Raw genomic sequence first — 43,670 nt, forward strand, 5'->3', positions numbered from 1 at the left:
TTATTGTAAAATTGTTTATTACAAAACTGAATGATTTTAGGATGACAGCGATAATGTTCTTTCAGTAATGTGATGGGAATTTTATCTTGAAATAAGCTAATAAAAGAGTCAAGTAAACTGTATTTTTCACAATCATAATATTCATTAGGTGGTGTGATTTCGAGTTTTATAGGTACATGAGGTAGTTGTTTACGATCACCGACAATAATTACATTTTTAGCACATCCTAGACCAAGAATACCGGGAATAATATCTTGTTGTGATGCTTCATCAATAATTAAGTAGTCAATTAGAACGCCTTGCCCCAAAGAGTTAATAATTGAATGAGTGCTACTGCCTATAATGGGAAATCGTTTAGTAAATTCAGTAAAACGTTGTTGGTAATCTTTGTCAGTAAAGATCGTTGTCCGGTCGATGGTTTTAGAGAGATGCGCTTTCAAATATCGCATTGAACTATTGGTTAAATCTGCTAATAAAGCGTTAAATTGGTTTGCCTCAAGCCGTTGTTGATACTGTCTAAGTAAGCTGTTTTTTTCATTTAATTGCAGTTCATAATAAGCTAACTGTAAAGCATAAAAAAGTGCTTTGCGTTTTTGCCAATCATTAATAAACGCTGTGCGGATTATCTTAAAATTAAGAAAGAGTTGAATTCGATCTTTGAATGAAATACGTCGTTGAGCTAAGTAGTGTAAATAAGCTAATAAATCTGTAGTGTTCTTCCTTGAAAGCTGATATCTACCGAATGGTTCTAAGTTAGTCGTTAAGTTTTCAATTTGCCACTGTTGTAAATAACGCTTTTCAATAGTCAATTCGTCAATCTGTGCTTTTAAAGAAGCAACTTGGTTCTGAGCTTGAAGATGGTCAATTAATGTATTAGTAATATCACTTATTCTTTGTAGGGTTATGGTTGGCTCTTGTTTTTCATGGTTCACCTCCAACTCACTATCAAAAAAGTTTTTTCTTTTATCACTACTGCCTAATTTGGCAACCAGATAATCAAGCTGATCTTTAGCTAATTTTTCATAAACATTTTCTACTGCAGAATTGTTATTAGATAAGATAGCCACAGTGTGATTATTTAAGAGAATATTAGCCACAATGTTTAAGATAGTTTGAGTTTTACCTGTACCAGGAGGACCTTCAATAATGCTAATTTGTGAGGCAAAGGCTTGTTTTACAGCAGTTAATTGGCTTTGATTAACACCAAAAGGATAAATAAAATGTTGAGGAAGTTGGCGTTTTTGATTTGTTACACTGCAATAAGCATGAAGCACCGTATCAGGATGAGGAGTGATTTTATCAAGTTGTCGTAACACATTTTCGGCAATACCTTTATTGTGCTCATCAGCATGTTCAATACGAGCTTGCGCTACTTGCGTAAAATATTGAAAAATATCTTCATTTTTCAGATTTGTCTCAGATACAATCTGAATATTGTCATTAAGCATAACGTAGGGCCGGCTATTATTAGGATAATAGACAACAGTATACTTTCGTGCATAGCTTTCAGCCCTTTCAATCAAATCTATTTTGGGTTTATCCTTAACAATAAGGAGATTTCCCTTTATTTTTTCAACTGGAATCACTTCGCATTGTGATAACGGCTGCGTATATTTTTTTCCAGAAGGAAAATAGCTAGTTAGTTTCAGTTCTTGATCTTTATTATCGTAGTAAAGTGACCAGTCACTGATTTGCTTAGTTTTATTATCACCATTCATATAGATAGAAATCATTGCCAGCAGTCCTTTTAATAGGAAATTTATTCCATAAACAAGAAAATCGTCTAACCTTTTTGCTTACGTTTAAACAATTGCAGTAAACCTCGCACAGTAACTTCTAGCTGGCTACCTTCTTGGTAATTAGCAGGAACAACATAATTTGCTCTTTCTTCAGCAATCAGTTTTTCAACTTTTCTTTGTGTAAGTTGATCATTCCATTTTTGCTCATCAAACACAGCTAAGGAAAAACCACCTTGGTATCTAACCATTTTCATTGATGGAATATCGGTATCACCATCACCCAAATAGATCATTCGTTGAAAAGGAATATCTCGTTCATCTAGCTCAATAAATTTATTAACATCGGCATTGTTCCACGAATTTTTAATTCCTTTGTTTATGCGGAATAAAAATTGGGTTTTGGTTGTATAATTTATCGCTTGAGCAGGCCAAATAGCTTGTTTCCCTTTTTGGCAATAATGATATTTACATGCATAAATTTGGCTAAATTGATGACCAATGTCTGTGCCACGAATCATAGCATCTAAACCACTTGAAATAATGTAATGTTGTAGTTCTATCTCATTAACTTCCGCATATTCATTAATACGCTCAAACCAAGTATCAACACCGGGGAAGAGAGGAATAGACTTTCCATGTTTTTTTAAATTGTCTTCACTTAATTCATCAGAACCAAGTTGATTGGCTGTTTCGGCTAAGAGTCCAAGATAAGATAGTATTTCGTCACCATCGTCTTGTTTAGCACGTTCTTTCACTTTATTCCAAAAGCTCGTTATGTCAGTAATTCCTAATGCTGGCATCAGTCCATGTTGGGCACAATCACCTTCTGCTAGCGTTCCATCGAAATCATAAATTAATGCACACTTAATCATTTATTTATCCTCATATAATGCTTTAAATTAAATAAGCACGATATATTGTTTCTATAATGTGACACTTTATTATCAATCTTATGCTCTAAACTCTTGCCACTAAAAAACTTGCTTTACAAATTATGGTTTAGTATCAAATTTAGCATTCATTAATTACCTTAACTGTTTACCTTTAAGGCGCCTAAAAGACATATTTAATTCTTATGTTTTACATTTCAATACAAAGCTATTTAACAGTTTTGATATATGTTGTGAGATTTTAGTTCTGCAGTCAGATAGACGCAGGTAAGCTTGTTTATACTGAATTAAAACATAAAACAGTAGTAAGGATTTATCAGGTTTATGTTGTCGCTCTTTCTTTATGATGATCACTGTAATAATATTTTTTAATTGTTTTATATTCATATTATTAGCACATTTTTATGCTAAACAATGTAATTAATATACATCAATTTTGCGATACTGCTTAAAAAAGTTCACTTACAAGTCAAAAAGCTAGAAATATTCATTTCTAACTGTGAGCTGTATCACAGATTAAAACATTTGGCCAATTGCGTAGAATGGAGAAATATAGGATTTGAGGATTGCATATAGGGAAATGAATGACAACTTTTTAGTTGCAACAAATAAAATTAAAAACAATACGTTATGTAAATTACATTTTATTAATTCCACAAAACGTGTTTTGTTCCATCATTGGCTATTAAATTGAAATATACAAAATATTTTTATTATAATTAATTCTAGAATAAACCAACGCCGGTTATCATTGCCTATTCACCTATTCACTGTTTAATAGCATTCTTTTACATCTTTTAAAAACACCGAAAGATAAATACTATTGTTGTGTGTATGTGAACTTTAGCACCATAGACAAATTCATCTTAATTAAATGGTTAAAAGCGATAAAAAAGTTATCAAAATAAAAAATATCAATCTAGATCGTTATACCTTTAGTTCTAATAGATTCTTTTAAACAGATCTTATTTTTGATTTTTGATTTTCAACTATATCCTTTAATTCTTGTGGGCTCAGCCAAGGTTTTCTACGATGAATCATTTTATGACAATTTGCACATATAATAATTAAATCTGATAATTTAGTTTTTACATTACCTGACTCTGATAATGGATTTATGTGATGGCATTCAGCAAAACCTTGTCCAAGTTCTTCACCATAAAAATCAGCAAAATCAAATCCGCAAATTTCACATTTTAAACATTTTTGGCTTGTTAAAACTTTTTGTTTTTTTAATTTAACAATTTTTCTATTGCGTTCGAGATATTTATGATTTTCGATAAACTTAACATATCCTTCATTAACTGAAAAATCTTTAAATTCATTTGGATCTATATCTAAACCAAAATCATCAAGTTTCGTGAAATTAATGATTTTATTGTTGCCAACAAAACAGGCATCACCTCCTGATTTAATTGATTTTAAAGTTGCTTCAATTAATTCAGAACCAAACTCTTCCATATTAAATAATACATTAGTTACTTGTTCTTTAATTTTAAAATTAAATCGGTGTCGATATTCATTATCTTGCCAAACAATAGAACTATCTTGATAATAACCTTTAGTTATTTCTCCGATTACTATTTCAGAAACAATACCTTTAAATTGTTGAGGATCTTTTAAAAATTTAGGGAACCCTTTGGGTACATCGCCATTTATTGACTGCCATTTTAATTGTTGAACAAAAATAATTTGATCGCCAACCTGCATGTTATTTATTTGAGATTGACTTGTGATTTTTTTTAAACCCCAAATCCCTTTTTGTTTACCAATGCTATAATTTACTTGTGCTTTTGCTCCAGCAACATACACGACCCAATAACGCATATTTTATCCCTTATCAATTAATCAATAATTTAAAGTTTTCAATAGTTATCTTAATAGTTTACCAGATATGATTACTGCTTCTCCTTTTATATAGATTAGAAGATTAATGATCATTTTCTTCAGTTTAAATTTCAAAATAGAATAGATTAAAAAATCATGACTAATATTAATTTATATTTAACCATAATTAAGGTTATTTATTAATAATTCATGTAATTTGATATTGCAAAAAGTATGATGGGAAAACTTTATTGATACATTAAGCACTGAAAATGAAGGAATACTTTCATCTGAGCTATATCTATAATCAGATTCTTCTCTTCAACACAAGGAAAACACAGAAGATCATTGGCAACAAATCGGTACCAATATTAACGGTATAGTTGTGCAATATATTGAAACAAACCGATTCATTTGTTGGTAGCAGTTCTATCGCTTATCTAATAAAAAGGTAGAATTTAACAATAGATTAAATATGATTGATAACTAAAATAATTACCAATCAGGGTGTAATTATTATGAATGAATAAATTTATTTACTATTTTTGAAAAATACTAATATCAAATTGGCTTTATAATAAATATTTATAAAGCCAATCAAAACCCATTTATTAATCAACAATAATTCGGCCATTTAAAGGTTGAACAGGACGGTTGTTATCGTGATGCATAATTGAGTGGAATTGTTCAATTTGTTGTTCTGAGGCGGTTACAGGTTGTTCTAACACTATCCATCTTACACCTTCAGTACACGGTGGTGTTGTTAATGATCCACTAAAACGATAATAATCGAGTGTTTTAGGAAATAATGTACTGATATCAACAATTTTGTCTAAAGTTGCTTTGTTATCCAATTCTGTTGGCATTTGCTGCCAAGCCTTGGCAATTTCAGGATTCGCTTCACCATTATTAAACATTAAAGCGACGACGGTAAGCTCACCAGTTTTATTTTTGTAAACAAAATGGGCTTCCATTGGGTAACTTTTACCTTTAATGGTATTTTCACTTGGGCTATGAAAATGGAATTGTTGTAACGTAAAGGTTTGATCATCTAATATTAACTGATTATCGCCAGTAACGTTAACCTGAATAGTATGTCCGTTATTAATAATTTCTTGTTTACTTGGTTTGAATGAAAACTTTAAGTTTTCATGCTCTGTCTTTAATGCATGATCAATATTGATCGGTGACTGATTTTTACCATTCTCACAGGTAGCATACTCTGGTGATAATTTACCCCAGTTTTCTGGTTTTTCTTGACCTTCATATCCCCAATGAGATGAATGTCCTGAAGCGGCACAAGATAAGCTAGTTGCCATTAATACTGCAATTACTACGTTATGTTTCATATTAATTTCACACTTTGGTATTAATTGGAGGGAGGCTGAATTATACGCTGCAAGAATAAGGCTTTCCAGCTAAAACACGCCTTATAAAAAATAATTATATATCCCTGTTCAAACATGGCTAAACGGCGAATTGATAATGTTTATGCAGGTAAAAGTGATTTTGAAATATCTGTTGAAAGGTAGGTATAAAAAAACCTGCTATATAAGCAGGCTCCCAAAAACTGAAATTGGCTCCTCCAACAGGACTTGAACCTGTGACATACGGATTAACAGTCCGCCGTTCTACCGACTGAACTATGGAGGAACACTTAACGGACAAGATATTAACCATCTATGACGATTCTGTCAATCTCTAAAACACTAATTAGGTTTAACTGCTCAGCTTGTAAACAAATCGAGGGAAAACCATGCTAGAATATTGAGAAAATAGCATAACCAGTAGAGTAAAAGTGATGAAAAAAAATATTTGTGTATTTTGTGGGGCAAGTGAAGGTAATCGTCCTGAATATCGTATGGCAGCAGAGCAATTAGGTATGACCATTGCCAAACAAAATAGACGATTGATCTATGGTGGTGGCAATAAAGGACTAATGGGTGTTATTGCTAATGCCGTTCTCGCTCATGGCGGTGAAGTTATTGGCATTATTCCTGAGCGGTTAGTAAAAGCTGAAACTGCACACCATGGTATTACGCGTTTAGAAGTTGTTGAAAATATGCATCAACGTAAAGCAAGATTAACTGAGCTAGCTGATGGTTTTGTTGCTATGCCTGGAGGCACGGGGACATTAGAAGAGCTGTTTGAGGTATGGACAGGTATGCAAATTGGTTATCATGAAAAACCTGTTGCTTTATTAAATAGTCAATTTTGGCAACCTATGATCAATTTTTTAAAACACGCAGTACAAGAAGGCTTTATCCGAGACAATTTTTATCGAACATTGATCGTAGCAGATGTTGCTGATGAAATGTTAGAGAGGATGGATAATTTTATCCCAAAAGATTTACAGCGTTGGGTAAAAAAATAGATTAAGACAAGAATAAAAAAACGCCATCAGAAGATGGCGTTTTAGTTGCATAATGTATTATGAGCTAGCTAATGCAGTTGTTTGTGTTTCAGGTTTTTTAATCAATGCGTAAGCAACACCCGCAATAACCGAACCAACAACAATGGATAGTAAATAATCAAAAATTGGTTTAACCACGCCAGGTATTGCTACTACAAATAAACCACCATGTGGCGTCATTAAGGTAGAACCAAATGCCAATGCCAGACCACCAGTAATTGCCCCACCTATAATACAACAAGGAATAACACGTAATGGATCACGAGCAGCGAAAGGAATTGCCCCTTCAGAGATGAAGCATAAACCTAATACTAATGAAGCTTTACCACTTTCTTGTTCTGCTTTAGCAAATTTTTTGCGCGCAATTAAGGTTGCTAACCCCATTGCTAATGGTGGAACCATACCACCGGCCATAACTGCAGCCATAGGAGCATAAAGATGTTGAGAGATCATGGTTACACCAAATGTATAAGCAGCTTTATTAATTGGCCCCCCCATATCAGTACACATCATACCACCTAATAAAGTACCTAACATTATCGCATTCCCAGTACCCATAGATTCCAACCATTTAGTTAATGCATCCATTAACCATGCAATAGGTGTACCAAAAATAAATTGCATAACTAAACCAGTCGCTAATGTAGCAAGTAATGGCACAATAAGAATTGGTTTTAATGCTTCAAGTGTTTTCGGTAATGGTAAATATTTAGTAATTGACATTGCTAAATAACCAGCAAAATAACCAATGACAATACCACCTAAGAATCCCGCACCAGTAGAAACAGCAAGTAAACCACCTACAAGCCCTGGGGCTAAACCTGGTCTATCAGCAATAGAATAAGCAATATAACCAGCAAGCAAAGGTACCATGAGAGAGAATGCAAGCTTACCAATTTGTTCTAAATGAGCTTCACCTTTCAGTTGTTGTACACCATCAACAATGTCAATTGAACCAAAAGCAAATGATAGCGCCACGATTAAACCACCTGCAACCACCATTGGTAACATATAAGACACACCAGTTAATAGATGTTGGTAAATGCCTTTCTTTTTAGTGTTTGCTGTTGCCGCTGAAGTAGATGGTTGATAGATTGTCGCTTCTGCAAATGCTTTATCTAATTCTTGAGCTGTCTTTTTAAGTGCTGGACCAGTTTTGGTACGATAAAGTTTTTTACCTGCAAATTTGCTTAAATCAACATCAATATCACAGGCAACAATAACAACATCAGCCGCAGCGATTTCTTCTGGTGTTAATTCATTACCAACACCAACCGAACCACGAGTTTCAACTTTACACCACCAGCCACGTTTTTTCGCTTCTTCTTCAATTGCTTCAGCAGCCATAAATGTATGAGCAACACCTGTCGGACAAGCTGTTACCGCAACAATACGTTTTTGTCCGTTATTTGCTGCTGATACAGGTACAGAACTAGCAGATTGTTCATAAATAGTTGCTTTAAGTTTTGCATTATTTAAGATTTTCTTAGGATCAGCAAAAATTTCATTGAGATCACTTACCACATAAACTTTTTTGCCAATCACAGATTTATCGTTGATATTACCATCACCAACCGAAATAATCGTATCGGCTGATGTCGCATTATCAACAACTTTGAAATTTAATGAATTAGCAGCTAACGCTAATTCCGCTTTAGCTAAACGGCCATTAACTGGGCCTGAATTGCTACCTTCAACAATATATATATTCATGAATACTCCTATCCCGCAATTATTTCAATTTTTTCCGACATGTTGGTAACCGCTTGACGGTCTGATACCCCAACACCGGCTTGTTCAACTGATAAAGCGGCAACACTTGATGCAAATACTAAGGTGTCTTTAATTGATTGGTTAGTTAGTAAACCATACATTAAACCACCGACCATTGAATCACCAGCACCAACCGTGCTAACCACCTTACATTTAGGCGGTTTGGCTAACCATGCTTCATGTTTAGTAACCCATAAAGCACCTTTACTTCCTAGTGAAATTACTACGTTTTCTACGCCACCATCAATAAGCTCCATAGCAGCAGCTTTGATTTCTGATAATGTAGTTAGTTTTCTACCAACCCACATTTCAAGTTCTTTATCATTCGGTTTAATTAACCATGGATTGGCTTTAAGCCCAGCAACTAAAGCATCACGGCTACTGTCAAACACAACTTTAGGACAAATTGCTTTTACTTGCTTCATCCACTCAGTGAATTTTTCAAGAGATACACCTGCAGGTAAACTGCCACTAATGGCAACCATATCAATCTCTTTCAACCATTCCAACGAAGAAGTGACAAATGTTTGCCAATCTTGCTCGCTAATAGTAAAACCAGAAAAATTAAGATCAGTAACTTCACTGTTTTCTTCGGTTAATTTAACATTAATACGAGTACGGCCTTCGACTGTTTGGAATTTATCAGTAACATTTAATGATTCAAATAGTAAATTAAAACCATCACGATTCTCTTTACCTAAAAAACCACCAACGGTTAATTTAATACCTAAGTCAGATAAAACTTTAGCAACATTGATACCTTTGCCTGCTGGCAGTAAAGCATTAGTTTGCACTAAATTAACATCACCTAACTCAACCTTAGGACAAAAACCTAATAGGTCATAAGCAGGATTTAAAGTAATAGTAGCAACACGATAAGTCATGATTAAACACCCTCACCTAAGCCACTTTCAATAGCTTTGCCTATCGCATCTAGGACTTGCTCTGCATCTTCACCGACAGCAGTAAAGCGTAATCGACTGCCTTTTTTAGCGCCTAATGCCACAATTTTCATTAAACTGGTAGCACTTACAGGTTCATTTTTACCATCGATATTGGCAACGGTGACTTTGCTATTAAATTCTTTTACTAATTTAACTAGCACCGATGAAGGGCGAGTATGCAATCCATTTTCATTAGGAATGACAAATTCTCTACTTAGCTCACCATTAGATTCACTACTTGTTGATGAAGCGCTTGTAGATTGCGTTTCTGCTTGTTGAGATGAAACTGACTGCGAACCTGATAATAAAATATTGCTGAAATCGTCACTATTTGCAGCGATTAATAAGTTTAATTTTTGATTGTAAACTAACGCAGCAATGTTATTTACGATAGTTGTAACATTATCATCAACGGCTGAAATGGTAATCAGAAGTTTAACCGGTTTACCATCTTGATTTAGCTCATTTACTGTACGACTAATTGCAATCGCATTTTTTAAATTACCTTCACTACTATCATTTAGCCATACGCCTTCACCCAAATAATTTGGTGTATTATTAAGAACATTAGTAATAAAGCTAGCATTAACAGCATCATGTTGTTTCAATCGTGACGCATTTAATGCTTGTAAAGTAGCTAAACTGTCAGCTTGAATATTTAATAATAATGAAGATTCATTAATAGCAAATTGACTATCTTCTAAACTCTCTTTACCGGTTAAGATAGCGAGAGCTTCATCGGCTGATTGAATATTTTTAATTCTTTCCTCAACTCCATCAGCCCCAAGTACGTGAGTTAATTGACGAAGTAATTCTAAGTGTTCATCAGAACTTGCCGCAATACCGATGGCAAGATAGGCTTTTTCACCATCATCACCCCATTCGACACCCTCTGGGAAACAGAAAACTTGAACACCGGTTTTTTTAACTAGGTGACGAGTTTTAGGCGTACCATGAGGTATAGCGATACCAATACCTAAATAAGTTGCCGCCTGACCTTCCCGCTCAAGCATACCATCAACATATCCTTCTCCGACAAAGCCAGCACTAGTTAATGCGGCTGCAATTTTCTTAATTGCTTCTGTTTTATTGGTTGCTTGTTCATTTAAATGAATGTCTTCTTTAACTAAATGAAACATATAATAAATACCTCTGGGTTATAATGTTGGGTCAACTAAAAACAACTCAGCAATCCCACAATCGTTCGTTATTGAATCATATTGAATCGTTTCAGCAATAATGAATATAAATTTGCTAATTATCAAATAAATTATATCTATTAATTCCTAAAGTGTGATCTAGATCGTTTTTTGAGGAAAATAATTGTCGTTATTACGACTTAATTTGACTTTTTAACAATACTTTTTCGACTCAGGCTACCTCGATAAATCAAGTGTCGAGGAATAACTGTTGTTCCTGGCTGATAGTTTTTATTATGTAAACTATCAAATAATAGTTTAATGGTTACTTCTGATACTGCTTTATGATCTTGTGATAACGCAATCATTTTGCAAGGTAAAAAATTAAGTAACTCATTATCACCAAAAGTGGCAATAGTTAGATTTTCTGGCAGATGATCAAACTTTTTCAAAATTGCATCAATTGTGCCTTGTAATAAAGAAAAAGAAGTAGAAAAAATACCATTTGGTAAATCATTATATTTTAACCATTGACTAAAGGTAGCCTCAGCGTCGCGACGACTATAATTATTTGCACATAAAAAATCAACTTTATTACGACTATTTAATGCAATTTCCTTAAAGCCTTCCATACGCTGTTGGCTAACGGATAGGTTGGGTAAGGCACCAATATAAACTACTGTACCATTGACTAACTGATCAAATGCTTTGGCTAGCATTTTGGAATCTTCTTTATCTGCACCAACAATATTCCTAAACTTGGATACAGACAATGTTCTATCTAATGCAAACAAAGGGATATCACTATTTTGCCAAGCATCATAAAAGGCATAATCTGACTCAGCAACAAATGACGAAGAGATCACCAATGCATCCACCCTCCGCTGTTTTAAATGCCGAACACACTCTTTTTCAATTTCTGGATCATCTTCAGAACAAGAAAGTAACAATTGATAACCTTCTTTTTTTACTAATTGCTCTAAATAGCTAGCAATTCGGGTATAACTGATATTTTCGAAATCAGGAATAATAATACCAATAGTACGAGTTTTACCCGCTCTCAATCCTGCTGCTACAGCATTAGGTTGGTAATTATATTCCTCTACTACCGCCATCACCTTTGCAATGGTTTTATCACTGACTCGATATTGTTTGGCTTTACCATTAACCACATAACTCGCTGTGGTTCTTGAGACACCAGCTAACAGTGCAATCTGCTCTAATTTCATGATTAAATCTCAAAAAAAACTACTTGCTATTTAACATGAACATAAATTAAAAGTAAACAAAAGTTGTATTATTTATAAATAAATTAAATAATTAAATGCTAGAAATAAAAAAAGGATTTAGCAATTTTCTAAATCCTTGTGGTTAAAAAAATTAGGTACTAATAATAAATAGCAATATTTTGATTATGAATATTTTCTATTTTGACTGGTGTATCAAAAATTTCCTCTAATATCGTTGAATCCATAATTTGTTCAGGCCTCCCTTGATAAAACAGTTGGCCATCTTTCATCGCTAGAATATAATCGGAATAGACTGAAGCAAAGTTAATGTCATGAATAACAATCACAATGGTTTTACCCAGTTCATCAGCAGCTCGTCTTAGTTGTTTCATCATAGTAACTGCATGTTTCATATCAAGGTTATTTAATGGTTCATCCAGTAATACATATTCAGTATCTTGGCAAAGTACCATTGCCACATAAGCACGTTGCCGTTGCCCGCCTGACAGTTCATCTAAAAATCTATCTTTATATTCAGTTAGATTTAAAAATTCTAGGGCACGATTAATATGGACTAAATCATCTTTATTTAATCGGCCTTTTGAATAAGGATAACGGCCAAATCCAACCAATTCAAACACTGTCAATCGACTGGTAAAACGGTTCTCTTGCCTCAACACCGATAAATAGGTCGCAAGTTTATCACTAGGCGTATTAACCACATCCATATTCTGAATTTTTACTTGTCCCTCATCGGCAAGTAATAGGCGGCTAATAATTGATAATAAGGTTGATTTACCTGCACCATTTGGGCCAATGATCGCCGTAATACCACCTTGAGGTATGGTTGCTTTCACATTTTTTAATACAGGTATGGTTTGATACTTTTTACTAATATTATCAATTTCTATCACATCGGAACCTTTTTCAATAATAAGAAGATAAACAATGAACCACCAATAAACTCAATTACTATCGATAATGCGCCCACCATATTTAGAACGCGTTCTAAAAACATCTGTCCACCGACAAGAAAAATCACGCCTAATAAAAACGCTGTCGGTAATAAAAAACGATGCTGGCTAGAGCCGCTAATACTATAAGCTAAATTAGCAATAAGTAGACCTAGGAATGTGAAAGGCCCAACTAACGCGGTTGATATTGAAACTAATACCGAAACGAGTAATAGAATGATAGTGACACTTTTCTGATAATCGACACCAAGATTAATGGCATTATCACGTCCTAATGCTAATACATCAAATCGAAAACGCATTCGCCATAAATACAGGGCCATAATTGAGGCAATGACTAATGAAAACACGATTAAGATAGGTTCGGCTCGAGTAAATGTTGCAAAAATACGGCTTTGCAAAACAGCGAATTCCGTTGGCGTCATTAATCGTTGTAGTAAATTGGAAAAACTGCGAAATAGTGTTCCTAAAATAATGCCAATTAATAAAACCAAATGAAGATTTTGTTTAAGTTTGGTAAATAATCCTCGATACAAAAATAGAGAAAATATAATTAATAATGATGATTCAAAAATAAATTTCCCCACAATACCAATATAAGGAATACCTTGCGCATCAATAAAAAATATTACTACGGTTTGAATCAGTACAAACAAAGATTCAAATCCCATTATTGAAGGGGTTAAAATTCGATTATTAGTAACTGTTTGAAAAAGCAAAGTCGACGTTGCAGCACAAAAGGCCACTAAAATCATTGTTAAAACAATCCAAGCACGATGAGTCAATATATAACTAATATTGCCTCTTAAATTGAATGTCATGAAAAAAATGACACAAAATAGTGCAATACCCAGTAGTATCAATACCGTTTTTCGACTTGAAATAAAGCGTTTTTGATTAACCAGCATGACGTTTTTTACTCAACAATACTAAAAATATGACAGCTCCGACTACACCAAGGATTACACTAACTGGAATTTCAAAGGGATAGCGAATAACTCGTCCAATAATATCACAGAGTAAAACCAGACCACTACCTAATAGACAGATCCACGGAATAGTTTTACGAACATTATCGCCAAACAATAAACTTACAATATTAGGAACAATTAAGCCCAAAAATGGCAGTACCCCTACCACCACAACTACAATTCCACCAATAAGTGCAATGACAATCAGGCCTGTCAACATTACTCGATTATAATTAAGTCCAACATTAACGGAAAAGTCCCGCCCTAATCCAGCGACAGTAAAACGATCGGCGCTCCAACAAGCAAGTAAGGTAATACCACCAACTAACCACAATAGTTCGTAGCGACCTTGCAAAATACCAGAAAAATCACCTGATTCCCAACCACCTAGTGATTGTAATAAATCAAAATACATGGCAAAAAAAGTACAAATTGCACTGATTACTGCGCCAAGCATAATCCCAATAAGCGGTACCATTAAGGCAGATTTAAAGATGATTTTACGTGAGATAAACATAAACAACATCGTGCCAGCCATTGCAAATAAACTTGCCACCATCATTTTCGTCATTACAGTTGCGCTAGGAGCAAGTACCATCATGACCAATAGCCCAAGACTAGCTGACTGGGTTGTCCCCACTAATGAAGGTTCAACAAACCGATTTTGCGTAAGTAATTGCATAATTAAGCCAGCAACACTCATAGCGCTACCAGCTAATAGTAATGCTACCGTTCTAGGTACACGGCTAACAAAAAAGATTTGTCGCATATTACTGTCAGACCAAAGATCGGCCAACGTCACATGCCCAGCACCAATAAAAAGACTTAATGCAGTCATTGCTATTAAAAGAACAATACCTGCAATAAAATAAACCGTTTTTGTCATAACTTATGATTAGTTGGCTGATGTTTTTTGTAAAACATCACTTATTTGGTCGATTAATTGACTATAAGTTTGAATACCACCAGAGATATACATTGAAGTTGAATCTAAATAAACAATATGATTTTGTTGCCATGCATCAGTTTTTTGGATTAATTCGTTATTTAGAACTTGTTGCGCTGATTGCGCTTCTTTATTACCAATTGCATTGTCTCTATCTAACACAAATAACCATTGTGGATTAACACTTAACACAAATTCAGAAGTTATTGCATTACCATGACGACCAGCTTCTTGGAAAGTTGTTGCAGGTTTGAAACCTAATACATCAAAGATAAAGCCAAAACGTGATTTAGGGCCATAAGCAGACATTTTACCACCATTAACCATAATCACTAAGGCAGTTCCTGCTGTATCTGCTTTAGGTTTTAGTGTTTCAATCTTTTGGTTAAAATCAGCAATTAATTTTTTAGCTTCTGCTTGTTTACCAAAAATATCGCCTAACTGTTCAGTACGCTCGGTTAAGCTAGCTACAAAATTATTAGGATCAATATCAAGCGAAATAGTTGGTGCAATATCACTTAATTTTTTATAAACATCATTGGCACGGCCACCAGCGATAATCACATCAGGTTGTAATGAACTTAACACTTCATAATTTGGTTCAAATAAAGTACCAACATTGGTATAAGCTTTATCAGCATACTTTGATAAGAATTCAGGGAAATGTACATCCGATTGTGGAACACCGGTTACAGGAATATTTAATGCATCAATAATATCCAGTGTCGCTGTATTATAAACTACCACTTTTTTCGGGTTTTCAGGAACATCTGTTTTACCTTGAGAATGTTCAACCGCTATAGTTTTATTAGCTACTGGTGCTTGTTGTTTTTTATCGTCACAGCCCGCTAATACAAATAAAGCGGCTAGTAATACTAAAAATTTAACTTTGATAGATGAATACATTGTAACTCCTAGTTATTAGCTTAGTCCAAAAGCAAATGGATGATAAATAGAATAATTATCATTTGCATTCGATTGTAACTAAAAATAAATAAGTGTTCAATGAACTTTAAGCAAACAGTACAATAATTTAAAATAAATGGGTAAAACGATTAGATGATAAAATTATGACTTATTGCCGAAAAAATCGGCATGCTATCATAATCAATTATCATCTGATAATTCTTTTAGTTTTCTCGTTAAAGTATTTCGCCCCCAGCCAAGCAGGTTAGCCGCATCTTGTTTATGTCCACGAGTAAAATTAAGTGCACACTTTAATAAAATTTTTTCAACATCACTTACTGTTTGCGTCAAAATTCCGGTTTGACCGGCTAATAAGGCTTGTTTAGCCCACTGTTCTAACAATTTTTTCCAATCGGTTTCCGGTAATATCTGATTGGTTACATTGGTAGTAACCTCATAATTAGCTGAGGCATCAGAAGCCGATAATTGTAATAGTTCTGGAGGTAAATCTTGCACATAAACTTCATTATTGGATGACATTACTGTTACCCAACGACAAACATTTTCTAGTTGCCTTACATTGCCCGGCCAATTAAACTGAGTTAAAAGGTTAAGAGCATCAGGGCTTAGCACTTTACTTTCAACACCTAATTCTTTGGCGGTGGTACGTAAAAAATGTTCAGCTAATTTAGGTATATCTTGCGCTCTATCACGTAATGGTGGTAATAAAATACGAATCACATTTAGCCGATGGAACAAATCTTCTCTAAATTTACCTTCCCTTACTCTAGCTTGTAAATCTTGATGCGTAGCGGCAATTATACGTACATCAACTTTTACAGGTGAATAACCACCTATCCGATAAAATTGACCATCAGCAAGAACTCTTAATAATCGAGTTTGCACATCCAGTGGCATATCACCAATTTCATCTAAAAATAGCGTTCCACCGTTAGCTTGTTCAAATCGGCCATGCCTTATTTGAGCAGCACCAGTAAATGCGCCTTTTTCATGCCCAAATAGTTCCGATTCAATCAGATCTTTAGGAATAGCTGCCATATTTAGAGCGATGAATGGCGACTGTGATCGTGGGCTATGAGTATGCAAAGCTTTAGCCACTAACTCCTTACCCGTTCCTGATTCACCATTAATAAGTACGCTGATAGATGATTTAGAGAGTCGTCCAATAATACGAAACACTTCCTGCATGGCTGGTGCTTCACCAATAATACCTGTAGAAGCTTTGCTAGTAGAGGAACTATTAGATTTATTACTTTGACTTTGTAAAATAGCCCGCTCAACCAATTGAATAACTTCATCGACATCAAAAGGTTTAGGAATATAATCATAAGCTCCCTTTTGATAAGCATTCACTGCAGCATCAAGGTCTGAATGAGCTGTCATAATAATCACCGGTAAATTAGGCATTTGCTCTTTGATATAATTAAGCAAAGATAATCCATCAATACCTGGCATTTTAATATCGGATAATAATACTGCTGGCTTCTGTGGATGATTAATTAAAGCATCAATCACTTCTTGACCGCTTGAAAAACTGATGCAGTTAAAATGAGCATTAGTAAGTGCTTTTTCTAAAACCCATCTAATCGAACTATCATCATCAACAATCCAAACATTCATTGTCATTAACCTCATTGTTTGATTGGTAAATAGATAGAAAACTCAGTATGACCAGGCCAACTATTAAATTCAATCTTACCATTATGCTGATCAATAATATTATGGGCAATCGACAAGCCAATGCCGGTTCCACCTTCATAACCACTAACCATTGGGTAAAATAATGTATCGTGAATATGCACTGGTACTCCAGGCCCATTATCTTCAATATCGATACGCGCACAAAGTCGGTAACGTTGACCATGCAAGGTAACTTGAAATGCGGTTCGAGTCCTAATTTTAATACAACCAGATTTCGTACCAATTGCTTGTAAAGCATTACGAACAATATTTAAAACCACTTGTTCAATCTGTTCCGAATCGTGAGTGAATTCAGGCAAACTAGGATCATAATCGCGGATAATCTCAATATTTAACGGTTTTTCTAAACATAAAAGCGCATAGATCCGTTCGATAGCTTGATGTATATTCTGTTGTTTCTGTTGTAACCGCTGTTGAGGACCTAATAATCTATCAACTAGATTTCTTAACCTATCAGCCTGCTCAATGATAATTTTTGTATAATCTTGCAACTCATTTTTAGGTAGCTCGCGTGACAATAATTGCGCCGCTCCTCTTAGTCCTCCAAGCGGATTTTTAATTTCATGAGCAAGTCCGCGCACTAATTCGCGGGCAGCATTTTGTTGAGCTTGTTGTAGTTGTTCTTGACTCAACTTTTTATGACTATTTAATGGTGCCATTTCGATTAGTACATGGCCATTGGCCAGCAATTGTGCTGTTAACGATAAAATATGTAATTCATTGTTTATGACTAAATTAACTTCGCTATCGGTAAATCCTTGATTCTGATCTAATGCATTTTGCATCAATTCAAGATCGAGGGAAAAGTAACCTAATAGATCAGGAAAATAACTATCTAATATTTTTTTCGAACTTTGAGCAAGTAACTGTTGTGCAGCGGTATTGGCATAAAGAATATTGAGTTTTTTATCGAGTAATAAAATATTGGTAATCATTGAGTCGAGAACAAGATTTGCATCAGATTCATTATCAAATGTCATCGTTGGCTGCTCTCCGTTCTCATTAGATACCACCGCCCTTCAGCGGTGGTTAAAGCTTTAAATAATACAATAATGACTTATAGACTGTAGTAGAGTTCAAATTCAACCGGATGTGGTGTCATACGAACACGATCAACATCTTGACGTTTTAAGTCAATATAAGCATCAATAGTGTCATTAGTAAATACATTACCACGAGTTAAGAATTCACGATCCGCATCTAATGCATCAAGTGCTTCTTCAAGTGAACCAGCAACTTGTGGAATTAATTTAGACTCTTCTGGTGGTAAGTCATATAAGTTTTTATCCATCGCATCACCCGGATGAATCTTATTGATAATACCATCTAAACCTGCCATTAATTGTGCTGCAAATGATAAGTATGGGTTACCTGCTGGATCAGGGAAGCGAACTTCAATACGACGCGCTTTAGGGCTAGTCACCACAGGAATACGAATTGATGCAGAACGGTTACGAGCAGAATATGCAAGCATAACTGGTGCTTCATAACCTGGTACTAAACGTTTATAAGAGTTAGTCGCTGGGTTAGCAAAAGCATTAATCGCTTTAGCATGTTTGATAATACCACCGATATAGAATAACGCCATTTCAGAAAGGCCAGCATATTTATCACCAGCAAAAAGGTTTACGCCATCTTTAGCAAGAGATTGGTGACAGTGCATACCTGAACCGTTATCACCAAACATAGGTTTTGGCATAAATGTTGCAGTTTTACCATAAGCATGAGCAACATTTTGTACAACATATTTATAAATTTGAACTTCATCAGCTTTTTTAGTTAATGTATTGAAACGACAAGCAATCTCATTTTGGCCTGCAGTTGCAACTTCATGGTGATGAGCTTCAACCACTAAACCAAGTTGTTCCATGATTAAACACATTTCAGAACGAATATCTTGTGATGAATCAACCGGAGGAAGTGGGAAATAACCACCTTTAACGCCAGGACGATGCCCTTTATTACCTTCTTCGTATTTAGTACCAGAGTTCCAAGCTGCTTCGATATCATCAATATGAACAAAGCTACCAGACATTGGCGATCCAAAACGAACATCATCAAATAAGAAAAACTCTGGTTCTGGTCCAAAAATAACAGTATCAGCAATCCCTGATGATTTTAAAAACTCTTCAGCACGTTTAGCAATTGAGCGAGGGTCACGATCATAACCTTGTAATGTCGCTGGTTCTAAAACGTCACAACGAATATTTAATGTTACATCTTCAAAAAATGGATCAATCACTGCGCTTGATGCATCTGGCATTAACACCATATCTGATTCGTTAATCCCTTTCCAACCAGCAATGGAAGAGCCATCAAACATTTTACCATCTTCAAAAAAATCAGCGTCGATTTGACTTACAGGAATGGTAACGTGTTGTTCTTTACCTTTAGTATCAGTAAAACGTAAATCAACAAACTTAACATCGTTTTCTTTTATTAGCGTTAAAACTTTTTGTGTAGACATGTAGCTTCTCCATTGAGGACATATAATAATTGTTCAGTTTAAAGGCATTTTGCCTATTTATTAGATTATATGCAAATATGATGCCAGTTTTTCATTAACCATTTTAGACGGTTTTAGTGATTAAATAATAGCAGAAAAAGTATTAATGCACCATAATAACGCATAAAGCACCAAAACAATGCACCAAAATGTTACATAAACCATTTATGCCACACTTTTGATCCATGACAAAGTAGTTAATTGGCGACGCTTCTTTACTAAGTTATATATCGAATCTTCGAAAACCAGTTATAGTTAAATAAAAAATCGTTTCATCCCAATCAAGTTTGAGTGTTTCGTCTGAAAAAAACGACGCCTTATATAATAAATTATCCTTTGGATTAACGATCATTACTGGATTTTGTTGTTCCCAATAACAGCATAAAAATTTCAGGTCCCCCATTCCCATAGTTTTAATCAAATATTGGTGGGCTTGCTCAGCATATTTACCGTCAACTTTATAAATTACTGTTATCGGCCATGTTTGACCTTCATCTTGCATTTGACAATCATAATATTGAAAATAATCAGGTGCATTAGCATCAATTTCCAGAAAAAAATTTCGACAGGTTAAATTTGGGTCAAACAGTAATGGTTCATCGGTTATTTGCATATTTTCATCTAGGTTTGCGGTTTTATTTATCGCTAAATTATTTAGATCGGCTAAAACAGACGGTATTACAGTAATTAAAAGAAATGGCAGTAAGATAAATCGTTTAAATAACATTAATTCTCTCCTTAGAATTCTTTAGATCTTATCAACTTAAAATAAGATTTCTCCCTTTAGCTCTGTATTTCAGTAGACAATATCGTTATAATCTTATCTTATTTTTAATAAATTAGGTAATCATAAAAGTATGGACTTTGTTACGCTCGAAATTATACCTTTTGTCAAAAATCATCTTCTTCTTTCATTAGGTTGGGTTGTGTTATTTGTTGCAATCATTGTATTAACCGTAAAAAGTAAATTGTCAAAAGTGAAAATAATTAATAATGCGCAAGCAATTAATATGATCAATAAACAAGATGCGGTTATTATTGATATTCGTTCAGCAGATAGCTTCAAAAAAGGGCATATTACTGAATCACATAACATCCTACCCGTTGATATAAAGAATGCTAGTGCGAAAACTATAGAAAAATTTAAAGAAAATATCATTATTGTGATTGATGAAAATGGCTTAACATCAGCTGGTATTGGTGAAGTATTAGTCAAACAAGGTTTTTTACATGTATTTACATTAAAAGATGGTATTGCTGGTTGGAACGGCGAAAACTTACCATTAGTTAGAAAATAATATAATTTTAAAATAAGGTTTTATCATGACAGAACAAAACAATACACAACAACCAGAAACACAATTTGCAATTCAACGTATTTACACTAAAGATGTTTCTTTTGAAACCAATAACGTCCCTGAAATTTTTACTAAGCAGTGGCAACCAGAAATGAATTTAGAGCTAAATTCATCATCACAAGCATTAAGTGATGAAGTGCATGAAGTTTCTTTACGTGTTACAGTAACAGTAAAACAGCAAGAAGAAGTTGTGTATATTTGTGAAGTTACTCAATCAGGAATTTTCTCTCTTATTGGGTTTGATGATGCACAAATTCAACATTGTGTTGGTGCTTACTGTCCAAATATTTTATTCCCTTATGCGCGTGAAGTTATTTCAAGCCTAGTGAATAAAGGGACGTTCCCACAACTTAATTTAGAGCCAGTAAATTTTGAAGCATTGTTCATTAGCTATTTGCAACAACAAGAACAACAAGCCCAAAATAGTGCAACTGAAACCTTACAATAATTGTAATTATTGGGTTAATTAATAAAGTCTATTGGATTATATATGAGTAAAGATGCTGCAGTGACTGTAATTGGTGCAGGTTCTTATGGAACCTCACTAGCAATATTACTAGCACGTAATGGTCATGACACCTTATTATGGGGACATAATCCAGATAAGATGGATCTTTTGCAGCATGATAGACAAAATAGACAGTTTTTGCCTGATATCCCTTTCCCAGAGCAACTGCAAATTGAAGCTGATTTAGCAACGGCTGTTGCTGCTGCACCAATTTTGCTTATTGTTGTACCTAGCCATGCGTTTGGTAGTATTCTTAAACAAATAAAACCATTATTAAGAAAGAATAGTAAAATTGTTTGGGCAACGAAAGGCCTTGAAGTTGATACAGGGCGATTATTACAAGATGTTGCACGCGAAGTTTTAGGTGACAAAATTCCATTAGCGGTTATTTCTGGCCCTACTTTTGCTAAAGAAGTGGCATCTGGTTTACCTACTGCAGTTACTGTTGCCTCAACTGATGAACAATTTTTAACAGAATTACAAAATTTATTTCACTGTAGTAAATCATTTCGGGTCTATAGCAGCAAAGATTTTATCGGTGTTCAACTCGGTGGGGCGGTCAAAAACGTGATTGCCATTGGTGCTGGATTGTCGGATGGGCTTGGTTTTGGTGCTAATGCTAGAACAGCATTAATTACTCGTGGATTGGCTGAAATGATGCGATTAGGCGAAGCACTTGGTGCCGATCCCGCCACTTTTATGGGGATGGCAGGATTAGGTGATTTGGTACTAACTTGTACGGATAACCAGTCACGAAATCGCCGTTTTGGTATTTTACTGGGTCAAAACAAATCAATTCAAGAAGCACAAGAGATCATTGCTCAAGTGGTTGAAGGCTGTAGAAATACTAAAGAAGTTTGGTCATTAGCACAAAAATATCACGTCGATATGCCTATTACTGAACAAATCTATAAAGTACTTTACGAACATAAAGATCCAAAACAGGCTGCCATGTCATTATTAGGTCGTTCACAAAAAGAAGAGCTGAAAAGCTAAGTTTCGATCTTAGAACCGCCCTTACCTCGCATTATTTTATTGATAATGGCTAATCTATTGTTGATTTTAATAAGTAATACCATTAACGACAATTTTAAGCGCTAAAAACACTTTCCTATAATTTTTTATTTTATAGAACTAACTTATTGTTAATACTAATAATAAGCACTATTAATGCCAATTTTAGACATTAAAAAACCCCCTTTCCTCAAATTTTTGGTTAAGGGGTGATGGGGTTAAAAAGAATTATTAGATAGTAGTTCCAATACCCTTTTGTTTTGCTTTCTGATAAATATCATAACCGACATAGACATCTAAAACTGCCGTCCCCACAGTTTTAAATAACGTGATTTGCTGATCGTTTTGACGACATTTTTGCGAATCGATAACTAAATCTCCCAATTCATAAAAATCTTGTTTTGTGACTAAATTTTGATTAATTGGGTCGATAATATCACCAGCTTCAGCAAATACACCATCTTTAGTATCAAGTACACGAATATCAGCTTTTGCTACTATATTACTTGGGATTTCATGCATCTCAGGTGTGTAAGCACCTACACCATTGATATGAGCTCCTGGTTTAACTAACTCACCATTGAAAGTCACTTCTTTTGATGTAGTCACTGACGTAATGATATCAGCATGGCGAATATCTTCATCCAAATTTTGTGAAAAATAGAGGTTAGCCGAAAAATGGCCAAATCGTTTTTTCATCTCTTTAGTAAATTGCTTGCCTTTATTAGCATCAAGCCCATAAATAGCCACATCCGTTAATTGCCGTACCGTTAACATAGCTTCTAATTGTGCCGCTGCTTGCCCTCCAGTACCAATTAATACTGCTCGTTTAGCATCTTTTTTTGCTAATAAATCGGTAGCAGCACCTTGTACCGCACCGGTTCGTAATTGCGTAACAAAGGTTCCATCTAATATCGCACAAACTTCGCCCGTTTGAGGATCGATCATAAACACTTGCGCTGGAACCGATGGTTTACCCAATTTAGGATTATCAGGAAAAACCGAAACAATTTTTAAACCAACAACATCATTTTCTTTAATATGGGCTGGCATAACTAAGCATTGTCCTTTATGCATATCAAAGTTGATACGTAAAGGCACTTCACTATTACCCTGAGTATAAATTTTTAATGCTTGTTTATCTGCTGCTACAGCATCTTTCATGGTATAAAATTGTTGGATATCTTTGGCTGTTAAAATTAACATTTTTATTCCTTACTGTTATTTAACTTTTATTTTACTTTTTTACTCTTTATTGTCTATTAATTAATATTTCAAACTAGAATAATTCGCATAACAAATTGTTTAATATAAATTAAATTCAATTGAAATTTAGCTTCTTGTATATTGCAATAATTTTCACTATTATGACAGAGTGCAATTTTGCACGGAAATTGAGAAATCAGATGTTATTTAAAATATTAAAATTTTTTTTAAAGATTTTATTTCATGTCAAGATTCAAGGTAATCTTGATAACCTAAAACAAGACAGACTTCTTATTACCCCTAATCATGTTTCCTTTCTAGATGGCGTTTTAATCGGCGTATTTTTACCAGTAAAACCAGTATTTGCTATCTACGCAGGATATATTAATCACTGGCTAGTTCGTTTAGCCAAACGTTATGTCGATTTTGTGCCAATGGATCCATTAAGTCCTATGGCAATAAAAAAATTGGTCCGTGAAATTGAAAAAGGCCGACCAATTGTTATTTTTCCGGAAGGTCGAATTACCATAACCGGATCATTAATGAAGATTTATGACGGTGCGGCATTTGTTGCGGCACGTTCTCAGGCGACCATTGTACCTGTTTGGATAGAAGGTGCCGAATTTACCTTAACCAGTCGCTTAAAAGGCCTATTTAAACGTCGTCTATTTCCAAAAATTACTATTCATGTATTGGAACCAAAATCAATCCCAATGCCTGACGCAGCAAAAGCAAGTGATCGAAGATATATTGCTGGTGAAAAATTACATCAAATTATGATGAATGCCAGAATGGCAAGTCGCCCTAAATTAACCCTTTTTGAAGCTCTACTTGAAGCTCAAGTTCGTTATGGCGTAAAATCACGAATGGTTCAAGACCCTACCACTCATGAAGCTTCCTATCGGAACTTGCTTAAGCAGATCATCGGTGTAAGTTGCATTATTTCTAAAATTACCAAACCGAAAGAACGAGTTGGCCTATTACTACCCAATGCAACAATTACTGTTGCCACTATTTTTGGTTTATCAGTTAAAAATCGTATTCCAGCTATGCTCAACTACACGGCAGGTACGAAAGGATTAACTTGTGCAATTACTGCTGCTGAAATAAAAACCATTATTACTTCACGTAAATTTATTAAAAAAGGTAAACTTGATTACCTATTAGAAGAAATTAACGATGTAAATTGGTATTTTCTTGAAGATTTGCGTAGTAGTTTGAACTTTTTTAATAAACTATATGTTGCCGTACATCAATACATTCCTCGATTAGTTAAACGACGACAATCAAGTCAAGACGAGGCTTTAGTTCTATTTACTTCAGGCTCAGAAGGTAATCCAAAAGGAGTCGTTCATAGCCATGGCAGTTTATTGGCGAATGTCGAACAAATTCGTACTGTTATCGATCCAACACCTGCAGACCGTTTTATGTCGGCATTACCCCTTTTCCACGCTTTTGGCATTACCGCTGGCTTATTTTTACCGTTGTTCTCTGGCAGTCGTACGTTTTTATATCCAAATCCATTACATTATCGTATGGTACCGGAAATCATTTATGACCAAAACTGTACGGTGTTATTTGGAACACCAACATTTTTAGCCAACTACGCCCGTTATGCACATCCATACGATTTTATGCGTTTACGCTACGTAGTTGCTGGTGCTGAAAAACTTTCTGATGCGGTGCGTGAACAATGGAAAGATAAATACGGTATTCGAATTTTAGAAGGTTATGGTGTAACTGAATGTGCTCCAGTCGTTGCTCTTAATGTGCCGATGGCATTTAAAGCAGGTACCGTTGGTCGTTTGTTACCGGGGATGGAATCAAGATTAATACCTGTTCCAGGCATTAGCAATGGCGGAGAGCTACAACTTAAAGGACCTAACGTAATGAAGGGTTACTTACGGGTTGAAAAACCGGGTGTACTTGAAGAGCCAGTTGCTATTGATGAAAACGGTAATGTGGATAAAGGTTGGTATGATACCGGTGATATTGTTGCGATTGATAAAGATGAATTTTTAACTATCAAAGGACGATTAAAACGCTTCGCAAAAATTGCTGGCGAAATGGTCTCACTTGAAAATGTTGAAGCTTTAGCTAAAAAGGCCGATGTTGATGCCATGCATGGTGCGACAGTAAAAGCGGATGCAGCCAAAGGAGAAGCTATTGTGCTATTTACTACTTCGACTAAATTAACTAGGGAACAGCTGAATCAAGCTGCGCAGGATTTAGGTATCCCTGCATTAGCGATCCCTCGAGATATTCGTGTTGTTAAAGAGTTACCATTATTGGGTACAGGTAAAATCGATTTTATTACCTTACGCAAAATGGCCGATGAGAATCAATAACAGCAAGGATTCGTTATGTCTAAACAACCATTGTTATCAGTTGGCATGGCTGCGACCATGCTAGCTCAGTTTTTTTCAGCCTTTGCTGACAATGCAATTTTTTTTGCTATCCTTGCTTTTATTAAGCAGCTCCATTATCCAGAATGGAGCCAATCAGCATTGCAAATCGGTTTTGTAATTCCTTTTATCCTTCTTTCTCCTTTTGTTGGTCAGTTTGCTGACAGTATGTCGAAAGGCAAAGCGATGATGATTGCAAATGGAGTTAAATTATTAGGTGCAGCGATTATCTGCTTAAATATTAATCCATTTTTAGGCTATTTTTTAGTCGGTGTTGGCGCAGCCGGTTACTCGCCAGCAAAATATGGTATTTTAGGCGAACTCACTTCCGGCGATAATTTAGTTAAAGCGAATGGCTTAATAGAAGCGTCAACCATTGCAGCTATTTTGCTGGGTTCACTTGCTGGTGGCCATATTGCTGATTTGGATATTACTTTAGCGTTGCTTACTTGTGTTGTTATGTATGGATTAGCGGTAATAGCAAATATTTTTATTCCCAAACTACCTGCTGCTCGACAAGATATTGAGTGGAAGTTTATGAGTATGATAAAAGATTTTGCTAAAACCTTTAAAATCATCTTCAACAATAAACAAGCACTTTATACTTTACTTGGTACCAGTCTATTTTGGGGGGCAGGCATTACTCTGCGTTTCTTATTAATCAGCTGGGTACCAATTGTTTTAGGTATTACCGACAATTCAACTCCAACGAATCTAAATGCGGTTGTAGCAATAGGTATTGTTATTGGTGCGGCATTGGCTAGTGCTTTGGTTTCAATTTCGAATACATTACGTTGTATTCCAGCTGGGATATTAATGGGATTTGCCGTCATCGCATTCACGTTACAAAGTAATATGATTAGCTCTTATATACTATTAGTTGTGATTGGTGCATTAGGCGGTTATTTTTTAGTGCCATTAAATGCACTAATTCAAAAAATGGGTAAAGAGCTTGTCGGTGCCGGAAGTGTTATTTCAATACAGAACTTAAGCGAGTATAGCGCAATGATGATTATGTTAAGTGCTTATACCTTAGCTGTCGCTGGTGGATTATCAGTCATTACAATTGGTGTCGGTTTTGGTATGCTATTTGCTATTCTTATTGCTTTTGTATGGTTAGGGTTAAAATCACATGCCAAACATTAATTTATCAGTAATGATTACTGAGAATCGCAACAATGCGAGCGAAAATATTGACTGCGCATCGACACTTGAAATTCTGCAAATTATCAATAATGAAGATAAACAAGTAGCACTCGCAGTCGAAAAACAACTTACCTACATCGCTAATGCCGTGGATGCAATTAGCGATGCATTCCTAAATCATGGCCGTTTAATCTACCTTGGTGCCGGCACCTCAGGTCGATTGGGAATTTTAGATGCCAGCGAGTGTCCTCCTACTTATGGAACAGCCCCTGAACAAGTGGTTGGATTAATCGCTGGTGGGCATCCTGCCATATTTAAAGCTGTCGAAAATGCAGAAGATTCACCCGAATTAGCAATTAATGATCTAAAACACATTAATTTTAGTGCTAAAGATATTTTAGTTGGTATCGCTGCTAGTGGGCGCACACCTTATGTTATTGGCGGTATGCAATATGCACAATCACTTGGCGCTACAGTGGTAAGTTTATGTTGCAACCCTAATGCACCAATGATTAATTTGGCTAATATTGCCATTACCCCTATTGTTGGAGCCGAAGTCATTACCGGTTCATCAAGAATGAAAGCCGGTACTGCACAAAAGATGATCCTCAATATGTTAACGACAGCCAGTATGATTAAAATCGGCAAAGTTTATGGTAATTTGATGGTTGATGTTGAAGCCACTAATGCTAAGCTTGTTGAACGGCAAATATCAATTGTTATGCAAGCTACCGATTGTAGCCGAGATACAGCGATAACAACGTTAAATCAATGCAATCAACATTGTAAAACAGCTATTTTAATGATTCTTGCCGGACTAACCGCTCAGCAAGCCAAAACAAAACTCGAACAAAATAGTGGCTTTATTCGTAAAGCATTAGTAAAAAATAATATCTAATTTATTCTCTTTTTGATAAGTAGTTTTGAATTGCATGACATAACTTTAATATGTTAGTTAAATGAATATTATTTAATCAGTTGACAACTGTTGTTACTAAAATTTGATTTAGAGCAAGGTAATGGCTTGTATTATTAACTAAAATAAAATTACTTAGCTTTATTTTATTAACTTTATATTAGCAATAATATAAAAACCTAGGAGGTACGTTATGGTTGGAATTATCCTAGCAACTCATGGTGAGTTTGCTGAAGGTATTTTACAATCAGGGACGATGATATTTGGCGAGCAAGAAAACGTTAAAGCCGTTACCTTGCACCCAAGTGATAGTCCAGAAAATTTAAAAGAACGGATGCTGGCAGCAATAGCTACTTTCGATAACCAGAATGAAGTACTGTTTTTAGTTGATTTATGGGGTGGAACGCCATTTAATCAAGCCAATACACTTTGTGGCGAACACCCAAATTGGGCTATCGTTGCTGGCTTAAACCTTCCTATGCTGATCGAAGCCTATTCATCACGTTTATCCATGGATAGTGCCAAACAAGTGGCAGCAGCAATTATAGAATCAGCGCAAGAAGGGATTCGAACAACTGTCGAAATTGTGGCTAAACCAACAGTAAACAACGAACAATCAAATACTATTCCAGAAGGTACTGTGTTAGGTGATGGTAAGTTGAAAATAGTATTAGCTCGTGTTGATTCACGCTTATTACATGGTCAAGTGGCGACGTCTTGGACTAAAGCTACTAATCCTAATCGGATTATCGTGGTTTCTGATTCAGTTGCCAAAGATGAATTAAGGAAAAAACTGATTGAAGAGGCTGCACCTCCTGGTGTTAAAGCCAATGTCGTGCCAATTAAAAAGATTATTCAAGTTGCCCATGACCCGCGTTTTGGTAACACCAAAGCCTTATTACTGTTCGAAAACCCTGAAGATGTACTGCGTGCTTTAGACGGTGGTGTTGATATTGAAACATTAAATGTGGGTTCAATGGCACATTCAGTCGGCAAGGTAATGGTCAATAAAGTATTATCAATGAACGCTGAAGATGTTGATGCATTTGAAAAATTGAAAGCGAAAAATGTGAAATTTGACGTTCGCAAAGTGCCCAATGATTCAAACGATAATATGGATGAATTATTAAAAAAAGCTAAACAAGAATTAGCTGAACAAAACTAGTTTAATTAAGGGGTTATTATTATGACTTTATCAATTATTGCTATCATTCTAGTGATAGTTATTGCATTCCTAGCTGGGATGGAAGGTATTTTGGATCAATTCCAATTCCATCAACCATTAATAGCTTGTTCGTTAATTGGTCTGGTAACAGGTAATTTAGATGCAGGTATCGTACTTGGTGGAGCGTTACAGATGATTGCATTAGGTTGGGCAAATATTGGGGCCGCAGTAGCACCCGATGCCGCTCTTGCTGCGGTAGCTTCATCAATTATTTTAGTGCTTGGTGGCCAAGGCGTTGCAGGCGTAACGACAGCAATTGCTGTTGCAATTCCTCTTGCTGTTGCTGGCCTATTTTTAACTATGATTGTGCGAACGATTGCAGTACCTTTAGTACACTTAATGGATGCCGCAGCCGAAGAAGGTAATATTCGTAAAATAGAATGGTTACAAATGTTAGGCGTCTGTTTACAAGGGCTACGTATTGCTATTCCAGCTGCAGCACTATTGTTTATTCCTGCAGAAGCAGTCAAAGAAGCATTAAACGCAATGCCTGAATGGTTAACAACCGGTATGGCTATTGGTGGTGGTATGGTTGTTGCCGTTGGTTATGCGATGGTAATCAATATGATGGCAAACCGTGAAGTTTGGCCATTTTTCATTATCGGTTTTGTGGTTGCAGCTATATCACAATTAACTTTGATTGCACTCGGTGCCTTAGGTATCGCTTTAGCACTAATTTATATAAACCTTTCTGAACGTGGCAATTCATCAAACGGTGGAAGCAAAGGTGATCCACTTGATGATATTTTGAATGATTACTAGGAACTTGGAGAAGAACATGACAGATCGAATTCAATTAAGCAAAAAAGACCGTTTAGCGGTAGCTTGGCGTTCAACTTTCCTCCAAGGTTCTTGGAATTATGAACGTATGCAAAATGGTGGTTGGGCCTATTCAATGATTCCAGCTATCAAAAAATTATATACCACAAAAGAAGACCGTTCAGCTGCGCTCAAACGCCATTTAGAATTTTTTAATACTCATCCTTATTTAGCATCACCAGTGTTAGGTGTGACTTTAGCCTTAGAAGAAGAACGTGCTAATGGTGCACCTGTTGATGATGTTGCAATTCAAGGGGTAAAAGTGGGAATGATGGGACCTTTAGCCGGTGTAGGTGATCCAGTGTTCTGGTTTACTGTTCGTCCAATGCTCGGCGCACTTGGTGCATCACTCGCCCTCAGCGGTTACAAATTAGGACCAATTTTATTCTTCTTATTTTGGAATATTATTCGTATGAGCTTTATGTGGTTTACCCAGGAATTCGGGTACCGTACTGGATCAAAAATTACCGATAATTTAGGTGGTGGTTTGCTACAAAAAATCACCAAAGGTGCATCTATCTTAGGGATGTTTGTACTAGCAGCATTAGTGCAAAGGTGGGTTTCAATAAAATTCCAACCAATTGTATCAACGGTTAAATTAAATAATGGTGCATTTATCGATTGGAATTCCCTTCCAGCTGGTGCCGAAGGTATTCACCAAGCATTGATTCAAATGCAAAGTGGATTAGCGCTTAACCAAGAAAAAGTCACTACTTTACAAAATAACTTAGATCAGCTAATACCTGGATTGGTGCCATTATTATTAACTTTCTTATGTATGTGGTTACTTCGTAAAAAAGTATCACCAATTTTAATTATTCTTGGACTATTTTTAGTCGGTATTATCGGTCACGTTGTTGGTCTTTTATAAATAATAGTTTTGACTAAAAAAATTGAGGAGAGCACTTTTTAAAGCAAAAATTGTCGCTTTCCTCAAACATTAATCACCCTTTTTCAAAATAATCGAAAAAGGGTGTAATGAGTAACTCAAATTTGCATCAGGGATACAAACAACTAAATGGTTCAGTCATTAAATAGCAAAATAGATTTAACAGTAAAAGCAACTGCTTTTTCAGGACTTTCAGAATATGGCCATATTTTGATTGGCGATAAAGCGTTCGAATTTTATCATCAGCGAGATCCCCGCAAATATATTCAAATACCTTGGGAAGAAGTTGATTATGTCATCGCATCGGTATTTTTTAAAGGAAGATGGATATCTCGTTACTCTATACAAACCAAAAAAGATGGTACATTTGCCTTTGCATCTAAAGATCCCAAACAAGTATTAAGAGCTATCCGAGTCTATGTTGATGGTCAGAGAATGGTTAAATCATTAGGTTTTTTTGATGTTTTAATTCGCGCATTTAGGCGTAAAAAGTCATAATTATTGGGCAAACAGCTATTTAAAAGGCTAACTATTGCAATATTATAATTCAGCTAATTAACCAACATAGCTTAAACTTATTATCTATAGTATAAATTGGTTAAAAGATTAATTTATATTCATTCATAACAAAACTTGCCAATAACCAAATCCACCACGCTTTTTCACACTCAATCAATCATTGCACTTTTTGCTAGAAAGAGTATAATTCTGGGGCTTTGATTTTGTCCGTGTTGGGCAAAAGAAAGATTATTTTTTAATTTAAGAGGATGTTATGGTAACTATTCGTTTAGCTCGTGGTGGCTCTAAAAAGCGCCCTTTTTATCAAGTAGTTGTCACTGATAGCCGTAACCCACGTGATGGTCGTTTTATTGAGCGCGTTGGCTTTTTTAATCCAATTGCACAAGGTAAAGCAGAAGAATTACGTTTAGATCTTGATCGCGTAAATCATTGGGTTGGTTTAGGTGCAACTGTTTCTGATCGTGTTAATGCATTGATCAAACAAGCACAAAAAGCTGCTTAATTAAGTAATAGTAACTGTGATGATGAATACTGAGAATCTAATTGTTGTTGGTAAACTTGGTTCAAGCTACGGCATTCGTGGATGGCTCAGAATTTTTTCGTTTACAGAATTTCCAGATAGTATTTTTGATTACAAACCTTGGTATATCCAGCGTGCTGGTAAATGGCAAGAAGTAGTCGTTGAGAGCTTTAAACCTCATAATCAGGACATGATTGTCAAACTCAAAGGCGTTGATGATCGCGACCAAGCTAATGCGTTAACGAATGCTGAAGTATTTGTTGATGCAGAGAAATTGCCTGAACTAAATCAAGGTGATTTTTATTGGAAAGATTTGATTGGCTGTCGAGTAAAAACAGTTAATGGTTATGATTTAGGTCAGGTAACTGATTTAATGGAAACCGGTTCTAATGATGTATTGGTTGTTAAAGCAAATCTAAAAGATGCATTTGGAGCAACAGAACGTTTAATCCCTTTTGTTGAAGAACAATTTATTAAACAAGTTGATTTAACAACAAAAATGATTATGGTCGATTGGGATCCTGCATTTTAATTGGTAAGGTAAGAATATGTGGATTGGCGTAATTAGCCTTTTTCCAGAAATGTTTCAAGCTATTACCTGTTATGGAGTAACTGGTCGAGCCGTTAAAAATGGGCTGTTAACAGTAGATTATTGGAACCCGCGCGATTTTGCGCATGATAAGCATAAGACTGTCGATGATAGACCTTATGGTGGTGGTCCCGGCATGTTAATGATGGTACAACCACTTAGAGATGCGATTCATGCAGCCAAAGCTGTAGCAGGTGAAAATACCAAAGTAATCTATCTTTCCCCACAAGGGCGCAAATTAAACCAACAGGGAGTTTGCGAGTTGTCACAATATCAAAAATTGATTTTGATTTGTGGACGATACGAAGGTATAGATGAACGCGTTATCCAAACCGAAATTGATGAAGAATGGTCAATTGGGGATTACGTGTTAAGTGGCGGTGAATTACCGGCGATGACAATGATTGATGCATTAGCAAGGTTTATCCCTGGAGTGTTAAATCATGAATCATCGGCAGAAGAAGACTCTTTTGCTAACGGTTTACTTGATTGCCCTCACTATACTCGTCCAGAGGTGTTAGATGGAATGGCGGTGCCCGATGTATTAATGTCTGGTCACCATGAAGCGATTCGTCGTTGGCGATTAAAACAATCACTAGGACGAACTTGGTTGAGAAGAGAAGATCTTCTTGAAAATCTAGCTCTGACTGATGAAGAGCAACGTTTACTCACTGAATTTCAACAGGAATATCGTGATAAACCGAGCCAATAATATTTCAGTATAACTAGTAAGAGACAAAATTATGAAAAATGCAATTATTCAGCAATTAGAACAAGAACAAATGAAAAAAGACATCCCGTCTTTTCGCCCGGGTGATACGGTAGAAGTTAAAGTATGGGTTGTTGAAGGTAACAAAAAACGTCTTCAAGCATATGAAGGTGTAGTTGTAGCAATTCGTAATCGTGGTTTACATTCTGCATTTACAGTACGTAAAATTTCGAATGGCGAAGGTGTTGAACGAGTATTCCAAACTCACTCACCAATTGTTGATTCAATTACTGTGAAACGCCGTGGTCAAGTACGTCAAGCTAAACTTTACTACTTACGCGAACTTCGTGGTAAAGCAGCTCGTATCAAAGAGCGCCTTAACTAATTCCAATTGGTTCATATTTAATAAACTAATTAAAATATATCCAATTAAAATGGTCACCTTTATGGTGACCGTTTTTATGTGTATAGTAAATGTTCATTCCCGCCAACAATCGTTGACACAATTCAAGTAATATCTAAATGATATAAAAGGTAACATAATGGATAACTATCTTGTTGAGATTCTTGCCACCACAACCAAGTTATTCGCATTGATGACGCCACCAGCAGTGTTAAGTGCATTTTTAAGTGGTACCAAACAATATGATGAAGCACAACGTCGCAAAATAGCATTAAAAACATCTTGTGCAGTATTTATTATTGGTATTGTGCTATTCTTTTTTGGTAATGCCATGTTTAGTGTGTTCGGTTTTACACTCGATGCGTTTAGAATTGGCTCGGGAGCATTACTGTTTATTACCGCTGTTGCTTTAATGAATGATTCACCGGAAAAAAATAAAATTCATAGTGACGATGATGATATTAGTGTCGTACCACTAGCAATACCATTATGTATGGGGCCAGCATCAATCGGTACAATTATTGTAATGGGCACAAGTTCAGTTGGTATTATGCAAAATTTGATTGGTGCAATTTCTCTATTAATTGCCTCTAGTGGTATTTACGCCATGCTATTATGCGCTAAAAGCATTGCTAAAGTATTAAAAAATACAGGCATTGCTATTCTATCAAAACTAACGGGGTTATTAATATCGGCTATTGCAGCGCAAGTGGTATTTACAGGTGTCTCCGCATTCTTAAAATAATTTGGCTAACAATAGGTTAGAAATAGAATTTGTGTATTGTCAGCAAATATTAATATTTGATTGTATGTAATCACCGATAATTAATCATTAGGTGATTACATATATAATGAATATGATTAATCTATTTGGTTATCCAACTTAACTTTTCGTTTTTTAAAAAAGTAGTATGAACTCAAGATAACAAAAATTAAGATTACCTCAGATAATAAAATAAAATGTCCTGATTCACCAAACCAGACCCCAACAATAATAACAATGTTAACGGTAATAGATATTATCGCTAACCAAGGAAATAGTGGGGATTTAAATTTAATCATATCCTTACTGTATTTACCTTCATTTACGCCTTTCCGAAATTGATACTGACACCAAGCAATAATAATCCAAGCAAAACAACCAACTTGCCCAGTACTTGCTACTAAATAGAGGTATAATTTTTCAGCTGCGATATACTTAGAAAATAGCGAAACTAAAGCAATAATAGCAATAAACAATATTCCTTTGGTTGGCACGCCACGTTTATTCACTTCTGAGAAATATTTTGGTGCTAAATTATCCTGAGCCATCGACCATAACATTCTAGAACTAGCATAAACTGCCGAATTAGCAGCCGAAATCGCAGCACAAAATATAACAAACAGCATTGCATACGATGCAAAGGTTATCCCCGCTTTATTGAATACCCAAACAAATGGGCTAATTTCATCATGTGTTGTACCATAGGGATATACCAGTGCTAACACGGCTATTGCTAACACATAAAACAAAATTATCCGAAACGCCACACCGGTGATAATTTTAGGCAAAACAGTTTGGGGTGATTGCGCTTCACCTGCGGCACTACCAATTAATTCAACCCCCTGAAATGAATAAGTCACAATAGTCATACAAACAAAGATTGATAAAAATCCATTAGGAAACCAGCCCTGCTCTGTCTTAAAAGTTGGTAACACATGTGTTTGATTATATTGTTGATAAAGTAGATATATACCAACTACTATAAACGTAATAATGGCTAATACCTTGATTGTTGAAAACCAATATTCACTTTCACCAAAAGCTCGAACAGAGGTTAAATGAACACAAGTGATAACGGTTAGAATAATTAGACTAAGAATGTAGATAGGAATAGAGGAAAAAACTTGATGAGCAATCATAGACGCCGCTGTTAAGTCAGCAGCCATAGATAGTACCCAGCTTAACCAATATAACCAGCCAATAGTATAACTCCAAATAGGATGTGGAATAAACATTAATGCATAATGCTGGAAAGACCCTGCATGAGGGAATGCGCAAGAAAGTTCACCTAAGCAAAGCATGGTAGACAGCATAATACTGCCGGCAAGTAGATAAGCGATAATGGTCCCTAAAGGTCCAACCGTGCTAAGTGGCGCTGCAATACCAATAAATAATCCTGTACCAATTGAACCACCTAATGAAATCATCAATAAATGACGATTCTTTAAGTTTTTCTTTAAAGTACTGGGATAAGGACTTTCTTGAGGTTCTGATGTTGCCATGTAAACCGCCTAGTAATCAATAATAGCTGCTGGTTGCCCAGCAGCAGTTATATATTAATAAACAAATCGTTTTTCTACGCCGTTGGTTTGGCAAGCCATAAGCAGAGCTGTGTAATCAAGCTCAAAAACGATCATATCGCCAACTCGCAATGTTTCAGAAACATCTTCAATATCAACGATAGTATGATCACTCGTTTGACCTAATACCGTAATGTTATCATTAACCGGTACACAGTTTTCCGCCGGCACATCTTGACGACCAAAAGCAAGCAAAGCTCGTTTACGAGTACCGTGATCAACAAAAGTTTTGCTGTTCAAAAAGGCATCAACACCTAATTCACCAACAGGCACGGTAGGTTTACTATTAAGTTCGATAACTTGTGCATATAATTTATACATGTCACTACAAGCTTTCTCGACCGGTTTGTTTGAGTGATGAAACTCATCAAGATATTTCATATCGACATACTCAATACCAAACTCATGTAAACCACCAATACGGATGTGATTTAGTCCTTCTGGCCAGATCCCTTTATCAAGCAGATGGTAACTAGTACAGTTACCAGCAGATAGATATTTGATCTTGATATTACAAGCTTCTTCAACTTTGCGTGCTATGTGTAAAAAATCTACGCCATTTTTCACTGTCGGTAGCACAGTTCCATAGCAGTTAAAGTTAGTACCAAGCCCATAAAGCTCAACACCGGGTAAAGAAAGGATCAGTTTGACCGTTTCAATAATATCGTCTACATGTTCAAACCAAATCCCTTCGCGTAAATCCCCCATATCCACCATTAATAAAACTTGATGGACTTTTTGCTGTTTTACCGCTTCATCAGAAAGTGCTTGAATAACTTGTTTTTCACTGTTTAAACTGATATCAGCATACTTAACAACTTCACTGATTTCACTTAAACAAGGGCTGCGTAATAGGCAAGTTTTACAATTTAATGCATCTTTAAGTTTCTTCAAATTGTAGGTTCTTGATTCAGCAATAACATCAATACCACCATCAAGCACTGCTTTGGCAGTTTCAATGCAACCATCAAAAACTTTATTTACAGCCATAACTTCAATGCCGTGTTTAGCTAATAGCTCTTTTTCAACACGAGCATTGTCTTTTAATTTACCTAAATCAATTTCTAATATAGGTTTGTACATAAATTACTCCTCTATATCTTATTGTTGTTGCAAGCGATTACGTTTTTGTGCGCGATGGTATATCCATTCAGCTAACACAATTGCAAGCACTGCGCCACCAACAATTTTAGCGATATACTCAACATATCCACCCATATCAATTTGTGCAGGTGGAATAAAGACTAAGATCACCGCAAATAATGTAGATAAGAATCCTAAACCTGGTAAAACAATTGGTAATACTTTACCTGGGATCTTAAAGCTACGCGGTACATCTGGTTGAGTAATACGTAAACGATAATAGGCAATAAACATTACTAAGTAAGGAATAAAATAACAAATGGTTGTTAATGCGGTTAACATCCAATATGCAGCGGCAATACTTGGCGATACAAATGTTGAGAAGCAAAGTACCGTTACAATTATCGCTTGGATAACTAAAGCAAATGCTGGTGTTTGATATACTGGATGTAAACGACCAATACGTTCACCAAGTAAGTTATCTTCTTTTGATGCTTCTTGTAACATATAGATAGGACCAACTAACCATGAGTTAATTTGACCTAATGCACCAAAGAATAAACAGATTGCCATTACAGGTAATAACCAAGGCATATTTAATTCTTCAGCAGCAGCTTCCATCGCTTGCATTACACCGGCAACAATATCAGTATCAGCAGCAGGTAATAAAGTATTAATTGCCCAAGTTCCGATCATATAGATACCTACAATAACAATTGCAGATACTGCCATTGCTTTAGGGAAGTCTCGTTGTGGATCACGAGTACGACCAGCAATCATTGGTGCAACTTCAAGTCCAGCAAAAGCGAACATCATGCTTGATAAAAATACAATAGTGTCCCAGCTACTTAAATCCGGAATCCAATCACTAACATGGCTATAATCAGTTGCCATTGGATGACCAGTCATTAACCATACAATAGCTAATAACACGATAATACCAGCAGGAATAAATACCCCTAACCATGCACTAACACTGTTAATGATTTTAGTCCATTTCATCCCTTTAATATTCATTAATGTTAAGATCCAGAATACCACCATAGAGCCAACACCAATAAACACCTGATTTTGTGCTAATTCAGGACTAAACATGTAACCAATTGCAGTAAAACCAAATTGCAACATGAGTGGGAAGAAAAGCACGCATGAGAATAGGAAACAAACGACTACTATCCAGCCAATTCGTTTACCAAACGCTTCTTTTACCCAGACAAATATCCCACCATCTTTAGGCCAACCAGTAGAAAGTTCGCCACAAACCATAGCTAATGGGAAAAACAGACAAAATGCAGCAAGTAGCCAAAGCACCATTGCTGACGCTCCATAAGGAGCAACATTAGGAATTTGACGTAAACTTAGAATCGCAATGACATTCATAAACACAATGTCTTTAATACCAAGTAAACTTGAATCTTTAGAATCACTCATAAAATAACCTCACATTATAATATCTGGAGCACTGAGTGCCCCAGATAGCTCATGATTAATACACGTCGTATCCAACCATATCCTCGTAAGTATCTTCACGGCGAATCAATCGGTCTTTGCCTTCTTTATCAATCATAACAACAGCCGTACGTGGGCGATTGTTATAAACCGTTTGGCTTTCGATGGTATAAGCACCAGCGTCAAGGAAAGCAATGATATCGCCAATCTCAGTGTCTTTAGGTAATAAGAATTCTTCACCTTTAACACCAACATGGAAATAGTCACCACCATCACATAATGGACCAGCTAATTTAATGTATTCATCATGTTGTTCAGTAATTTTTGATGCATCATATACATAGAAGAACCAATCAAAATGTTGACTATCAGATAATACGCTATAACCTGCGTCAACAAATTTCCATTCAACATGTTCTTCGATGTTACCATCTAAATCGTAGTTAGTTTTACGTTTTTCACAAGCAACTTCAGTTAAAAGTACACCTGCTGAACCGGTAACTTTACGGCCTGGTTCGATGCAGATTTCAACATCTTTACGCCATTTATGAACTTCACTAATTACCGCATCAGCGAAATCTTGTGCTGTAATACCTGCATACATGTTGTCTTGTAATGGATTACCATTTTCATCATCATATTTATAAGGAACAGGAATACCACCACCAACGTTGATTAAATCAAACTTAATGCCTAAAACTTCTTCTAAACGGCGTGATTCATCAACTAATACTTTAGTCGCTTTAGCAAATGGTTCTGCTTCTGGCACTTGGTCACCCACGTGCATATGTAAACCACGTAAATGTACATAAGGCATTTCAAGAATACGACGACAAGTTTCTTCAGCTTGTTCTAAATCAATACCTGATTTAGCATGATAAGCAGTAACTAATTCTGCATGAGTAGCAGATGGAACATTTGGCTCAACACGCACACAAACATTAGCCATTTTTTTCAAACGACGAGAAATTTCATCGATGATATCTAATTCATATAAGCTATCAACGTTGATGATATAAAGATCATTTTGAATAGCAAATTCTAAATCTACCGGTTTTTTAACTACACCATTGAAAACAATTTGGCTACCAGGGAAACCAATTTCTAAACATTTACGCACTTCAAACATTGAGTTCGCTTCAGCATAGATACCAGCATCTTTAATCGCTTTAAGCACACCCATTACAGAACATGTTTTTGATGCATAGAAAATTTTAGTGTTTGGATGAGCTTTAAACGAATCTTTGATTTCCTGAATATTACGATCGATTTCTTTTTCAGAAAATACATAGAAAGGTGTTGGATATTTCTTTGCTAATTCTTCCAAATTCACACCATCAAAACAAAGTTTGCCGTTTTGCGCACTGAAACGACGATCTTTTGTTATTAGATCGGTACGTAATTTGTTATAATTTGACATAATTGTGTCGGACATATGACCTCCAGTTAATTAGTACATAAAAAAGGTAAGTAAAAAGATTACTCACTTACAATGCAATCAACGTGCCAACTTATAAAAACACAAATAATCAAAATCTTAACGAAATAATTACAAATAAAATACTAGTCATTTAGTAAGAAATATGTTTTTCTGACGAAAATTTGTCACTATTTTTAGTAATACTTGAAAGATATTTAAATCAACGCTAGCTATACTTAGCAATAATCCAATTTTTAAAAGGTTTTAGAATCATGATAATTGATCCTGAATTATTACAAGCATTGGAAATATTTAAACATTTTTTTGATTTAATACATCAACCAATGGCTATTATTGATAAAGAAGGTAAATATATTTACTACAATCAGGAAAGCGCAGTACTTGATGGTTATACAATGGAGCAAGCCATCGGTAAACCAATGCTTAAAGTTTACCCTAATTTGAAAAAAGAAGATAGTACTATGCTACAAGCTTTACAAGGTAAAGAATATCAAGATACCTATCAAACTTACTATAATCATGTGGGTAAATTAGTTGATTATCAACACACAACAGTACCGCTTTATAATCATCATAAAGAGATTATCGGTGCAGTTGAAATAGGTCGAAATATATCCAATGTTAGGCAGTTGCAAGATCAGGTTTTTCGCCTTAATAGAAAGTTATATCACAATAAAGAACAACCGCTACCAGAAATTGTTTTTGCGTCGAAAAAAATGCAAGAGGTTATCGATCAAACTAATATTTTAGGTAGTAATGATGTTCCGGTATTAGTTGTTGGTGAAACTGGTACAGGGAAAGAGCTATTTGCTCGCTTAATTCATCAAACCAGTCAACGCCGAGATAAAGCATTCATTTCACTAAACTGTAGCGCTTTACCAACCACATTGATTGAAAGTACTTTATTTGGGACGGTTAAAGGAGCCTTTACCGGTGCTGAAAATCGTCAAGGTTATCTCGAACTGGCCAATGGCGGAACCTTATTTCTTGATGAACTCAACGCTATGCCTCTTGAAATGCAAAGCAAACTATTACGCTTTTTGCAAGAAAAAACCTATTGGTCTTTAGGTGGAAATAAAGAGAAATATGCTGATGTACGAATTGTAGCGGCGATGAATGAGTCTCCAGCGGAATTGTTAAAAAGCGGTAAAATGCGCAGTGACTTATTTTATCGATTAAATGTTGGTTTAATCAAACTTCCAGCCTTACGGGAAAGACAAGAAGATATCCCTGTATTGGCACGATATTTTATCGATAAACATAAAACTGATGTCAATATAGTGATCACCGGTATCAGTGAACATGCGTTGCAGCAATTAATGTCAGCACCGTGGCCAGGCAATGTACGAATGCTGGAAAATGCGATTGTCCGTAGTATGGTATTACAAAATGAACCTGGTGAATTACAAAAAATTATTCTCGATGAAGAACTATTTGATATTCATAGCCCTTATCCACAACATCAACTTGAAAATAAGATAGAAAAACCAAGTATTAACGAGTTAACGGGTAATCATAATCTAATCGAACAAGTTGAACATTATGAAAAGCAACTTATCATTGATGCATTAAATCAAGCCAATGGTAAAATTATTACTGCAGCAAAATTACTCAATATCTCACGAACGACATTACAATATAAAGTGAAAAAATATCATATCCAAATGGGTGTTATTGATAGTTGATTATATTTGACTCAAGGCTTGGGCGCAGGCAAATGCACTGCTCCAAGCCCATTGGAAATTATAACCACCAAGCCAACCAGCTACATCAACAACCTCACCAATAAAATAAAGATTAGGCTGTTTTTGTGCGGCCATGGTTTTTGAAGATAACGCATCGCAACTCACTCCGCCTAAAGTTACTTCTGCGGTACGATAACCTTCCGTTCCATTTGGTATTACATTCCATGTTGTTAATGTCTGATACAGCGCTTGTTGCTGAGTAGGTGTTAACTGTTTAACAGTTAAATCAACAATCAAATTTAGTTGTATTAATGCTTCAATTAACCGCTTAGGTAATATTTGTGCTAAACAATTTTTGAGACTTTGATTACGATTATTATCTAACAGAGGTTTAAAATCATCCTCAAAGTTAAAGTCAGGCAATAAATTGATCGTGATGGCTTCTCCTGCTTGCCAATAACTGGATATTTGTAAAATAGCTGGTCCAGATAATCCTCGATGGGTAAATAATAGATTCTCTTTAAAACTAATGCGTTCATTCGATACTTCAACTGGTAACGCAATTCCTGCTAACGTCGATAATACAGCTAACAAAGGTTTATGTAAGGTAAACGGCACTAGCCCAGCTTTTACAGATACCACTGGGATAGAAAATTTTTCAGCAATTTTATAACCAATAGCGGTCATACCAAGTGCAGGCATAGATTGTCCACCCGTTGCCACAATTAATTTATCAGTATAAACACAACCCTGTGAAGTAGATAACTTAAATCCTTGTTGTTCTTCATCAACATCTTCAAGTTGTGTTTTTAACATAAATTTAACTTGCCCTTTTTGGCACTCTTTGACCAACATATCGACAATATCTTGCGCTGAATTATCACAAAATAGCTGACCATGATCTTTTTCATGATAGGCAATAGCATATTGATTAACCAATTGGATAAAATCCCATTGGCTAAACCGTTTTAAAGCAGATTTACAAAAGTGACGATTTTCAGAAATATAGTGATTTGCTTCGACATTAAGATTGGTAAAATTACATTTACCACCACCAGACATTAAGATTTTACGACCTAATTTTTTACCGTTATCAATGACAGTAACATCATGACCTTGTTGTCCCAACAGACCAGCACAAAAAAGCCCTGCAGCGCCAGCACCTATAATTGTTATTTTAGTTTGCATATTTCATCTATAAGCAATAATCGATAATCTATTATAACAGCATAAATCTGGTGATTATAACTCCCTGATTTTGGAAAAAATCAGCAAATATAGTCAATTTTTATAGCTAAAAAACCCCTTTCCTCAAACTTTTTTTAATCAGATATTAATTCTTATTATGAAAAAATTTTTAAATTAAAGAACTTTAATCTTAAAAAAAATTTAAAATCAATAAAAACAATTATTTAACACAAGATATAAGCTTCATTAATATATATGTGTTAAGTGATTAAAATA

38 protein-coding genes, 1 tRNA gene and 2 pseudogenes (1 of these 41 only partly in view) are annotated in these 43,670 nt (G+C 35.4%); 18 read left to right on the forward strand and 23 right to left on the reverse strand.

What is annotated here, in order from left to right; translation table 11 throughout:
- From B6D18_RS02230 to B6D18_RS02250, 5 genes are all read right to left on the reverse strand, one after another.
- Positions 1-1,733 carry the 5' portion of an AAA domain-containing protein gene (locus B6D18_RS02230; protein WP_086362943.1) on the reverse strand. It extends 952 nt beyond the left edge of the window, so only the first 1,733 of its 2,685 coding nucleotides appear in the window; its start codon is at positions 1,731-1,733; its stop codon lies beyond the left edge, outside the window.
- Positions 1,734-1,783: 50 nt separating this feature from the next.
- Positions 1,784-2,608, reverse strand: coding sequence for a haloacid dehalogenase-like hydrolase (locus B6D18_RS02235; protein WP_173795299.1), 825 nt, complete (start codon positions 2,606-2,608; stop codon positions 1,784-1,786).
- 975 nt (positions 2,609-3,583) lie between these two features.
- The gene (locus B6D18_RS02240; RefSeq protein ID WP_086362945.1) at positions 3,584-4,456 is read right to left on the reverse strand and encodes an HNH endonuclease; all 873 of its coding nucleotides are present in this window, start codon (positions 4,454-4,456) and stop codon (positions 3,584-3,586) included.
- 611 nt (positions 4,457-5,067) lie between these two features.
- Positions 5,068-5,805 (reverse strand): carbonic anhydrase, encoded by a 738-nt coding sequence (locus B6D18_RS02245; protein ID WP_086362946.1) that lies wholly within the window; start codon positions 5,803-5,805, stop codon positions 5,068-5,070.
- 228 nt (positions 5,806-6,033) lie between these two features.
- Positions 6,034-6,109: transfer RNA gene (locus B6D18_RS02250), tRNA-Asn, on the reverse strand.
- A gap of 148 nt (positions 6,110-6,257) precedes the next feature.
- Here B6D18_RS02250 and B6D18_RS02255 point away from each other — a divergent pair.
- Entirely contained in the window at positions 6,258-6,830 is a 573-nt protein-coding gene (locus B6D18_RS02255; RefSeq protein ID WP_086362947.1) for a TIGR00730 family Rossman fold protein, read from the forward strand.
- Between the two features lie 57 nt (positions 6,831-6,887).
- Here B6D18_RS02255 and fruA read toward each other — a convergent pair whose 3' ends face one another.
- From fruA to B6D18_RS02315, 12 genes are all read right to left on the reverse strand, one after another.
- A complete protein-coding gene (gene fruA, locus B6D18_RS02260; protein ID WP_086362948.1) occupies positions 6,888-8,582 on the reverse strand; it encodes a PTS fructose transporter subunit IIBC in 1,695 nt (564 codons plus the stop codon).
- 8 nt (positions 8,583-8,590) lie between these two features.
- On the reverse strand, positions 8,591-9,526 hold the full coding sequence (gene fruK / locus B6D18_RS02265) for a 1-phosphofructokinase (RefSeq protein ID WP_086362949.1): 936 nt from the start codon (positions 9,524-9,526) through the stop codon (positions 8,591-8,593).
- A gap of 2 nt (positions 9,527-9,528) precedes the next feature.
- Entirely contained in the window at positions 9,529-10,725 is a 1,197-nt protein-coding gene (gene fruB, locus B6D18_RS02270; protein WP_086362950.1) for a fused PTS fructose transporter subunit IIA/HPr protein, read from the reverse strand.
- A 200-nt stretch (positions 10,726-10,925) separates the two neighbouring features.
- Positions 10,926-11,954, reverse strand: coding sequence for a catabolite repressor/activator (gene cra, locus B6D18_RS02275; RefSeq protein WP_086362951.1), 1,029 nt, complete (start codon positions 11,952-11,954; stop codon positions 10,926-10,928).
- Between the two features lie 158 nt (positions 11,955-12,112).
- Positions 12,113-12,868, reverse strand: a complete 756-nt coding sequence (locus B6D18_RS02280; RefSeq protein ID WP_086362952.1) for an ABC transporter ATP-binding protein — start codon at positions 12,866-12,868, stop codon at positions 12,113-12,115.
- A complete protein-coding gene (locus tag B6D18_RS02285; RefSeq protein ID WP_086362953.1) occupies positions 12,865-13,836 on the reverse strand; it encodes an iron chelate uptake ABC transporter family permease subunit in 972 nt (323 codons plus the stop codon). Before B6D18_RS02285 ends, B6D18_RS02280 begins: the two co-directional genes overlap by 4 nt.
- Positions 13,826-14,785: an ABC transporter permease gene (locus B6D18_RS02290; protein WP_086362954.1), complete on the reverse strand. Its 960-nt coding sequence runs from the start codon at positions 14,783-14,785 to the stop codon at positions 13,826-13,828. The genes B6D18_RS02285 and B6D18_RS02290 overlap by 11 nt, the downstream gene beginning before the upstream one ends.
- A 9-nt stretch (positions 14,786-14,794) precedes the next feature.
- Complete coding sequence (locus B6D18_RS02295; protein ID WP_216818809.1) at positions 14,795-15,751, reverse strand: siderophore ABC transporter substrate-binding protein; 957 nt, start codon at positions 15,749-15,751, stop codon at positions 14,795-14,797.
- A gap of 201 nt (positions 15,752-15,952) precedes the next feature.
- Positions 15,953-17,398 carry a nitrogen regulation protein NR(I) gene (glnG, locus tag B6D18_RS02300; RefSeq protein WP_086362955.1) on the reverse strand — a complete coding sequence of 482 codons (1,446 nt, stop codon included), beginning with the start codon at positions 17,396-17,398 and terminating at the stop codon, positions 15,953-15,955.
- Positions 17,399-17,403: 5 nt separating this feature from the next.
- Positions 17,404-18,453 (reverse strand): nitrogen regulation protein NR(II), encoded by a 1,050-nt coding sequence (glnL, locus tag B6D18_RS02305; protein WP_086362956.1) that lies wholly within the window; start codon positions 18,451-18,453, stop codon positions 17,404-17,406.
- A 77-nt stretch (positions 18,454-18,530) separates the two neighbouring features.
- Positions 18,531-19,940, reverse strand: a complete 1,410-nt coding sequence (gene glnA / locus B6D18_RS02310) for a glutamate--ammonia ligase (protein ID WP_086353793.1) — start codon at positions 19,938-19,940, stop codon at positions 18,531-18,533.
- 262 nt (positions 19,941-20,202) lie between these two features.
- Entirely contained in the window at positions 20,203-20,706 is a 504-nt protein-coding gene (locus tag B6D18_RS02315; protein WP_086362957.1) for a DUF4952 domain-containing protein, read from the reverse strand.
- A 130-nt stretch (positions 20,707-20,836) separates the two neighbouring features.
- On the opposite strand from B6D18_RS02315, the gene B6D18_RS02320 reads away from it, so the two are divergent.
- From B6D18_RS02320 to gpsA, 3 genes are read left to right on the forward strand one after another with little or no spacing between them, the layout of a single operon-like run.
- Positions 20,837-21,277, forward strand: a complete 441-nt coding sequence (locus B6D18_RS02320; protein ID WP_086359129.1) for a rhodanese-like domain-containing protein — start codon at positions 20,837-20,839, stop codon at positions 21,275-21,277.
- Between the two features lie 25 nt (positions 21,278-21,302).
- Positions 21,303-21,785 carry a protein-export chaperone SecB gene (gene secB / locus B6D18_RS02325; RefSeq protein WP_086362958.1) on the forward strand — a complete coding sequence of 161 codons (483 nt, stop codon included), beginning with the start codon at positions 21,303-21,305 and terminating at the stop codon, positions 21,783-21,785.
- Positions 21,786-21,827: 42 nt separating this feature from the next.
- A complete protein-coding gene (gpsA, locus tag B6D18_RS02330; protein ID WP_086362959.1) occupies positions 21,828-22,841 on the forward strand; it encodes an NAD(P)H-dependent glycerol-3-phosphate dehydrogenase in 1,014 nt (337 codons plus the stop codon).
- Positions 22,842-23,090: 249 nt separating this feature from the next.
- Here gpsA and B6D18_RS02335 read toward each other — a convergent pair whose 3' ends face one another.
- A complete protein-coding gene (locus B6D18_RS02335; protein ID WP_086362960.1) occupies positions 23,091-24,065 on the reverse strand; it encodes an ornithine cyclodeaminase family protein in 975 nt (324 codons plus the stop codon).
- 200 nt (positions 24,066-24,265) lie between these two features.
- Here B6D18_RS02335 and aas point away from each other — a divergent pair, with 200 nt between their 5' ends.
- The 13 genes and pseudogenes from aas to B6D18_RS02395 all read left to right on the forward strand — a co-directional run bounded on the left by aas (position 24,266) and on the right by B6D18_RS02395 (position 34,950).
- On the forward strand, positions 24,266-26,413 hold the full coding sequence (gene aas / locus B6D18_RS02340; protein ID WP_086362961.1) for a bifunctional acyl-ACP--phospholipid O-acyltransferase/long-chain-fatty-acid--ACP ligase: 2,148 nt from the start codon (positions 24,266-24,268) through the stop codon (positions 26,411-26,413).
- 15 nt (positions 26,414-26,428) lie between these two features.
- Positions 26,429-27,616 carry a lysophospholipid transporter LplT gene (gene lplT, locus B6D18_RS02345; RefSeq protein WP_086362962.1) on the forward strand — a complete coding sequence of 396 codons (1,188 nt, stop codon included), beginning with the start codon at positions 26,429-26,431 and terminating at the stop codon, positions 27,614-27,616.
- The gene (murQ, locus tag B6D18_RS02350) at positions 27,603-28,514 is read left to right on the forward strand and encodes an N-acetylmuramic acid 6-phosphate etherase (protein WP_086362963.1); all 912 of its coding nucleotides are present in this window, start codon (positions 27,603-27,605) and stop codon (positions 28,512-28,514) included. The genes lplT and murQ overlap by 14 nt, the downstream gene beginning before the upstream one ends.
- Before the next feature lie 211 nt (positions 28,515-28,725).
- Positions 28,726-29,092: pseudogene (locus B6D18_RS12960) on the forward strand (PTS sugar transporter subunit IIA); the annotation flags it as partial.
- A gap of 65 nt (positions 29,093-29,157) precedes the next feature.
- Positions 29,158-29,697 (forward strand): annotated as a pseudogene (locus B6D18_RS12965) (PTS system mannose/fructose/N-acetylgalactosamine-transporter subunit IIB); the annotation flags it as partial.
- Positions 29,698-29,718: 21 nt separating this feature from the next.
- Positions 29,719-30,519, forward strand: a complete 801-nt coding sequence (locus tag B6D18_RS02360; protein ID WP_086362965.1) for a PTS mannose/fructose/sorbose transporter subunit IIC — start codon at positions 29,719-29,721, stop codon at positions 30,517-30,519.
- 16 nt (positions 30,520-30,535) lie between these two features.
- Complete coding sequence (locus B6D18_RS02365; RefSeq protein WP_086362966.1) at positions 30,536-31,447, forward strand: PTS system mannose/fructose/sorbose family transporter subunit IID; 912 nt, start codon at positions 30,536-30,538, stop codon at positions 31,445-31,447.
- A gap of 147 nt (positions 31,448-31,594) precedes the next feature.
- Positions 31,595-31,963: a DUF956 family protein gene (locus tag B6D18_RS02370; protein ID WP_086362967.1), complete on the forward strand. Its 369-nt coding sequence runs from the start codon at positions 31,595-31,597 to the stop codon at positions 31,961-31,963.
- Positions 31,964-32,237: 274 nt separating this feature from the next.
- Positions 32,238-32,486, forward strand: coding sequence for a 30S ribosomal protein S16 (gene rpsP, locus B6D18_RS02375; protein ID WP_034900786.1), 249 nt, complete (start codon positions 32,238-32,240; stop codon positions 32,484-32,486).
- Between the two features lie 19 nt (positions 32,487-32,505).
- On the forward strand, positions 32,506-33,036 hold the full coding sequence (gene rimM / locus B6D18_RS02380; RefSeq protein ID WP_086362968.1) for a ribosome maturation factor RimM: 531 nt from the start codon (positions 32,506-32,508) through the stop codon (positions 33,034-33,036).
- Positions 33,037-33,052: 16 nt separating this feature from the next.
- Complete coding sequence (gene trmD, locus B6D18_RS02385; protein WP_086362969.1) at positions 33,053-33,805, forward strand: tRNA (guanosine(37)-N1)-methyltransferase TrmD; 753 nt, start codon at positions 33,053-33,055, stop codon at positions 33,803-33,805.
- A gap of 31 nt (positions 33,806-33,836) precedes the next feature.
- Positions 33,837-34,187, forward strand: coding sequence for a 50S ribosomal protein L19 (gene rplS, locus B6D18_RS02390; RefSeq protein ID WP_025314641.1), 351 nt, complete (start codon positions 33,837-33,839; stop codon positions 34,185-34,187).
- A 157-nt stretch (positions 34,188-34,344) separates the two neighbouring features.
- Positions 34,345-34,950, forward strand: coding sequence for a MarC family protein (locus tag B6D18_RS02395; RefSeq protein ID WP_065613828.1), 606 nt, complete (start codon positions 34,345-34,347; stop codon positions 34,948-34,950).
- Positions 34,951-35,066: 116 nt separating this feature from the next.
- Here the strand turns inward: B6D18_RS02395 and B6D18_RS02400 are convergent, their stop codons facing one another.
- The 4 genes from B6D18_RS02400 to lysA are packed head-to-tail and all read right to left on the reverse strand — an operon-like array spanning position 35,067 to position 40,515.
- Positions 35,067-36,470, reverse strand: coding sequence for an amino acid permease (locus B6D18_RS02400; protein ID WP_216818810.1), 1,404 nt, complete (start codon positions 36,468-36,470; stop codon positions 35,067-35,069).
- Between the two features lie 54 nt (positions 36,471-36,524).
- Positions 36,525-37,631 (reverse strand): alanine/ornithine racemase family PLP-dependent enzyme, encoded by a 1,107-nt coding sequence (locus B6D18_RS02405; protein ID WP_086362970.1) that lies wholly within the window; start codon positions 37,629-37,631, stop codon positions 36,525-36,527.
- A gap of 18 nt (positions 37,632-37,649) precedes the next feature.
- Positions 37,650-39,062, reverse strand: coding sequence for an APC family permease (locus B6D18_RS02410; protein WP_086362971.1), 1,413 nt, complete (start codon positions 39,060-39,062; stop codon positions 37,650-37,652).
- A gap of 55 nt (positions 39,063-39,117) precedes the next feature.
- The gene (lysA, locus tag B6D18_RS02415; RefSeq protein ID WP_086362972.1) at positions 39,118-40,515 is read right to left on the reverse strand and encodes a diaminopimelate decarboxylase; all 1,398 of its coding nucleotides are present in this window, start codon (positions 40,513-40,515) and stop codon (positions 39,118-39,120) included.
- A 257-nt stretch (positions 40,516-40,772) separates the two neighbouring features.
- Here lysA and B6D18_RS02420 point away from each other — a divergent pair, with 257 nt between their 5' ends.
- A complete protein-coding gene (locus B6D18_RS02420; protein WP_216818811.1) occupies positions 40,773-42,206 on the forward strand; it encodes a sigma-54-dependent Fis family transcriptional regulator in 1,434 nt (477 codons plus the stop codon).
- Here the strand turns inward: B6D18_RS02420 and B6D18_RS02425 are convergent, their stop codons facing one another.
- Complete coding sequence (locus B6D18_RS02425) at positions 42,207-43,394, reverse strand: NAD(P)/FAD-dependent oxidoreductase (protein ID WP_086362974.1); 1,188 nt, start codon at positions 43,392-43,394, stop codon at positions 42,207-42,209.
- Positions 43,395-43,670 lie beyond the last annotated feature (276 nt).

The sequence above is a fragment of the Gilliamella sp. A7 genome (assembly GCF_002142015.1).
Lineage (GTDB): Bacteria > Pseudomonadota > Gammaproteobacteria > Enterobacterales > Orbaceae > Gilliamella > Gilliamella apis_A.

Coding starts and splice junctions, on each gene's coding strand:
- B6D18_RS02370 (WP_086362967.1), top strand. CDS start 31,595: ATGGTTCAGTCATTAAATAGCAAAATAGATTTAACAGTAAAAGCAACT.
- B6D18_RS02290 (WP_086362954.1), bottom strand. CDS start 14,785: ATGACAAAAACGGTTTATTTTATTGCAGGTATTGTTCTTTTAATAGCA.
- B6D18_RS02405 (WP_086362970.1), bottom strand. CDS start 37,631: ATGTACAAACCTATATTAGAAATTGATTTAGGTAAATTAAAAGACAAT.
- gpsA (WP_086362959.1), top strand. CDS start 21,828: ATGAGTAAAGATGCTGCAGTGACTGTAATTGGTGCAGGTTCTTATGGA.
- B6D18_RS02255 (WP_086362947.1), top strand. CDS start 6,258: ATGAAAAAAAATATTTGTGTATTTTGTGGGGCAAGTGAAGGTAATCGT.
- B6D18_RS02360 (WP_086362965.1), top strand. CDS start 29,719: ATGACTTTATCAATTATTGCTATCATTCTAGTGATAGTTATTGCATTC.
- B6D18_RS02420 (WP_216818811.1), top strand. CDS start 40,773: ATGATAATTGATCCTGAATTATTACAAGCATTGGAAATATTTAAACAT.
- aas (WP_086362961.1), top strand. CDS start 24,266: ATGTTATTTAAAATATTAAAATTTTTTTTAAAGATTTTATTTCATGTC.
- B6D18_RS02320 (WP_086359129.1), top strand. CDS start 20,837: ATGGACTTTGTTACGCTCGAAATTATACCTTTTGTCAAAAATCATCTT.
- B6D18_RS02245 (WP_086362946.1), bottom strand. CDS start 5,805: ATGAAACATAACGTAGTAATTGCAGTATTAATGGCAACTAGCTTATCT.
- fruK (WP_086362949.1), bottom strand. CDS start 9,526: ATGACTTATCGTGTTGCTACTATTACTTTAAATCCTGCTTATGACCTA.
- trmD (WP_086362969.1), top strand. CDS start 33,053: ATGTGGATTGGCGTAATTAGCCTTTTTCCAGAAATGTTTCAAGCTATT.
- B6D18_RS02410 (WP_086362971.1), bottom strand. CDS start 39,062: ATGAGTGATTCTAAAGATTCAAGTTTACTTGGTATTAAAGACATTGTG.
- glnL (WP_086362956.1), bottom strand. CDS start 18,453: ATGACATTTGATAATGAATCTGATGCAAATCTTGTTCTCGACTCAATG.
- B6D18_RS02400 (WP_216818810.1), bottom strand. CDS start 36,470: ATGGCAACATCAGAACCTCAAGAAAGTCCTTATCCCAGTACTTTAAAG.
- B6D18_RS02295 (WP_216818809.1), bottom strand. CDS start 15,751: ATGTATTCATCTATCAAAGTTAAATTTTTAGTATTACTAGCCGCTTTA.
- B6D18_RS02425 (WP_086362974.1), bottom strand. CDS start 43,394: ATGCAAACTAAAATAACAATTATAGGTGCTGGCGCTGCAGGGCTTTTT.
- lysA (WP_086362972.1), bottom strand. CDS start 40,515: ATGTCCGACACAATTATGTCAAATTATAACAAATTACGTACCGATCTA.
- B6D18_RS02240 (WP_086362945.1), bottom strand. CDS start 4,456: ATGCGTTATTGGGTCGTGTATGTTGCTGGAGCAAAAGCACAAGTAAAT.
- cra (WP_086362951.1), bottom strand. CDS start 11,954: ATGAAATTAGAGCAGATTGCACTGTTAGCTGGTGTCTCAAGAACCACA.
- B6D18_RS02285 (WP_086362953.1), bottom strand. CDS start 13,836: ATGCTGGTTAATCAAAAACGCTTTATTTCAAGTCGAAAAACGGTATTG.
- murQ (WP_086362963.1), top strand. CDS start 27,603: ATGCCAAACATTAATTTATCAGTAATGATTACTGAGAATCGCAACAAT.
- lplT (WP_086362962.1), top strand. CDS start 26,429: ATGTCTAAACAACCATTGTTATCAGTTGGCATGGCTGCGACCATGCTA.
- B6D18_RS02365 (WP_086362966.1), top strand. CDS start 30,536: ATGACAGATCGAATTCAATTAAGCAAAAAAGACCGTTTAGCGGTAGCT.
- B6D18_RS02315 (WP_086362957.1), bottom strand. CDS start 20,706: ATGTTATTTAAACGATTTATCTTACTGCCATTTCTTTTAATTACTGTA.
- rplS (WP_025314641.1), top strand. CDS start 33,837: ATGAAAAATGCAATTATTCAGCAATTAGAACAAGAACAAATGAAAAAA.
- glnA (WP_086353793.1), bottom strand. CDS start 19,940: ATGTCTACACAAAAAGTTTTAACGCTAATAAAAGAAAACGATGTTAAG.
- fruB (WP_086362950.1), bottom strand. CDS start 10,725: ATGTTTCATTTAGTTAAAGAAGACATTCATTTAAATGAACAAGCAACC.
- B6D18_RS02395 (WP_065613828.1), top strand. CDS start 34,345: ATGGATAACTATCTTGTTGAGATTCTTGCCACCACAACCAAGTTATTC.
- rpsP (WP_034900786.1), top strand. CDS start 32,238: ATGGTAACTATTCGTTTAGCTCGTGGTGGCTCTAAAAAGCGCCCTTTT.
- fruA (WP_086362948.1), bottom strand. CDS start 8,582: ATGAATATATATATTGTTGAAGGTAGCAATTCAGGCCCAGTTAATGGC.
- glnG (WP_086362955.1), bottom strand. CDS start 17,398: ATGACAATGAATGTTTGGATTGTTGATGATGATAGTTCGATTAGATGG.
- B6D18_RS02335 (WP_086362960.1), bottom strand. CDS start 24,065: ATGTTAATTTTAACAGCCAAAGATATCCAACAATTTTATACCATGAAA.
- secB (WP_086362958.1), top strand. CDS start 21,303: ATGACAGAACAAAACAATACACAACAACCAGAAACACAATTTGCAATT.
- rimM (WP_086362968.1), top strand. CDS start 32,506: ATGATGAATACTGAGAATCTAATTGTTGTTGGTAAACTTGGTTCAAGC.